This window comes from Plantactinospora sp. WMMB782 (assembly GCF_049179135.1).
In the GTDB taxonomy this organism is placed as follows: domain Bacteria; phylum Actinomycetota; class Actinomycetes; order Mycobacteriales; family Micromonosporaceae; genus Plantactinospora.
The window spans coordinates 7439256-7495825 of sequence record NZ_JBMHMC010000007.1 but is presented as its reverse complement, the minus strand read 5'-3'; the positions used below and the strand labels follow the sequence as shown (position 1 = coordinate 7495825).

Genomic DNA, 56570 nt, shown 5'->3' with positions numbered 1-56570 from the left:
CTGCACCGGTCGGGTGATCATCCTGACCACCTTCGACCTGGACGACTACGTGTACGGTGCGCTGCGGGCCGGTGCGAGCGGCTTCCTGGTCAAGGACACCGAGCCGGCGGAGCTGATCCACGCGGTACGGGTGGTGGCGCGCGGCGACGCGCTGATCGCGCCCTCGGTCACCCGCCGGCTGATCTCCGAGTTCAGCGCCCGGGTCAGGCATCCGGACCCGGCTCCCCGACTGCGTGCGCTCACCGAGCGGGAGCGTGAGGTGATGGCGCTGGTCGCCGCCGGCCTCTCCAACGACGAGATCGCGGCCCGGCTGGTGCTGAGTCCGGCGACCGCGAAGACACACGTCAGCCGGATCATGACCAAGACCCGGGTGCGGGACCGGGCCCAGTTGGTGATCCTCGCCTACGAGTCCGGCCTGACCGTCCCCGGCTGGCTCGCCGCCTCCTGAACCACGACGTCCGCCGGGCCGAGTGAACCACGACGTCCGCCGGGCCGAGCCATCCGGCGGACGTCCGGTGACCGTCCAGGGGAGCGGCCCGGCACCCCGTGTCCCGGTCCGTCAGGTCAGCCGGTGCGACGGGCGCGGGCCAGGGACAGGCCACCCAGCAGCGTGCTGACCAACCCGAGTGCCAGGGCCACGAACCCTCCGCCCAGGCCGTTGCCGGTGCCGACGCCACCCTCGGCGGTGAGCACGACCACCCCGCCGACGGCCATGCCGACCAGCCCCAGCAGCAGTGCGACGACGCCGCCGCGCCGCCCGGTGCCGGCAGGCCCGTTCCGACGGGCCCAGGCCAGCACCCCGACGACCACGCCGACCAGCCCCAGCAACCCGGCCACGGCGGATTCGACCCGCCCCGCGCTCATCGTGTAGGCGCTGGCGGCCAGGGGTTGGGACGAGACGTACGCGGCCGCCGGTGCGGCGAACCCGAATCCGCCGAGGCCGAGCCCGCCGAGCAGCGCGGTCGTGGTGGTGGCAAGCAGATGACGCACGGACATCGAGAACTCCTCTTCTGGTACGACCAACCGTCGGCCGCAGCCTAGGTACCGGGACGGTCACGGATCGTCATGCCGGAGTGGTGACCCGGTCTACCACCCGGGTTGTCCGGACCCGGGCCGGCGTACCCCCGTGGTTGTCCCGGTTGACCTCCGGGCCCGGCTCGACCTCCGGGCCGGGTCGGTTTCGTCGCGGACGATCGTGGGAAGGAGGTGGCAATGCATCCGCACCAGCCGGCCGCGCCCGGCATGCCGACCGAGCCTCTGCCGATCGCCCAGGTCAACACGGGTATGTCGGTCGTCGACGCCGCCGGGGAAGCCGTCGGCACCGTCACCGCAGTGCAGCAGCCCGGCACCGACGTACGCCCGGACGCGCCGCACGGCGAGGCGGAGAGCCTGATGGCCAACGGGTACCTGCGGGTCGACGGCGCCGGCCTGATGGCCACCGACGTCTACGCCGGCGGCCATCAGGTGGCCGACGTGTCGGAGGCCGACCCGGGCGTGGTGACCCTCACGGTGCCGCGCGACGCGCTGTCCCGGGCGAACTGACCCCCGCACGGGGCCGGGCGTCCCCGTCCGTCCCCGTTCCGGCCCGATCCCGGAGCCGGCCGATCCCGATCCCGGTTTCGATTCCGGGTTCGTTCTTGGTGTGCACGCTCCATCCCGGACAGGCTCTGACACACGCGTCGACACTTGCGCGCATGGGATAGAAACATCTACATGCGTAGATTTCTGGTTTCGACCGTGCTGCTCCTGGCGCTGCTGACCGGGACGGCGGGGCAGGCGTCCGCCGCTCCTCCCGGGGCCCCGCCGTCGCGTCCGGCAGCCGCCGGCTGGTCGATGGCGGACGGCGAGTTGACCTGGCGGTCGGCGCGGCGGGTGCCGATGGGCGACGCCGACGTGGAGTTCTGGTCCGGTGAAGAGCGGCTCGGCAGGGCCCGCCCACACCCGGACGGCCGGACCTTCAGCCTCGCCGTGGCCGGGCCCCTCCGGCCGGGCCCGCTGACGGTGCGGGCCGGCGGGAGACGGCTCGACCAGGCTCCACCGGCCGGCACCCGCCGCCGGACGACGGTACCCACGATGCCGGCCCGCCAGCCGGCCGGAGCCGTCGATCCCGGCGTCTCCGGGCCGTACGGGTCGGTCACCGGCGAGTACGAGCTGCCCGCCGTCGAGCTGCCCGATCTTCCGGAGCGGGTCGAGATGCGGGCGGTGGTGGTCGCGCCGCAGAACGCGCCCGGCAGCCGGCCACTGGCCCTGTTCCTGCACGGCCGGCACGACTCCTGCTACTCGGGCGCGACCGAGGTGCCGCAGCAGTGGCCCTGCCCGGCCGGTACCGAGCCGATCCCGAGCCACCGCGGCTACCTACAGGCCCAGCGGCTGCTCGCCTCGCAGGGATACCTGACCGTCTCCGTCTCGGCGAACGGAATCAACGGGCAGGACCGGGGAGTTCCGGACGGTGGTGCCCAGGCCCGCTCCTCGCTGGTCCGGCTGCACCTGGCGAGGTGGGCCGACTGGACCGGCGCCGGCCGGGCCGCCGCCCCGGCGATCGTCCGCGCCGCGCCGCCTGCCGACCTGTCCCGGGTACTCCTGGTGGGTCACTCCCGGGGCGGCGAGGGGGTCGGCCGGGCGGCGCTGGACTCGCTCACCCCGCCGCCGGCCGGGCCGGACGGCTACGGCGGGGACGTCCGCTGGAACGTCCGCGGCCTGTTGCTCGTCGGTCCGACCCTGTTCGGGCACGATCCGGTGCCGGACGTCCCGTCGGTGACGATCCTGCCCGGCTGCGACGGTGACGTCTCCGACCTACAGGGCCAGATGTTCGTGGACGAGACCCGGGGGCTCAGCCACGGCCGGGCGCTGCACAGCGCGCTGTACGTCGTCGGGGCCAACCACAACTTCTTCAACACGGAGTGGACACCCGGCCAGTCGGTGGCACCGTCCGACGACGACTTCCGGGCCTCCGACGACCCGGTCTGTTCCCCGGGCACCCCGACCCGGCTCACCCCGGCGCAACAGCAGACGGTCGGCGCCACCTACGTCGCCGCCGCCGCGCGGCTCTTCGTGGCCGGTGACGACCAGGTCCGACCGCTGCTCGACGGCAGCGGCGTACGGGCGCCCTCGGCCGACCCGGCCCGGGTGCACAGCCACGCGCTCGGCGGCCACCGTACCCCGCTGGTCACCCCGGATCCGTCCACAGTGGTCTCCGCCGGTGGACGGATCTGCGACCAGGTCACCGACGACGCGGCGCGCTCCTGCCTCGACCCGGAGGACGGGAACGCCCTGCGGGCGCACTTCGTACCGTTCCTCTGGACCGTTCCCGAACCCGGCCGGTACGCGGCGGCGCTGGACTGGACCGCCGGAGCCGGGCGCCCGATCCGGCTGACCCCGCCCCGGCCGGTCGGCCTCGCCGACGCCGACGCCATCGCACTGCGCGTGATCGTCCCACCGAACAGCACCGGGACCCGGTTCGACGTCACCGTCGTCGGGCCGGACGGCCGCCGCGGCAGGCTGGGCGAGATCCGGGTCGACGGCCTGCCCGGCACGGCCAACACCACGTCGTACTGGGCTCAGGAGGTACGCGTGCCGCTCGGGAACGCACCGGCGACACTTGCCGCACTCGAACTGACCCCGAGCGGCGGCACCGGACGGGCCTGGCTGCTCGACGCCTGGGGCTGGCAGCCCGGCACCCCCGACCCGATCCCGACCTCCCTGCCCCGGATCGACGTCGGCAACCTGCGCGTCACCGAGGGCGACTCCGGAACGCGGACTTACGACATCCCGGTGAGCGTCCTCGGCTCGGGCGGCGGCGTGGTACGGCTCTTCCTCTTCGACGAGACGACGCGCACCCGACGCTCCTGGCCGGCCACCGTACGGCCGGGCGAGCGGAGCATCCCGGTGCCGGTCGAGGTCGTCGCCGACACGCTGTGGAACTACACCGAGAACCGGACCCTGACCGCCAAGGCGGAGCAGGGCCTGGTGGTCGGCAGCTATCTCGGCGGCATGTCGACGCTCGACGACGACCCGGAGCCGGTTCTCTCGGTCGAGTCCGCCTCCGCGCGGGTCGCCGAGGGCGGGACGCTGACCTGGCGCTTCTCGTCGTCGGCGCTTACCGAGGCGGGAATCTACCTGTTCACCGAGCCGCGCGGTCCGGCCGTCGGTGTGGAGTTGTCCACCACCGACGTCGACCCGGACTGGTTCGTGCAGAGCACGCTGGAGCCGGTGGAGCCGGAACGGCCGCTGTCGGAGACCTGGCTGTCGCCGTACCTCTTCATCGAGGCGGACGCGACAAGCGGTGCGGTGACCGTTCCGACCGTCACCGACTCGGTGGCCGAGCCGGACGAGTCGGTCGAGCTGCGATTCGTCGGCCTGCCGGAGGGCCCGGTGCCGAGCACGGTGCTGACCGGCGTGGTGTCGGCGGGCTGATCCGGCCCCGCCAGCCTATCGGTGCACGGAATCCTCCGACTACCCGCGCAGCGCGCAATTGTTGCCCGCTGACGCATCGACCGGAACGTCGTTAAAGTCTCGATCCAACATCCCCAGCTCGACGGAGGTCGATGTGTTGGTCAGGCGTCTGCGTTCCTCTGTTCTCGTCGTCGGTATGTCGATGGTGACTCTGCTCGGTACCTCCGCGGCCGCGTCGGCGGGTGCGGTCTCCGCGACCGCCGGGAGCACCTGCCTGTCCCAGGCGCTCTGCCTGTACGACGGCGTCGGGTTCACCGGTGCGATGTACTCGGTGACCTCGATCAACCCCGGCGGAGTCTGTGTCAGCCTGGTCGACGAGGGATGGGGTGACCGGGCCAGGTCCGTGGTCAACACGCACAGCCGCAGCGCGGCCATGTTCATGAACGACGACTGCCTCGGCGGTCCGTACCAGGTCCCCGCCAACTCCAGCATCTCGGACCTCGGCTCCTTCAGCCCGGAGAGCGTCTGGGTCCAGCGCTAGGGTCGCGACCCCGGGGCAGGCCGTGCCGGCGCGGCTGCCCCGACAGCAGGTGCGGCGATCGCAGGCGGGTACCCGGTGCCCGCCTGCGATCGCCTGCCGTTTTCCGCCGGCACCACCCCTGCTCGGCCGCGCCGAGCGTGTGCCGGCACCCCGTCGACGCGCGGGGACTGCGTCCCGCTGTGCAACTGCTCGACCTGCGCTGTTGAACGCACCTCGCGGGCCTTGCGCGGAGGCGACCCGGGTGGGGGAGGACGACGCCGGGCCGGGGGAGGCGACGACGGGGCGGGGAGAGGTTACCCCGGCGAGGTGCCGTACCGGTCCGGGGTCGCCGGGAGGCGACGGACGGGATGCCCGGGAGCGACCGAGGTCGCGGGTCTTCGTACACGGCACGGGCGTGCGCGTCGGCTGGCCGCAGCAGGCCCTCCTGGTCTTCGGGCCGCCGCCGGTCTGGCTGGCCGTGACCGTGCTCCGGGGGATCCCGTCACCGGTGATCACGCTGCTGGCGGTCGGCGGGCTCTACGGCGTGGGGTCGGCGGTGGTGCACAACCTCTTCTGGGCGGACGTCTTCGGCGACCGGCCGCCGCGGTTGGGCGGCAATCTCGCCGACCAGCTGCCCCGGGCACGGAAGAGCTGGTGTTCCGGCTGACGACCAGCGCCAGCAGCCTGCGGCCTTCTGGTCGGGCTGCTCACCGGACTGTTCGCGGTACTCGTCCGCCGGCTGGCCCGGCGGTGGACCGCCGAGGGCACGCCAGCGCGCCGCTCGTGGATCACATTGATCAATTTCACTCTCTGTCGTCCAGGGTGTGTCCATCCGTGGTTCAGCTTGGCTGCATACGCTTTCCCATTGAACCTTTTCAACCTCCCCGGCGATCCGTGGGGCCGCAGGGCCGGATCGCGGTGCGTGCGCGCCGGACGGTCCAGGTTGCGGAAGGCACGTCGTCGACGGCACGGACGGAGAGCCGAAATTGCCTGAGCGCAGCGAACTCACCAGGGACCCCGCCGGCGCCACCCGTTACGGCGAGCTGGCACGGTGCCGCCCCGGGCAGTGGTGTGCCGGCCGGGGCGACACCGTCGACGCGAGCCCGGCGAGGCAGCCGGACGGAGGGGGACGACGGATCGAGGAGATCCTCGGCGACCTCGACGACGGCGCACACGTCGTCGAGGTCACCGGCGGAGCTGGGATCGGCCGGACCAGGCTGCTCGCCGAGATCGCCCGCCTGGCCGGAGCACGGGAGATCCGCGTCTTCTCCGATGCCTCCCCGCCGGACGGGGTACCGCTGCCGGCCGGTCCGGCCGGTGGCCGGGTGCGGCACGACCGACCCGGCCAGGCGTACCCGCTGGTCGATGCGGTGCACACCCTCCTGGAGCCGTACCTGTCGACAGGTGGTCCGCTGGTGGTGGTGCTCGACGTGCCGCCGGGGCACCCGTCCGGGCCCGGCCGCTCCGAGGAGGGCACCGAGCCGTCCGGGGCCGCCAGGCCGGAACCGGGTGGCCCGCCGGCCGCCACGGCCCGCTCCCGTCGGAGTCAGCGCCGGGCCGGTCGTGCCGTGCCGGCCGCGCTGACCAACCGGGAACGGCAGGTCGCCGAGCTGGCCGGCGACGGACTCACCAACCGGGAGATCGCCGCCGCGCTCTTCGTCACCGAGAAGACGGTCGAGATGCATCTCACGCACGTCTTCGCCAAGCTCGACGTCCGCAACCGGGTGGGCCTGGCCCGGCGGCTGCACGCGACCGGCCGGAGCGAGTGACCGACACCCGGGCGCGGCGCGGACCGCTCCGGCCGGCCGTCCGGACGTCCCGCCCCGGCGGCGTACCGCGGCCCGCCGTGGCCGTCGACGGCGCGCGGACCGCCGTGGCCGTCGACGGCGCGGCGCCCGGTGGGCTCACCAGCCGAGCGCGACGGCGGCGACGAGGCCGCGTTTGTGCGTGATGGAGACCGTGACCTGCCCGACGCCCGCCCGTTCGGCGGCGACGGTCGCCGCCCGGCGCAGCTCGACCTGCGGGGCGCCGCCGGGCCGGGACAGTACCGCGACGTCGCACGGTGCGATGCCCTCGAACAGCCCCGTCCCGAGTACCTTCAGCACGGCCTCCTTGGCGGCGAACCGGCCGGCCAGGAACTCCCGCCGCCGCTGACCCGAGAGCCGGTCGGCGTGCGCCAACTCGACGTCGGCGAAGGCGTACCGGGTGAACCAGGCCCGCCGGGCGAGCCGGTCCAGCTCGTCGACGGACATCAGGTCAACGCCGAGTCGCACGGCCGTTCCCGGCGAGCTCGGGAGTGCTGGGCGACTCGCCCGACACGGGTGCGGCGAAGACGTCGCCGGAGACTGGTGCGGCGAAGACGTCGCCGGGCTCGGGCGGGGCCAGGAAGTTGCCCTTCAGCACGCCCCGGAACACGGACATCCGGTGCAGGTTGCTGGTGCCCTCCATGATCTCGAAGGCGCGTACGTCGCGGTAGGTCTTCTCCAGCCAGGGATGCTCGACAAGCGCCGCCGGGCCGAGCAGCCGCGCGGCGAGCAGCGTCGCCTCCTCGGCCAGCCGGGCGGCCTGTGCCTTGGCCGCGCCGAGCCGGTGGCTGTTCACCGCACCACGGTCCACGTCGGCGGCGCCCTGCCGGATGAGCCGGCGCACCGCGGCGATCCGGTCCAGTACGTCGTCGAGCTGCAGCCGGTCGAAGCCGGCGAGCGCGGGACGCTGCGCCAGTACGTAGTCGCAGACGGCCTGGGCGCAGCCCAGCGCCATCGCCGCGATGGTGGGCCGGGCCCGGTACAGCACCTGGGTCGCGCCGTACAGGCCGCGCCGGGTCCGCCGCAGGTGCGCGCCGAGCAGGTTCCCGGCGGGCACCCGGACACCGTCGAACCGGATCCGGCTGATCCGGGCACCCCGCAGGCCGACGGTGGGAAGCAGCTCCCCGCTGAAGCCGGGGGTGTCGGTGTCGACGAGTACGGCCTCGATGCCGAGCGGTCCGGGCGCCCGCCGGCAGAAGACCACCCCGAACTCGGCCCGGGCGCCGTTGCCGATGTAGCACTTCTCGCCGTCGAGGATCCAGCCGTCGCCGTCGGCGGCCGGGGTGAGCGTGGTGGTCAGCTCGGTCGCGGCGGAGCCCTTGGTCGGCTCGGTCAGCCCGAAGAAGGTGTGCTGCGGCTCGGCGACGAGCCGGTGGTAGTAGCGGTCGGCCTGTTCGGTGGTGCCGAGCACGTCCACGACGCCGCCGGAGAGCGCCGGGCCGGGGCTGGCCAGCCACACGTTGGGGTCGCCGTAGGCGAGGCGTTCCCAGGCCACGCTCTGCCCCAGCACGGTCCGCAGCAGACCCACCAGGTTCGCCGGCGCCTCCTGGCCGGGCCAGTACCGGGGCGGGATGGCGCAGAACCGGGAGAGGCGTACCCCGGGCCGGTCCAGGTGGTCGCCGATGACGTCCGGGTCCTGGTCGAGCAACCGGCCCAGCTCGCGGAAGTCGGCGGAGACCTCGGCGCAGAACCCGTCCAGCTCGCGCAGGGTGTCGTCGAGCGGCTCAGGCATCGCGGTCCTCCGTCTCCGGCCGCGACAGCGGCGCTCCGGGGTGCAGGTAGAGGTTGCCGGTGACCTCCGCCAGGTAGAGTTCGCCGGCCGGGCCGTCGAGCAGGAACCCGGCGGCGCCGAAGAGGTAGAGCACGGTGCGGCCGAGCCGGACGAGCCGCTGGTGGGTACGCCACCGTGCGGCCGCGTCCCCGCAGCGCCGTTCCGGCGGCATCGCCTCGTCCTCGCGCAGCGCCATCGCGATGTCGGCGAGTTGCGCCTGTACGAGTTGCCGGGCCAGCAGCGAGGCCCCTTCCGAGCTGCGCTCGCCGAGGTGGTGTACCGCCTGGTCGAAGGCGCGGCGCAGGACCGCCCGGTGCAGGTCGAGCAGGCCGGTGGCGAACCTGTCGGCGACCTCCGCCGGTGCCGCGTGGGCCGACCCGGCACCATCACCGGCCGGGGATGTGACGGCGAGGCCGAAGCGGTGCAGCGGGTTCGGCTCCGCCGAGGGCAGCGCCGCCACCGAGGCGGCGACGTGGCCGCTCGGTGCCGGCACCGGTGCGCCGGGGCGGACGCTGTGGTGCAGCGCGTCCAGGGCGCGCGGATATCCGGCGACGCCGAGCGGTTGGGTCAGGGCAGCTGTCACGGCGCTCTCCTCGGGGTCGGTGCGGCGGGCCGGCGGCGCAGCACGGCGACCTGGCTCTGCCCGGTACGCGGATCGGTGTCGCAGAGCACCACCGACCGGTACGCCTCGGCCCACTCCTGGTGGTGGCGCGCTAGTTCGAGCCAGACCCCGGTGCAGTACGGGCCGGCCGCGGCCCGGTGCACCGGCCAGCCGGTGTCGGCGAGGTCGTCGGAGTCCGCCCAGGACCCGGCGACGAGCAGCGTGGATTCCGGTTCCGGGCCGGTCACCGGGTCGGTCGCCGCCGCCCATCCGAGCAGCGCGCCCAGCGGGGTGCCCCGGGGAGCCATCCGGGTGCCGGCGAACTCGTAGCGCCCGGTGTCGTCGAAGTAGAGCAGCGCCGCCGAGTTCGGCACCTTGTTCTCCTCGACGAACGGGTCGGGATAGGCGAACGTGTTCTGCTCGCAGACCACCAGGGCCAGCGTGCGGCACCGGCCGGAGCGGGTGAACGCGTCGGCCACCCGCAGCGCGGTGAACGGCGCCCGGAGTCCCTGTTCGGAGACGGCGAAGCAGTGGCTGCCGCCGCCGAGCAGATAACCGACCCGCTGGGCCACGTGCTTGAGCGCGATCATGTCCGGCAGCCCGAAGGCGAAGACCAGCAGGTCGGGGCTGGCCAGCCGGAACGGCAGCTTCTCGATCACGGCCTCGGCCAGTTCGGTGAAGCCGACGTTGGCGCCCTGCCGGAGCCGGTCCTCGTCGCGCTGGATGCCGAACCGGACGAGCAGGTCACGCTCGAAGATCGCGCAGTCGGGATCCGGCCGGTACGGGACGCTGCCCGGCTCCAGCACCAGCGCGGCGGATGACAGTGACAGCGGCATGGGATCAGGCGTTGCCGTCGAGGTTGCTGGCGACGTAGTCGGCGAGGGTCTCCAGCGAGGTGAAGTCGGACATCTCCAGGTTCTCCGGGTCGACCTCGATGCCGACGCTGTCCTCCAGGGCCATCAGCAGTTCGAGGATGGAGGTGGAGTCCAGGTGCAGGTCCTCGAAGAGCCGGGTCTCCTTCGGCATGCCCGACACGGGTCGCTGGAGTACCTCGCTCAGCGCCCGCTCGATGTCGGCGATGATCTTACTGTTCTCCATGGCTGCTGGTCCCTTCGGATGAGGCGGTGGCGGTGGTCGCCGGCACGGGGAACGTGACCAGACGCTGCGGCCGGAGCAGGTCCTCGACGGTGTCGCGACCGCGGATCAGGTGCGCCGTGCCGTCGAGCAGGAGCACCTCGGCCGGATGGCCGTGGCTGAGGAAGAGCACCGGCGAGGCGCTCGGGCCGTACGCGCCGGAGCGCTCCACCCCGAGCAGGTCGCCGGGGCGTACCTCGGGGAGCCGGACCTGCTTGCCGACCACGTCGCCGGGGGTGCAGAGCGGACCTGTCACGTTGTAGACGTGTTCGGCCGGTGCTTCGGGCCGGCTCAGCGAGCGGATCGGGAAGTTGCGCTTGACGAAGCTGCCGATTCCGACGGCGGCCATGTGGTGGTTGGTGCCGCCGTCGGCGACCACGAACCACTCGCCCTTGGAACGCTTGACGTAGCGGGCCCGCACCACGTAGGTGCCGCACCAGCCGACCAGGTAGCGGCCAAGCTCGGTGACGATCCGGGTCTCCGGGTGGCGTTCCCGGAACGCGGCCACCTCGTCGTTGACGCCGTCCACCGCGGCGTCGCCGTCGAGGTCGGTCTCGTTGTCGAAGTACGGCACGCCCCAGCCGCCGCCGACGTCCACCATCTCCAGCGGGATGTCGAGCGCCTTGCCGAGTTCCTCGGCCATGGTCAGTACGCCCCGGGTGTTGTGCCGGACCGTGGCCGCGTCGAGGATGCGGGTGCCGAGGTAGGCGTGGATCCCGGCGACGCGTACCCGGCGCAGCCGGTGCAGCGCGGCCGGACCGTCGCGCAGGATCTCCTCGTCGATGCCGAACTGGCGCGGCTTGCCGCCCATCGCCAGCCGGGAGCCGTGGGTGTCGAAGTCGGGGTTGACCCGCAGCACGACCCGGAGGCCGTCGGCCCCGGGCATCGCGTCGAGCGCGGCGACCTCGTCCAGCGACTCGCAGACCACCGCGTAGATGCCGCGCTCGCAACAGGCCCGCAACTCCTCGGCGGACTTGCCCGGACCGAGGAAGATCACGTCGGCCGGGTCGACGCCGGCCCGCTCGGCGGTGACCAGCTCGGCCAGCGAGGAGACCTCCAGACCCGCGCCGAGGGCGCCGAACAGGGCGCAGACGCTGAGGTTCGGGTTCGCCTTGGCGGAGTAGAAGACGTCCACGTCGGCGCGGAGCCGGTCGCGCAGTGCGGCGTACCGGCGGCGCAGCAGGTCGCCGTCGTAGACGTAGACCGGGGTGCCGAACCTTTCGGCCACCTCGGCGTAGATTCCGGTCATCGGCGCTCCTCCGGTCATCGGGGCTGTTCAGGTGCGTGGCCGGTCATCGGGGCAGCTCGGATGCGGGCCAGGGGCGTCAGCGTCTGCGGGCCGGGGCTTCCGGCGGTCATCCGGGCTGGCCGGGTGCGAGGCCGGCGAGCAGGGCTCCGGCGGCGTCGTCCAGCGCCGACAGGCGCTCCGGGTCGGCGGCGACGAGCAGGGCGTAGAGCCGGCCGTCGAACGGCGGCGGCCGGTCGGCGTCGGCGTTCACCGTGCCGAAGCAGGTGACGACGAACCGCTGCCCGTCGTCGCGGTCCAGCACCGGGGCGAGCGTGCGGGCGACCTCGGCGAAGGAGACCGGCGCGGCGAGCCGCAGCGGGTAGTGCCTGGCCAGCGCCACCTGCCCGGGTCGCTGGCACAGCTCGGTCACCCCGCCCTGGTAGCTCGACATGTTCAGCCGGGCGTTGATCTCGAGTACCGGGTACAGCTCGCCGCCGGTGGCGACCACCGCGTCCACCCCGACGACCCCGGCGTACCCGTCGGTGTGCAGCCGGGCGCCGACGGCCTCGACCGCGCGGGTCAGCTCGGCCTGTTGCGCCGGGGTGAGCGCGACAGGCATCAGGTGTCCCTTGTGTACGCCGTTCTCGGTGATCGCCCGCTTGACGAAGTCGAGGGTGGCCCGGCCGTCGGCGGAGACGGTGAGCTGGTAGTTCAGGTCGTGGCTCTTCTCCACCCACTCCTCGACGACCACGTGCAACCGGTCGTCGCCGGTACGCTCGGCGCGCCTGTCGACCATCCGGAGCAGCCGGTCCGCCGTCTCGGGGCGGTCCAGCAGCAGCAGCCCCTTGCCGGATACCCCGTAGGCGTCCTTCACGACCAGCCGGACGCCGTCGGTGAGCGCGGCGCGCCGCCGGCCGAGTACGGCCGCGAGGTCGTCGCGGGTCTCGCAGCAGTCGCCGGGCACCGCCCGCAGGCCGGCGGCCTCGGTCAGCCGGCGGGAGTAGATCTTGCTGTTGACCCGGGCGAAGGTGGTCGCGTCGGGGACCGCCAGCGGCAGCCCGCACCGGTCGGCGAGCTTCTGCTCCAGCACCGTGGTGCCCATCGGCAGCAGCCGGGCTCCGGCGGCGCCGAGGGCGGCCAGCCGCCGGAGCAGTTCGGGGGAGTCGAGTACGTCCTCGGTGGTCGACCGGTCGGCGCGGACGTTCTCCGGCACGAGTACGGTCGGCAGCGGCATCCCGAGCCGGGACAGGTAATCCCGGTATCCCGGGTCGAGGGGGTGCTTGAGCAGCAGGACGTCGTCCGCGCCGGCCAGCAGGATGCCGTGTTCCTCCATCCGGGCCACCACCGAGGTCGGCGCCGAGAAGCGCGGCGCGGGCAGCCCGACGTGTCCCTCGGCCCACCAGTTCTCGGCCTCGAAGTTGCAGACCAGGACCAGACGCCCGTCCGGTGCGCCGAGCAGGTTGGCCTTGAGGGTGCGCAGATAGCTCGTGTCCATCGCCGTCCTCGAAGTGGGCGTCAGGATTCGGGTGGGCGTCAATATTCGATGACCATGGCGGCGTACGTGGCGCCGACCCCGACGGAGGTCAGCAGATAACGCTGGCCGGGAATCAGCAGACCGCGGTCGCGCATGGTGGCCAGATTGATGAACGGGTCGGAACAGTAGGTGTGGCTGTACCGTGCGATGTTGTCGAGAAAGACGCGGCTGCGGTCGAGGCCCACCTTTGCGCACAGGCGCAGCCACAGCGTCCGGTTGACGTTGTGCGGGACCACCATCGCGATGTCGGATATGTCGAGGCCGGCCCGGCGCAACGCCTCCTGCATCATTTCCCACAGGTGGATGTTGTAGGTGTCGTCGAATTCCCGCTGCCGCTCCACGGTCATCCGGAAGCCGTCGGCGAACTCTCCGGCGGTGTGTGCCGCGTAGGAGAGGATCCGGCTGCCGGTGCCGTCGATGCCGAGCAGGCAGGCGGCCGACCCCTCACCGGTCACCGAGACGTTGAGCATGTAGCGCACCAGCCCGGTGAACGGTTTCTCCCCGGTCACCACGAGTGCCAGCGCGTCCCGGTCGCCGTCGGCCCGGAGCAGTTCACCGGCGACGTCCAGCGCCGCGAGGTTGCTGGCGCACATCTGGTGGGTCACGGCGAACGCGTCCGCGCAGGTCAGCCCGAGCCGCTCGCGCAGCCGGTCGGCCGCGTAGACGAACGACGGGGTCAGGTCCGGAAAGGTGTGTGCGTAGATCAGGTACCGGACGCGCTCCGGGTCGGGCACCGTGCGGAGGGCCCTCTCGGCCGGGGCGGCGAGCAGGTCGAACAGGTCCATGTCCGGGTCGAGGTGTATCCGGTCGAGCCCGCGGATGCGCCGGAACATCCGCGCCTGGTGCCGGTTCAGCCCGTTCGCCTCGGCTATCTCCTCGACGGCCCAGGACCGTTCCGGCGCGAAACCCTCCACGTGCAGCAGGCTCGTGACGGGCTCGGTCACCGTTTCCTCGGGATGAGCGGCCACCGATTCCTCCAGATGGGCTGATGCGCCGTCGGTGGTCCCGACCGGGGACGACGGCGCGGCGAAGACAGACTAAACGCGGTGATCGGCCGCGAGGAACTGGGGAATACCCCAGGAACTTTTTCGAGACACGTCAATGAATGAAGGCAGGGTTTACCCGATTGTCAACGGTCGGCCAATTCGCCTAGCGTGTCCGGCAGCCGCTGAGAGGATGGCAATGGGAATTAAGCCTATCGACCTCTTTCCACCCCCGGTCGTCGGTCCCCGCACGTCCACCGTCGAGTTGCGCCGCACCGGACGGCGGTACGCCAAGGTCGTCGGCGGCCGGGGCGGCGACGGGCCGCTCACCCTCGGGCACCTCGGCATGCTGAAGTGGATCAGGCAGGAGAAGCCGTACGGCCGGTGGGCGGCGGCGCCGCTGGAACTGCCCCCGGGCGCCGGCGTCGAGGACGTGGTCGCCGCGCTCGCCGCGCTCGTCGCCCGGCACGAGGGACTGCGCACCCTCTTCCCCGGCGGCGCCGAGCCGGTGCAGCGGGTACTTCCGCACTGCGAGCTGCCGGTGGACGTCTACGAGCACGGCGAGGCGACCGCGGCGGCACTCGTCGACGAACTCTTCCACCGGCTCCGGGACGGCGAGTTCGACCTCGCGACGGAGCTGCCGCTGCGCACCGCGATCGCGGTACGCGACGGGGTGCCCACCGTCGCGGCGGTGGTCTACTCGCACGTCGTGGTCGACCTGATGAGCGCGGAACTGCTCGGTCGGGAGTTCACCGCGCTCGCCGCCGACCCCGCCCGCCGGCAGCTCGGCCCGCCCCCGCACCAGCCCCTCGACCAGGCGGCGTACGAGCGGTCGCCGGCCGGGCGCCGTCGCCTCGACACCGCCCTCGGCTACTGGGAACGTCACCTGCGCCGGCTTCCGCAGTGCACCTGGGCGGCGCCGCGCACGACCGCGCCACCCGGCGGGGCCACCTCCGGCTGGCTCTGGTCCCGGGCCGGTGCGCTGGCCCTGCCGCAGATCACCGCCCGGGTCGGTGCGAGCGGGTCGATGGCGGTACTCGCCGCGATCTGTGCGGTGCTGGCCCGGCGTACCGGCCACCGGCACTTCCCGCTGCCGACGCTGGCCAGCAACCGGACCGAGCGCCGGCTCCGCGAGTACATCGGCCCGCTGGCGGCGGACAGCCTGGTGCCGATCGACGCCGACGCGGACAGCTACGACGAGCAGCTGCGCCGGGTGGGCGGCGCGGTGCTGCGGGCCGGTCGGCAGGCACAGGTCGACGACGTCGCGCGGGTCCGGATGATCGACCAGATCCACCACGACCGGGGCAACTGGTACGGCCGGGACACCACGTTCAACGACGCCAGCACCTTCAACGACAGCGAGACCGTCCCCACCCCGGGCGACCAGGCCGGAGCCGCCCCGGGCGACCAGGCCGGCTCCGCGCCGACCGAGCAGGTCGGAGCCGCCGGAACCGGGCCTGAGCAGGCGCGGGCGGCGCTCGGGGAGACCCGGATCTGGTGGCAGGACTGGCCGGACATCTCGCCGCTGCTGGCCTGGCGGCTGATGCAGAAGCGCGGTGAGCTGGTGCTCGGCGTGATCAGCCAGGACCGGAACCGGGTACCGCCGGAGGAGATCGAAGCACTGCTGCGCGGCGTGGAGCGGGTGCTCGTGGAGGCGGCCGACGGGAACTTCCCACTGTCCCGGATCGGCGAGGTGAGCGGGATCGAGCCGATGGACCGCGGCACCGGCTGGCGACTCGTCGACTCCTCCTGGGTGGAGCTGGCCGAGGTACAGCGTCTCCTCGACGAGACGCTCGACGCGGCGGCCCGGCGGGTCTTCGCGGTACCGGACGGCGACGGGTTCCGGCTGGTGGCGTACCTGGCCGGCGGGAACGTCCGGACACCCCGGCAGGCGCACCTGGCCTGCGTGGCCGCGATGCCGGGCCGCCGCACCGCCATGACGCCGCACCGGTACGTCGTCTGCGCCGCACCCCCGGCCGACCCGGCCGATCGGGCGGCCTGGGCCCGGCAGCCCGTGCTCGCCGACGGCGACGGCCGGACGGACCCGTGAACGGGCGGAGCGGCGGTCCCGGAGTCCCCGGCGACGAGCCGGCCATCCTCGTGGCCGACCTGCGCAAGTCCTACCGGGGTCGGCCGGCGGTGGCCGGGATCGACCTGACCATTGGCCGGGGGGAGGTCTTCGCCCTGCTCGGGCCGAACGGCGCCGGCAAGACCACCACCGTGGAGATCCTGGAGGGGCACCGCCGCCGGGACAGCGGCCGGGTACGGGTGCTCGGCGTCGACCCGGCACTGGGCCGGCCGGACTGGAAGGCCCGGATCGGCATCGTGCTGCAACGCTCCGACGACCTGACCCAGGGCGGCGCCCTGACCGTCCGGGACTGGACCCGGGCGATCGCGGCCTGCTTCCCGAACTCCCGGGACCCGGACGAGGTGATCGAGCTGGTCGGGCTGACCGACCGGCGGGACGCCCGGGCGGCGTACCTCTCCGGTGGGCAGCGCCGCCGGCTCGATGTCGCGCTCGGCATCGTCGGCCGGCCCGAACTGCTTTTCCTGGACGAGCCGACCACCGGATTCGACCCCGAGGCCCGCCGCCGGTTCTGGGACCTGATCGCCGACCTCGCCCGGTCCGGCACGACGATCCTGCTCACCACGCACTACCTGGAGGAGGCCGAGCAGCTCGCCGACCGGATCGCCGTACTCGTGGACGGCCGGATCGTGGACATCGGCCCGCCGCAGACCCTCGGCGGCCGGGCCACCGCGCCGGCCACGGTCCGCTGGCTCAGTCCCGACGGACCGCGCAGCGTCCGCACCGGTACCCCGGCGAAGCTGGTCGCCGAGCTGGCCACCGAGTACGGCCCGGACGTGCCGGGACTGGCCGTCGAGCGGCCCAGCCTGGAGGAGACCTACCTGCGCATGATCGGAGAGCCGGCGTGACCGCCCCCGGCGTGCCCCTGCGGCGTCCGGCGCTGCTGGCGGTGACCCGGGCCCGGGTCCGGGTGGAGTTCCTGGTCTTCATCCGGGAACGGATCTCGGTGGTCTTCACCTTCTTCTTCCCGGTGCTGCTGCTTGTCGTGATCGGGGCGATCTTCCACGGCCAGCGGCTGCCCGGCGACGTCGACCTCGCGCAGTACTTCGTGGCCGGCATGATCGGCGCCGGGCTCTTCGGCGTCAGCTTCCAGAACGTCGCGATCGCCATCCCGATCGAGCGGGACATCGGCACGCTCAAGCGGCTCGCCGGCACCCCGATGCCGAGGTCGGCATACTTCGTCGGCAAGATGGCGATGGTCGCCTTCGTCGCGCTGGCCCAGAACGTGCTGCTGCTCGGCATCGGCTCGGCCTTCTTCGGGCTGCGCCTGCCCGGCACCGCCGACCGGTGGCTGACCTACCTCTGGGTCATCGCGCTCGGGATCGCCTCCTGCACCCTGCTCGGCATCGCGGCCAGCGGCCTCGTCCGCAACGGCCGTACCGCGCCGGCCGTGATGTCGCCGATCGCGATCGTGCTCCAGTTCATCTCCGGCGTCTACTTCGTCTTCGCCACCCTGCCGACCTGGATGCAGACGGTGGCCGCCATCTTCCCGCTCAAGTGGATCGCCCAGGGGATGCGGTCGGTCTTCCTGCCGGACGGCTACCAGACCCAGGAGCCGGCCGAGAGCTGGGAACTCGACCGGGTGGCCCTGGTCCTCGCCGCCTGGTGCGTACTCGGCTTCCTGGTCGCCGTACGCACCTTCCGCTGGCGCGGCCGGACCGACGACGACTGAAGGGAAGGAACCCCGATGGAGGCTGCGGAACATCCCCGGGTGGTGCTCGGCTACAGCGGGCTGCACGGCTCCGCCGAGCTGAAGGCGGCCAGTTTCCCGGGGTTGGACGAGCGCGAGGCACGGCTGTTCCAGGGGCTGGACTCGGCGGCGGCGCTGGTCGTCGACGGCACCCTGGTCGCGGCGGTGCAGCAGGAGCGGTACTCCGGCCGCAAGTTCGACCACGCCTTCCCGGTCGACGCCATGCGGTCCTGCCTGCGCCTGGCCGGGCTGGACTTCGCCGACGTCGACGCGGTCGCGCACAACTTCGACCACACCCGGTTCGAGATCTTCGCCCGGGGCGAGCCGTACGCGCGCCGCCGCTACGCCGAGGTGCTGGCGCCGCAGCGGCAGACCGAACTGCTGCACCGGTTCGTGCCGGAGCTGTCCGGGCAGCGGGTCCGGCCGGTGTCGCACCACCACGCGCACGCGCTGACCGCGGCGATCCCGGCCGGTTTCGACGAGGCACTGGTGGTGGTGCTGGACGGGATGGGCGAACTGCACGCGGTGAGCGTCTACGCCTGGCGGGGCGGGAAGCTGCACCGGCTGGCCGCCCTGGACTACCGCAGCAGCCTCGGACTCTTCTACGCCCTGGTCACCATGTTCAGCGGGTACTGGCCGAACAGCGACGAGTACAAGGTGATGGCGCTGGCCGCGCTCGGCGACCCGGAGCGGTTCCGGTCGGTGCTGGCCGAGGCGGTCACCCTCGGCCCGGACGGGCGGTTCGACGTGCCGGTGCTGCGGCGCAACCGCGACCCGCGCGACCGGGAGACCTTCGCGGGGTCCCGCGGCTGGCTCGCCGGGCGGGTCGGCCCGGAAGCGCGGCCGGGCGAGCCGCTGGGCCGGGCGCACGTCGACTTGGCCGCCGCCGCGCAGGAACGGCTGGAGCAGGCCCTGTTCCACCTGGTCGGGCACTGGGTCCGGCGGACCGGGCTGCGCCGGGTCGCCTTCGCCGGGGGTGTGGCGCTCAACTGTGCCGCGATCGGCCGGCTCGGGTACTCCGGTCTGGTGGATGCGATATACGTGCAGCCGGCCGCCGGTGACGAGGGGACCGCGGTCGGCGCCGCGCTCGCCCTGGCCGGTCCCGCCGCGAGCGTGGCCGACTATCCGGCGACGACCTGTCTCGGTCCGGAGGTGACCGAGGACGGGCCGCCGGCCGACCAGCCGTACTGGTCGGTCCGGGTCGGGCCGGGGGTGGCCGAGCGGGTGGTGGCCCGGCTGCTCGTCCGGGGCCACATCGTCGGCTGGGCGCAGGGCCGGCTGGAGTTCGGTCCCCGCGCGCTGGGCAACCGCAGCATCCTGGCCGACCCGCGCGACCGGGGCGCCCGGGAGCGGGTCAACGCGGCCGTCAAGTTCCGGGAGGAGTTCCGGCCGCTGGCCCCGGCGGTCAAGGCCGAGGCGGCGGGGCGGTTCTTCGTCGTACCGGCCGGGGTCGACCTGCGGCACATGACCGTCGCCGTCGCGGTGCACCCGCACGCCCGGTCGGCCATCCCCGCCGTGCTGCACGACGACGGCACCGCCCGGGTGCAGGCGGTGTACCCGGCGGAGAGCCCCCGGTTCTGGCGCATCCTCGACGAGTTCGAGCGGCTCTGCGGCGTACCGGTGCTGATGAACACCTCGCTCAACGTCAAGGGGCAGCCGACGGCCCGGGCCGGTGCCGAGGCGTACCGGACGTTCGCCTCGTCCGGCCTGGACCTGGTGGTCATCGCCGACCGGCTGTACGCGAAACCGTCGGCGGTCGGCGACGCCGCCGAGGCCCTGGCCGCCGTCACCGGGGTGGTGTCGGTCTGACCGGCCCCTGCCGACGGTGACGCCTCCACCAGCGGTACCGTCCGTCGTTCCGCACCGCCAGCTGGTCGTCCGCGCCGTGCTGGGCCGTGCTGGGTCGTGCCGTGCTGGGTCGTGCTGGGTCGTGCCGTGCTGGGTCGTGCCGTGCTGGGTCGTGCCGTCGGTGTCCGGCTCGGCTGGGCCGGACACCGACGGGCCGGACTCAGACCTGGGCGCGCCGCCACTGCTGGCTCGGGCCGGTGCCGCAGGTCCACTGCACCAGCTGGGCGCCGTCGCCGGTGGCGGCGTCCCGCACGTCGAGGCACTTACCGCTGTGCCGGGCGACCAACTGGACGTGGCCGGAGCCGGCGTCCTGGATCCGCCACTGCTGGTTGGAGCCGCCGTGGCAGGTCCACTGCACCACCCGGACGCCGTCGCCGGTCGCGCCGGTGCCGCCGTGGACGTCGAGGCACCTGCCGCTGTGCACACTGCTGACCGTGACGTGCCCGGCCCCGACATCGGTGAAGCGCCAGCGCTGGTTGGCCTGGCCGTTGGCGGTCCACTGCACGACGTCGGCGCCGTCGGCGGTGGAGGCGTTGTGGACGTCGGCGAGCTTGCCGCTGTGCCGGGCGGTGAGCGTGTGGTCGGCCGGAGTGGGGACGGTGCTGGTCGGGGAGAGCCGGTACAGGCCGGCGCCGTGCCCGGGCAGGGACCTGGTCAGGGCGCCGGTGACGGTGCCGAGGTCGGTGCCGGACCAGAGGTCGGTGACGGTGGCCGAGCCGATGCCCAGGGTGGCCAGGTCGAGCGTGACGTTTCCGGCGGCGGTGTCCCGGTTGAACAGTGCCACGTACCGGTCGGCGCTGCCGGGCACGTCGGCGGCCCAGACCTGCCGGGTACCGCCGACGAGCTGGCGGTTGTTGGTGCTGGACCGGTCGACGGCGAGCACCCGGGGGTTCGTCATCAGGGCCAGCTCGGCGGGACGGTTCTCGACCAGGTTGCCGCCCCACATCAGGGGTGCCCGGTTGATCGCCCAGAGGGTCATCAGGGTGCGCTGCTCGTCCGGGGTCAGGTTGGAGTACCGGGGCGAGCCGACCGGCCCGAACTTGGACAACCGGCCGATCGGGATCATGTCCGGGTCCGGCCAGGCTCCGGTGGCCCGGTGCGGCGCCCAGTCGCGCAGCTGGTCGAAGAGCCGGTCCAGGCCCGGCCAGTCGTCCCACAGGTCGTTCACGATCCGCCACATGTGCGCGTTGGCCCGGACGTGCGTGGCGGCCGACAGCGGCGTCGCGCCGGGGGAGAGGCTCAGCACCATCGGCCGGCCACTGCGCTGGATCGCCAGCCGGTAGCCGGCCACCTCCTCCTGCCGGTACGTCGGCGCGGCGATGTCGTCCACCTTCACGTAGTCGACGCCCCAGCTGGCCAGTAGCTGGAACACCGAGTCCAGGTACGCCTGCGCGCAGGCGTTGGACATGTTCAGGCCCCACATCAGGTTCAGCCAGGCGGCGGTGCTGTTGTTGTTGATCTGGTTGGCCCGGCAGTCGGTGCCGAGGATCGGCACGTTGTCGGCGACGGCCTGCCGGGGGATGCCCCGCATCAGGTGTACGCCGAACTTCAACCCCTGGGCGTGGACGTAGTCGGCAAGCGGCTTGAAGCCGTTGTCCCCGGCGGCGGAGGGGAACCGGGTGGTGTCCGGCAGCAGCCGGCCGTTGCCGTCCATCCGGAGCCGGGGGTTGAGGTTGCCGTCCTGGTTCGGGCTGCCGGTGTGCGCGCCCGGGTAGTACCAGGCCCAGTCGATGACGACGTACTGCCAGCCGTGCTGGCGGAGGTTGTCGCGCATGTAGTCGGCGTTGGCCCGTACGTCCGCCTCGGTGACGCGCCAGTTGAACGCGTCATAGCTGTTCCAACCCAACGGCGGGGTGTCCGCGGTGCCGTCGTCCCACGCCGACGCCGACGCCGGCTCGGGCGGGCTCACCACGAGGCCGACGGCGAGCAGGAGCCCGAGCAGGACGAGTGCGGCGCGACACGGCGTGCCGCGCTGCCCGGAGTATTGAGCCATCGTTCCTCCCGAAGGGTCGGAGGTCGGCGCCCGGCTGTCATCATCGATCGATGTTAGCGCTAACACAGGGTTGTCGCCACCGTCGACTCCGAACCGGCCGGAGCCTGGCCCGGGATGCCGGCCGGAGTGCGGAGGATAGGGGGTCGAGGGACTCGCGGGCTGCTGGCGTATCGTCCCTAGTCAATGCAGAAGATCGATGCTATTAATTAGTAAGTCGTCTGACGACCCACCTGGGCAACGCCGCCTCCATCGTCTAGACATCGACGTCCTTTGGGGAGAAAAAGTACATGAACGAGAATCAGGTCGGCTGGCTGCGGGCTCGATGGCGGCGTTCAGCGAGAACTGTCATCAGTGCGGCGGCGAAATCCGCTGGAATCGCCATGCTCGTCATCGGAGTTTCCGCGGGTACGGCCGCCGCGGGCGTCGACCCCGCGCAACGCGCCCCGTCGAACGCCGCGGCCGCCCCGACGGTGTCCGGCGTCGCCACCGGATACGGACACACCTGTGCGGTCTCCACGGACGGCACGCTCTGGTGCTGGGGCAGCAACTCCCGCGGCCAGGTCGGCGACGGCACCACCACGAACCGACTCACCCCGGTGCGGATCGGCGACGCCGCCGACTGGGCGAAGATCGAGGCCGGGCACAACTCGACCTGCGCGGTCCGGACCGACGGCACGCTCTGGTGCTGGGGCAACAACTTCGACGGTCAACTCGGTGACGGCACGAACACCAACCGGAACGCTCCGGTACGGGTCGGTGACGCCACCAACTGGTCGACGGTCAGCGCCGCCAACAGTCACGCCTGTGCCGTCCGGACCGACGGCACGCTCTGGTGCTGGGGCCGCAACCGCAACGGGCAGCTCGGTGTCGGCTCCTCCGTGTCCAGTTCGACCACCCCGGTACGCGTCGACACGGCGACCAACTGGGCCAACGTCACCACCGGCTTCGCGCACACCTGCGCCACCCGCACCAACGGCACCCTCTGGTGCTGGGGCGACAGTTCGAGTGGGCAACTGGGTCTCGGCATCCTGAGCTACCGGGCGACCCCGAGCCAGGTCGGCACCGCGACCAGCTGGAGCGGCGTGACCGCCGGATACACCTTCACCTGCGGCTCCCGCACCGAGGGGACCCTCTGGTGCTGGGGCGAGAACGGCTACGGACAGCTCGGCTCGAACGTCCGCTACCAGACCAGTCCGATCCAGGTCGGCACCAACACCAGCTGGAACAGGGTCGTGGTGGCCAACGACTCGTCCTGCGGGTTCCGCACCGACGGCAGCCTGTGGTGCTGGGGTAACAACGCCTACGGCCAACTGGGTGACGGCACCACCACCCACCGGAACGCCCCCACCCGGGTCGGCACCGCGACCACCTGGACCACCGGCAGCCTCGGCAGCTACCACACCTGCGGCATCCGGACCGACAACAGCCTGTGGTGCTGGGGCAGCAACGGGCTGGGCCAGCTCGGCGACGGCACCACCACGCCGCGGTCGACCCCGGCGCAGCTGAGCCTGCCGGGCTGAGGCAGGACCTTCCGTTCCGACGCCGTGCCGTCGGTCCGTACCGCTGGGATCCCGACAGCGGCCGGGCCGGCGGCACGAGCCGTTGGACCCCCATTACGCCGCCGCGACACGCGACGGCGGATTGTTGGGAAATGCCGCCGAAACGCCCGTCCAACCACGCGCTGACACAGAGTCGCGAGGGAATAACGACACACTCCGTTCTTCCCTGAAATACGGACAGCACATGCCGACTCGTCTCCGGCCGGCGCGAACCGCGAGAAACAGGAATTGTTTCCACCGCCGCGGAACGCGGAATGGCTGGTTGAATCGTTGAAACCGGCAGCGGTGGTAAAGAATGCCATGACGCCGGGTGGCCGCTGCGCGCGGCCACCCGGCGATGTCGAGATGTGGTCCGGTAACCGGCACCGCGACGGTCCGACCTCTGGGACGACCCACGGGTGACCGGGGCGGACGTGGCGGCGTCCGGACGGGCCGGTGGAGAGTGCGGCGGGCCGGCTGGCCGTCAGTTGCCGGCGGGTGCGGGCGACGTCGGGACCGCCCGCCGGGCCCGGCGGCGCTGCACCGCGCCGAGCACCAGGTCGACGACGAGGAACACGCCGAGGGTGACGCCGAGGGTCGGCATCGCCCAGCCGACCGCGATCGCGACCAGCAGCAGGAGGACCACGGCCGGTGGACTGGCCTGCCGCCACGCGCCCCGGCCCGGCGGAGCACCCAGCGGCGCTCGCCGGTCGGCCCGGGTGGGGCGGCGCTGCCACCACATCCGGTACCCCCAGACGATCACACACAGCAGCCCGACGGCGAGGGCGGCGAGCAGGATCTGGTTGACCACCCCGAAGAGGAAGCCCATGTGGAACGCGACGCCCAGTTTGGACAGTTGGGCCAGGAGCGGCCAGTCGGCGAACCGGGAGTGTGCCACGACGCTGCCGGTCGTCGGGTCGACGGCGACCCGGTCCCAACCGTACGGCCAGGAGGGGTCGTCCTGTGCCACCACCCAGGCCGTGCCCGGCCCGGCCGGTGGGGTGACCACCACCAGCCCGTCCACGCCGGCCGAGCGGGCGATCGACACGGCCCGGTCCACGTCGGCCGGATCGAAACCGCCGCCCGTCGGACCGCCCCCGTGGTGCCCGCCGCCGTCGGGGTCACCGCCCGGGGCGGCGCCGGGCAGGGTGGTGGCCAGGGTGGGGCTGTGCGCGTCGAACGCGTTCTGGACGATGTCGAAGTTGCCGCCGGCATACCGTGACCAGGTCAACCCGGTGGCCGAGAGGACGAGCAGCCCGAGGGCCAGCCACATTCCGGTGGCCGCGTGCCAGCCGCGGGTACGCCGTACGCCCACGTTCGCGGCAAGGTCGGGCAGGACGGTGCGGCGCAGCCTGCGCCGGCCGTGCCACTGCCGGCGCAGCCACAGGAAGAGGCCACCCAGCACCAACAACCACAACCAGCTCGCCGCCAGCTCGGAATAGTGTCGCCCGACCGTACCCAGGTGCAGGTTGCGGTGCAGGTCGTCCAGCCAGGTCATCAACGGCGTCTCCCCGAACCAGGTGGTCAGGGTGCCGCGCACCTCGTTCGTGTACGGGTCGACGTAGACGGTGTGCTGCTTCTCGCCGAGGTGCGGCAGGTTGAATACCACCTTGGTGGTGTCGGTCGCCGCCACCGGCGGGGTCACCGACGCCAGGTCGCCGTCCGGGTGGGCGGCGCGGGCGGCGACCACCTGCTCGGCGAGCGGGCGGGCCGGCGCGGCGCCCTCGTCGACCCGCAACTCGTGGGCGTAGACCAGGTTGTCCAGTTGTGGGGTGAAGACGAACGCCAGGCCGGTCAGCGCGGCCACGACGAGGAAGGGTGCGATCAGGACTCCGGCGTAGAAGTGCAGCCGCAGCACGAGCGGCCCGATCGACCGTCGGCGTGCGGTCGGGGTACCCGGCGGCGGGCCGACGGGTGGTGCGAGCGGGGTTTCCGGCTCCGATGAGGGTGTCGCGGTGGTCGACACGTGGGCCTCCAAGGGTCACGGGTTTGATGTCAGGCGGTCCGACCGGTACCCCGGGCCCCATACCTCCGGTACGCCCTCGGTGCCGGTGCCCGGGTCGGCGCGCTGGACGGGCGGCCCGCCCGGCCTCCGGTCACCTCGGCTTCGAGCCTGAGCATGAAACTCTCGCGTTCCACCTGCCCATTCCTCCCCGGCCGTCGCGACACGCCAGGGGGATAGTCGGCGGAGGGCCCGGCCTGGTTCCCGGGCAACGCATCGAAGTTTTTCGACGTCTTGCTACCGCGGACCACCGCGCGTCCCGTCGGTGCGCCGTCGAGGACCGTCCGGGTGCGCGGGTCCGTCGTGTGCGGGCAGGGTCGTCCACTCCACCGGGGCCGGGGATTCCGCAGCGGGAAGACGACAGCCGACCTCGCCGGTGACCCCGCCGACGGAACGGCTCAGCTGGGCGGTTCCGCGCCAGTCTGCTCGCTGACCAGGTACGCCGCGTACCAGTCGGGCCAGTTCGGATCCTCCTGGCCGGTCCGCTTCTCGTGCTCGCCGTGGGCCTCGGCCGCGCGCCGGAGCCCGCTCGCCAGGTCGGCCGCGGAGGCGAACGACGTCGGGCCGGCCTCGACGCGTCCGGGCAGCCGGGTCGTGATCTCCTGGAGGAGCCAGCTGTTGCCGTCCGGGTCGCGGAGCGTGGCGCGCGTGAAGTAGCTGCGCCGCTCGGGATCCGGCCCGTCGGCCGGGCCGTCCGGAGTGACGTGGAAGATGTCGCCCACCTCGACCCCGGCGGAGAGCAGCGCGTTCCGGGCCGCCGCCAGGTCGGAGACGACGAGGTAGGCGCTGGCCGAGCCGGGCGCCCCCGACGTGAGGTCCGGGCCGAACTGCACCGAACAGCCGGAGCCGTGCGGCGTGTACTGGACCACGCCGGGCGGGGTGCGGTCGAGCCGCCATCCGAGGCGCCCGTAGAACTCCTTCGCGCGGTCGACGTCCGAGACGGGGACGACGACCACCTCGACCTTCATGTCGAGGTTTCCGATCCCCGTCCCGCTCGCGTCGCTCCGGACATCCCCCGTGCTCATCACAGCCTCCTGGGCCGGGTCAGGGCGCCATGCCGCCCGTCGGCGCCCCTGGATCTTCCTTGGCGGCGTCACGGCGGCCGCGGGTTCCGGAAGTCGGGCCGGCGGGTGCGGCTCCGGCGAGGACCACCGGTGACGCAGCGTTCCGGTCCCCACGCTACTGCTCCGACCCGCCGGGGATGCCCCGTTCCGGCATCAGCCCGGCGTCGGTCTCGGCGTCCGGCCGCCGTGGACGCCCGGGTGCCGTGACCGGCGGCGCTCAGCCCTGCGCCTCGACCAGGAAGGCGAGGGTGGTCGCCGCGAACAGCGGTGACGTGCAGAGGTTGTAGTGGGTGCAGCCGGGCAGGATGGCCAGCGCGTGCCCACCCTTCGGCCGGCCCTCGCCCATCCAGCCCCCGTCCCGCTGGCCGCCGTCGAGCAGGGCGAAAACCTCGACGAAGTGGCTGGGCGGGGCCATGTCGGCGTCGCCGGCCACGATCAGGGTGGGCACCTGGAGGCCACGGATCTCGCCGGTGATGTCGAAATCCTGGGCCATCGCCGCGCCGATCTTGTCGAGCAGGCGGGGGAAGTCCTCCGGACGCGGCGCGACCCGCTGGTAGAGCTCGTACATCGGGGTGTCCTTCATGAACTCGACGGCGGCCGCGCTCACCTGGCCCTGTTGCGTCCGGATCTCCGGATACACCGCGTCGGACCGGGCGTAGGCAGAGGCCGCCACCACCCGGCCGACCTTGCCCGGGTACCTTGCCGCCAGCCGCAGCGCCACGCCGCCGCCGAGCGAGTATCCGACGACGGCCGGCCGGTCCACCCCGAGGTGGTCGACCAGTGCCGCGATGTCGTCGGCCAGGAAGGCCAGGTCGAGTGGGCGGTCGATGTCGGCGGTCCGGCCGTGCCCCTGGAAGTCGACCGCGATGACCTGGTGCCGTGCGGCCAGCTCGGGCAGGACCGGGCCGAACATCTCGCCCGACCCGAGCCCGCCGTGCAGCAGGATCAGCGGTCTGCCCGAGCCGTGCGTCTCGTAGTACAGGTCGAGGCCGTTGACCTCCGCGTACCGGCCGGTGCCCTGCGTGTCGCCGCTGGACTGCGTCATGATGCTGCTCCTGTCCGTGTCGGTCGTTCCTGTCGTGCGGTCAGACCCGTGGTCCGCCGGAAACTCATCGGCCCGGCCCGACGAATTTCGGGGGTGTTCCGCGAGCCCGTCGTCCGGCGGCTCCGGCACCTCGGCTCGGACGACGGGACCGGACGCCGTCCACCCCGGCCTGGTCCGACGGCAGCGGCCGGCGTGCACCGCGACCTGGTCCGCCGGCACCGGCCGGCGTGCACCGCGACCTGGTCCGCCGGCACCGGCCGGCGTGCACCGCGACCTGGTCCGCCGGCACCGGCCGGCGTGCACCGCGACCTGGTCCGCCGGCACCGGGCCGCACTTGCCCGCTCGGGTACGTTGGACCGGTGGGCGATGCGACGACCGGGATCGACGAGCCGACTGACCTGCGCCTGGAGGCGTTCCGGGCCGAGTTGACCGGCTACTGCTACCGGATGCTCGGCTCGGCGTTCGAGGCCGAGGACGCCGTGCAGGAGACGATGATCCGGGCCTGGCGGGGCTTCGACCGGTTCGAGGGCCGGGCGGCACTGCGCTCGTGGTTGTATCGGATCGCCACGAATGTCTGCCTCACCATGCTGGGTAGCGCCCAGCGGCGGGCCCGTCCGATGGACCTCGGCCCGCCCGGCACTCCCGGGTCCGGGCCGGGGGAGCCGTTGCCGGCGGAGGTGTGGGTCGGCCCGGTCCCCGACTCGCGGGTCACCGCCGGCGACCCGGCCGAGGTGGCCGTCGCCAGGGAGTCGATCCGGCTCGCGTTCGTGGCGGCGCTCCAGCACCTGCCGGCGCGGCAACGGGCGGTGCTGATCCTGCGCGAGGTGCTCGCCTGGTCGGCCGCCGAGGTGGCCGAGCTGCTCGACACCTCGGTCGCCTCCGTGAACAGCGCCCTCCAGCGGGCCCGCGCCGCGCTGGCCGGGGCCGACCTCGACGGCGAGACGCTGCGCGCCACGGATCCGGCACAGTCCGACCTGCTGGAGCGCTACGTCCGGGCATTCGAGGGGTACGACATCGCCGCGCTCACCTCGCTGCTGCACGAGGACGTGACGCTGAACATGCCGCCACTACCGCTGTGGCTGCGCGGGCCGGCAGACATCCGGGGCTGGATGCTCGGCACCGGCTGCGGGTGCCGGGGTTCCCGGCTGGTGCCCACGGTGGCGAACGGGATGCCCGCCTTCGGCCAGTACCGGACGACCGGGCCATGGGCGCTGATCGTCCTCGACGTCTCAGCCGGCCGGATCCGGGGGATCACCAACTTCCTCGACGTGCAGCGGCTGTTCCCACTCTTCGGCCTCCCGATGCGGCTCGACGGCTGAGCGGCCCTCCGGGTCGCCCGAGTCGCACGCCGCGCCGCTCCCCAGGTCGTCCGGGTCGCCCGAGTCGCACGCCGCGCCGCTCCCCAGGTCGTCCGGGTCGCCCGAGTCGCACGCCGCGCCGCTCCCCAGGTCGTCCGGGTCGCCCGAGTCGCACGCCGCGCCGCTCTCCGGGACGCCCAGTTCACCAGAGCCGTCTGTCGGGGCGCCCTCCAGCGGGATGACCGCCGCCAGGCCGGTGAGGGCGAGCAGCTGGCGCAGCCGGACGGGTGCGGCCCGCAACCGGAGGTCGACGCCGAGCCGGCGCGCGGTCAACCGCAGCCGGGCGAGGGCGTCGACGGTCACCGCGCTCGGCTCGGCGACCCGGCTGACGTCGCAGACGACCACGCCGCCCTGACCCGGATGCCGGGCCAGCAGGTCGACCAGCCGGGCGCAGACCTCCGGGATGTCGGCCCGCCCGAGGGCGGGATCGATGACCAGGAGGGGCGATGTCGGCTCGTGCTGCACGTCGACTCCCGTTTGGTTGTGGCCACTGACTGTGGGACCCGTCGACGCGCCGGAACTCATCGCCGCGGGACCGATGAGTTTCCGTGCCCCGGCCGGTCTGACCCGGCGACCGATCCGAGCCAGGGGGACCGAGATGACTCTGCTTCGCACACAGCGCCTGACGGGCCGGGTGTACCGGCCGGGCGACGAGGGTTTCGACGAGCGTTGCGCGGCGCTGCACCCGGCGGTGCTGCACCGGCCGGTGGCCGTGGTCGAGGCGGCCGGGGTGGCCGACGTCCGGGCCGCCGTCGACGCGGCAGCCGCCGGGGAGCTGCCGATCGCGGTCCAGGCCACCGGGCACGGTACCCATCGGGGGCTCGACGGCGGCATCCTGCTGCGTACCGGCGGGATGACCGGGGTCTGGGTCGACCCGTACCGGCAAACCGCCCGGGTCGGTCCGGGCACCCGGTGGGAGCACGTGCTCACCGCCGCCGCCCGCTACGGCCTGGCGCCGCTCTCCGGCTCCTCGGCGACGGTCGGCGTCACCGGGTACACCCTGGGCGGCGGCATGGGCTGGCTCGGGCGCCGGTACGGCCTGGCCGCCGACAGCGTGTTGCGGGCCGAGCTGGTACTCGCCGACGGCCGCTCCGTCACCGCCGACGCCGACCGCCACCCGGAGCTGTTCTGGGCGCTGCGCGGCGGCGGTGGCAACTTCGGCCTGGTCACGTCGCTGGAGTTCCGCCTCTACCCGGTGTCGTCGGTGTACGCCGGCTTCGCCTACTTCCCGGCGGACGACGCCGCCGGGTTCCTCGCCCGGTACCGCGACTGGGCCGCCGGCGCGCCGGACGCGATGAGCACGGCGGTGGTGCTCCGCACGATGCCGGCCGACGACGACGTCGCACCGGCGTTGCGCGGTCGCCGGGTGGTGCTGCTCAAGGCCGTGTACGCGGGGGAGGCCGACATCGCCCGTCGACTCCTCGGGCCGCTGTACGCGGCGGCGGGTCCCGTCCTGCACGACGGGATGCGCACGGTGGCCTACCCGGAGGTGCGGATGGGCGGCACCCCGGCCCGCTACCACGACTTCCTCCGGGACCTCTCCGATTCGGCGGTCGAGGTGCTGGCCGGCCTGCGGTCCACGGTGGAGGTGCGGCACTGGGGCGGTGCGATCGCGGCCCCCGGCGCCGATCCGGGCCCGGCTGGCCAGCGGTCGGCGCCGTTCTCGGTTATCGTGGCCGAGGAGGTCCCGGGGTTGGCCGAGGCGCTGCACCCGTGGACGGTCGGCGGGGCGTTCCTCAACTTCCTCGGCGACACCCGCCGCACGGCGACCGCGTACTCGGCGGCCGACCACCGGCGGCTGCGCCTGGTCAAGGCCGCGTACGATCCCGGGAACCTCTTCCGCGCCGGGCACAACATCCCGCCGGCGTCGTCGTCGCAGGGTGGGCCCCGGTCGCCCGCCCACCGGGCGCCGTGGCAGTGCCCGTCGCCCGACCGTCACCCGACCCGGTGACGCCGCCGGGGGCGGCGGTCAGGACGGCTCGGGGCGACGGCCCGACGCGCGGCGACTCGGGCCAAGCGCGCACACTTACCCCAAAAACAGATCATTGTTGATATACACAGCCGTCGATGTAATACTGGAAGCGCTCCCAAAGCTGATCTTCAGCGCCCCAGATCGGAGGAACTACCATGCGTCCACCCACGCCCGACCAGTCCGTCCGGCGATCCCGGTCGGCCGTCCGCCAGCCCCTGCGGGTACTTGCCCTGGTGGTCACCATGATGGTCGGCGTGCTGCCCTGGGCCGCACCGGCCCAGGCCCACGGCACCATCATCAACCCGCAGTCCCGGGCCTACCAGTGCTGGAAGGACTGGGGCAGCAACCACATGAACCCGGCCATGCAGCAGCAGGACCCCATGTGTTACCAGGCGTTCCAGGCGAACCCTGACACCATGTGGAACTGGATGAGCGCGCTGCGGGACGGCCTCCGGGCGAACTTCCAGGGCTCGACCCCGGACGGGCAGCTGTGCAGCAACGCCCTCTCCCGGAACAACAGCCTGAACACCCCGGGGAACTGGAAGGCGACGAACATCAGTCGCAACTTCACCATCCAGCTGTACGACCAGGCCAGCCACGGTGCTGACTACTTCCGGGTCTACGTCAGCAAGAACGGGTTCAACCCCACCACCCAGCGCCTCGGTTGGGGCAACCTCGACCTGGTGACGACGACCGGACGTTACGCGCCGGCGCAGAACATCTCGTTCAACGTCTCGACCAACGGGTACACCGGACGCCACATCGTGTTCGTCATCTGGCAGGCTTCGCACCTCGACCAGGCGTACATGTGGTGCAGCGACGTGAACTTCACCTGATCGACAGCTGATCCGGCTGATCGACAGCTGATCGACGGCTGGTCGACGGCCACCGCACCACTCCGGCCCAGGACGTCCGCGTCCTGGGCCGGAGCCCGTCTCCGGCCTCAGGCCGGGGCGGTCCGCCAGGTGTACGGAGCGTCCGGAAACGACCCGTGTCCGAAGAGCACCCGGGCGGCGGCGGCCCGCCCCGGCGCCGCCCGCAGCAGAGCGAAGCCGGCCTCGGCGAGGGCCGGCGACCGCACCCCGGACAGGGCGTGCCGCAGCAGCAGCCGGACCCGGAACCGCGCCCGGAGCACCGCCCCGTCGTAGTGCCGCAGCACCGACGCGTCACCGGTGCGCAGGTAGTCACCGGTCACCGCGGCAGCCAGTTCCGACATCCGCAGGCACGGGTCGAGACCGCCGGCGGTCAGCGGCGACACCGCGCCGGCGGCGTCCCCGACGAGCAGCCCGGCCGGGCTGGCGATCCGGCGCAGCACCCCACCGACCGGGATCGGCCCGCCGCGCCGACCCACCGGGCCGGCCGGGACCGGCAACTCGCCGAAACCCTGACCGAAGGTACGCAGCAGCCGGGGCAGCGGTCCGCTGAGCCGGTCCGGCCGCCCGGCCAGCCCGACGTGCGCGTGCCGCCCGTCGTCGACCACCCAGCCGAGGTAGCCGGGGGCGAGCCGGGGATCGACCACGCAGTGGAACGTCGGCTCTCCGGCGACGCCGGCCACCGGGTACACCTCCTCGACGCCGACGATGACCCGCCGGTTGACGTCGAGCCCGAGCCGGCGGGCGACAGTCGACCGGGCGCCGTCGGCGCCGACGGTGAACCGGGCGGCGACCCCGGCCACCGGGTACGAGACGCCGAGGCGTACCCGCGCGCCGGCCCGCCTCGCCCCGGCCAGCGCATGGGCGTAGACGCCGGCCATGTCGGCGACCCGGAACTCGTCGCGCGGGCTGGTCAGCTCGACCGGCCGACGCAGCGACGGCGGGTAGAGCAGCACCCGGCGGATCGCCGGCCCGAGATGCTCGGCCGGCAGCGCGAAGTCGTCGAGGGTGCGGCGGACGAAGATGCCGGTGGTGCGGATGCCCGAGTCGAGGGCACGTCGACGATCGACGACGAGTACGTCATGGCCCTGCTCGGCCAGCAGGCGGGCGCTGTGCAGACCGGCGAGGCCGGCGCCGACGACGAGTACGTCCACGGTCTCCATAGCCGCCGAAGGTAGCCCCGTCGGGACCGGCCGACGGCCGTGCTCACCACACCTTCACGCAACGTCCCCAGCTCCTGCCCGGCCGGCGCCGAGTCCCGTCCCGGCCCCGTCCGAGCCGGGCCGGGCGACTATCGTTGCTCCGTGCCCGGCGCCTGACGACGGTCGCCCGACCGGCCGGCTGGGCGGGAAGGGGGCCAGGTGTCGCACGCCGAGTCGGGCGAGGCGGTCGCCGACCGGGAGGAGCCGCGCGGCGACCCGGCCCGTCCGGTGACGATTTCTTACATCGCGGCGACGGCGGGGGTCTCGGTCCCGACGGTCTCGAAGGTGATCAACGGCCGTTCCGGCGTGGCCCCCGACACGCGCGCCAAGGTGGAGGCCCTGATCAGCCAGTTCGGCTACCGCAGGCCGGCACCCACCGTCCGCAGCAACATGATGGAGCTGGTCTTCGACCAGCTGGAGCACATGTGGGGGATCGAGGTCATCCGTGGCGTGGAACGGGTGGCCCGGCAGAACCGGGTCGGCGTCGTACTCACCGAGTTCGGGCCGGAGCACAACGCGATCCACTACTGGATCGACGACACCCTGGCACGGCGCCCGGACTGCATCGTGTCGGTGGCCCAGCTCTCGGACGAGCAACGGGACCTGCTCCGGGCCCGGGGCATTCCGTTCGTGGTCTTCGATCCCACCGTCGAGCTGCCCGACGGGGTCCCCTTCGTCGGAGCGACGAACTGGGCCGGTGGCCGGTCGGCCACCCGGCACCTGATCCGGCTCGGACACCGGCGCATCGCCATGGTCGCCGGTCCCGACCGGGTGCTCTGCTGCCGCGCCAGGCTGGACGGCTACCGCGCGGCGATGGAGGCGGCCGGCCTGCCGGTCGAGGCGGATCTCGTCGTCCGTGCCGAGCTCACCACCGCCGACGGCCACGCGGCCGCCGTGCACCTGCTCGACCGTCCGGGACGTCCCTCGGCCGTCTTCGCCAGCAACGACCTGCAGGCGCTCGGGGTCTACCGGGCGGCGCGGGAACTCGACCTGCGGGTCCCGGCCGACCTGAGTGTGGTCGGCTTCGACGACCTGCCCGTCGCCGCCCTGGTCGACCCGCCGCTGACAACCGTCCGCCAGCCGCTCACCGAGATGGCCGTGGCCGCGACCGAGCTGGCCCTCGCGCTCGGCCGGGGGGAGACGACCGAGCGGATCGGCCTCGAACTGGCGACCACCCTGACCGTCCGGGCGAGCACGGCGGCGCCGGCGGGCTGAGCCACCGCATGCTCGTCGGGGCATGGGTGGCTCCGGTGGTCTGCCGGTGCGTCAGCGGTCCGCGGCTGCCATCGTCTGCTGGCGGGCCAGTAGCCGCGACACGCCGTCGGCGGTCATCGGCCGGGCCAGATGGTAGCCCTGTCCGCAGGTGTAACCGAGTTCCCGGAGTACGGCGGCCTGCTCGGCGTTCTCGATCCCCTCGGCGACGGTGTCCAGGCGGAGGGCACGGGCGAGCTGGATCACCGCGCGGGCCACCGCCTGCCGGGCGTCGGCGGCGGCCGGCTGGCCGTCGTCGATCTCGATGCCGTCGACGAAGGACTTGTCGAGCTTCACGATCGCGGCCGGGAAGGCGCGCAGCAGGCTGAGCGACGATTCGCCGGTACCGAAGTCGTCCAGGGACAGCCGGATACCCATCCGGTCGAGTTCGTACAGTGCCCGGGAAACCTGCTGACCCCGAAGCACTGCCGACTCGGTCACCTCCAGCACGAGCCGCTCACAGGGCAACCCGCTGTCGGCCAGTGCGGCGGCCACGTCGGAGACGAAGTCGGGGTCGTGCAGTTGCCGCGCGGAGACGTTCAACCCCGCCTCCCGCAGCGCGTCCGGCCCGAACTCGGACGACCACGCCGCCGCCTGGCGGCACGTCTCGCGGAGCACGAACCGGCCCAGCGGCACGATCAGGCCGGTCCGCTCGGCAGCCGGGATGAACTCGCCCGGAGAGACCACCCCACGGGTCGGGTGATGCCAGCGGACCAGCGCCTCGACCCCGACCAGCCGGTTGTCGTGCAGCCGGAGGATCGGCTGGTAGACCACCCGCAACTCGTCGTCGTCCAGGGCCCGCCGCAGTTCGCCGCCGAGCTGCATGTGCGCCAGCACGGGCTCGCCCATGCCCTCCGCGTACCGCACGAAGCTGGCCTTGCCGCGCTGCTTGGCGGTGTACATCGCGACGTCGGCGTCCCGCAGCACCGAGTCGACCGTCGCGCCCGGCTCGGCGCCGGCGATGCCGATGCTGGCCTGCACCAGCAGGCGGTGTTCGCTGATCGGGCGGCTCAGCGCGGCCAGCAGGCGGCCGGCCAACTCCTCGGGGTCGGCGCCGGTGAGCAGCACCGCGAACTCGTCGCCGGCCACCCGCACCGGCAGGCCGTGATCCCCGACCTCGGCCCGCAGCAACTGCGCCACCGCGACGAGCAACCGGTCGCCGACACCGTGACCGAGCAGGTCGTTGACGGTCTTGAAGTCGTCCAGGTCGACCAGGAGCACCGAGGTCGGTGCCGTCGCGGCCAGCGCGGTCGCGAGCCGGTCCCGGAACAGTGCCCGGTTGGCCAACCCGGTGAGGGCGTCGTGGCTGACCTCGTACTGTAGGCGCTCCTCCTGAAGACGCGTGTTCCGCAGCAGCCGGGCGTTCTCCCGGAACGCGATGAACTGCCGGGCCCCGACCAGCGCGGTCACCACCACCGCGGCGACCAGGACCACCCGGACCGGCCAGCTCAGCGGCGCCCCGGCCGCGACCGCGACCAGCGGCACGTCGACAGCCAGCACGGCCAGGTAGGGCAGCAGCACGCCGCTGCGGGCCGGGGCACGACGAAGCCCCAGGTCGGCCCGCCACTGTGCCGCGACACCCAGCGTGACCAGCACCGGGGTCAGCGGCATCACGACCGCCTGGGCGGCGATACCGGCGGCGTACCCGAACCGCACCGCGAGTACGGCCACGATCCCCGCGGTGACGCCACCGCTGGCCGCGACGAGTCGCAGCGCGACGCGGTCGACCGGGCCACCCAGGACGTACGAGACCTTCGTCGCGGCTCCTAACGCGACCAGGAACGCGAGCCCGACCAGCGCCATCGCCTGCCGGCTCCACCGCTCCTCGGCGGAGAACATCGGCGCCAGTCCGAGATACCACAACACGGTCGCGCAGCCGAGGAACGCGATCGTGCGGTCGAGCACCATGCGCCACCACTCGACGCCGCCGGGCAGCACGACAGGCACCCGGGCCACCGCCCAGACGGCGGTGCCGAACCCGAGCGCCACGCAGGCCGCGGCCGGCAACGGCATGCTGCGGGTACGCGCCTGGGCGGCGTGCGTCAGCATGTCCGCCGCCAGCCAGCCGTACCCGATCGTGATCACGCCCGCCGCGCCGAGCAGGGCCCGCCAGAAGCGCCGGGCGACCGGGTTGGGAGTGCCGCCCCGGACCATGTGGAACACGGAGGCGGTGGCGAGCACACCGCCGACGGGGACGAAGACGTACGCGAGTGCCTCGCTACCGGCGCCGACCGTCAGGTACGCGACGTACCAGGCGGTGCCGACGGCCGCGATTCCGCTACTGGCCAGCACATATCTTCGGGCGGCCCGACAGCCGCCGGCATCAGCGACCTCGACCGCGGGTCCCGCCACCGACCGAAGCGCCTCTCGCGTCACGGCCCTGACGATATCCTGGCAATTGTGTACCGCATCTCACCCGAACGTTCGGAACTCATCCGTGGGTGCACGGCACTTCCAGTCGGTCCGTTCCGGTAGACGCGGAAAGCGTCACCGAGGCATCGGCCCGCTGCTTAGCGGGCACCGGAAGTACGTGTTAGGAGAGCGGTCCGGGAAACAGCTCGAATTGTTTCATCAGTTCCCGTGGAATAGCGATGCGCCGGGGTGGGTCGAGCACCAGATGGCACGCGCCGGCCGGACGACCGGGTCGAGGCGCGTACCGCTTCCACCAGCAGGTATGTCGGCTGGCTCCTGCGACCCGGTCTGCTGTCAGCCGGTCGCCTACACCCACTCGCACCTGCCCGGCAGTCTCCACGGGTCGACTCCCGTACTGACGGACACGCTGTCCGACCCTCGGCCGAGGAAGAGCCGGGGACGCCACGGCGAAATCCGGCCGGCCGCTCGACCCGGGCTCGCTCCGGACGCTGTCCATACACGTCGGCCAGGTCGTTCGAACTGTCGAACAGGCGCAGGACGACCGGCTCCGGCCCATTAGTACGATCGACTGCGAGACACAGGTCGAGCAGGCAAGTCTCGCGACCCCGCCGACCCGAGAAAACGAGTTCTCCGGTCTTGCCGGTTCGGCGGCAATCCCGGTCACGGCCGATCGGCTGCGGCGGCCGGGGTCAGGGCGGTGTGCCGAACAGCGCGTCGGCCCGCGCGGTGCGTACGTAGAAAACCAGCCGACCGGCCCGCTGCCGGGCGACCAGGCCGGCTGCCGCCAGCCGGGCGAGATGGGCCGAGACGCCGCTCGCCTGGGCGCTGGTGATCTTCAAGGTCGGGTTCGACAGCGTGCTGCTGATGTCGTTCCGTCAGCACGTCACGCCGCCGTGGCTGCTGGGACGCATCAACGGCACCCTGCGGGTGGTGTTCAGCGGTGCGCTCACCCTCGGCGGCGCGGCGGCGGCACTTGTCGGTGAGGTCTCCGGTCCACGTACCGCCACCTGGGTCGCCTGTGCCGCCCTCGCACTCGTGTGGGTGCCGATCCTGCGATCCCCGATGCGCCGGCAGACCCTCGACGGGACATGATTCGCCCGACGACCCGCGCCGTGCCCCGGACGCCGGTCCGCCCCCGCCCCGCTACCGCGACCCGCCGTGCGGAACACCGGAACCGGATCCGTTTGCGCGGATCCCGTCAATCCCGCCGGGCTACCACCCGGGCACCTTCCGGCGGTGGTGTCCCGGAGAGTAGGCTCCGCCCTGGTGTGCCGGGAAGTCTGGTCGGCGTTCTGTTCGTCGCCGACCAGGGGAGATCTCCGTGGCTGTTCCTGCCATTCGCACGACCGGGTTGACCAAACGCTACGGGACCGTCCGTGCGCTGGAAGCGCTGGATCTGGAAGTTCCGGCCGGTGAGGTGTTCGGGTTCCTCGGGCCGAACGGCGCGGGTAAGTCCACCACGATCCGGCTGCTGCTGGGGCTGGCCCGCCCGACGGGCGGCCAGGCGTGGATCTTCGACGGCGATGCCGCCGACGTCGCGGTGGCACACCGGTCCATCGCGTACGTGCCGGCCGACGTGGCGCTGTGGCCGGACCTGACCGGTGCGGAGACGTTGGAACTGCTGGGACGGACCGGTGCCGGGGTCGACCGCGCCTACCGGGACGAGCTGGTGGACCGGTTCGCGCTGGACCTGTCGAAGCCGGGACGGGCGTACTCGACCGGCAACCGTCAGAAGGTCGCCCTGGTCGCCGCCTTCGCCACCCGGGCGCCGCTGCTGGTCCTGGACGAGCCGACCAGCGGACTGGACCCGTTGATGGAGCGCGAGTTCCAGACTGCGGTGGTCGAGGCCCGTCGGCGTGGGCAGACCGTGTTCCTGAGTTCCCACCAGCTCGCCGAGGTCGAGGCGGTGTGCGACCGGGTCGGGATCCTCCGCGCGGGCCGGCTGGTGGAGGTCGCCGGGATGCCGGAGTTGCGCCGCCTGCACCGGAGCCAGGTCGAGGTCATCTTCAACGGGCCGATGCCGGTGCTGGACGGCGTGCCCGGGGTGGAGACGGTGGAGAACCTCACGCCCGCCCGGCTGCGTTTCACCCTCACCGGCCCACCCGGTCCGGCGTTGCGGGCGATGGCGGCGGCGGACGTGACGGCGCTGCGGGTGCACGAGCCGACCCTGGAGGAGATCTTCCTCGACTACTACCCCGAGGTGTCCCGGTGACCGCCGTCGACGCCGCCGCGGGACGGCTGCCGGTGGGCACCGACGGGGATCCCGGTGGACGCATCGTCAGCCGGTTCGCCGTGCGGCAGATCCGACGTGGCGCCCTTGTCGTCATCGCGCTGCTGGGCGGGATGTCCGCCATGGTGGCAGCCACCTACACCAACACCGTCCGCGACGCCCTGGACGCCGCCGCGCTGGCCGCCCTGGCCGAGAACCCGGCGATCCGTACGCTCTTCGGCAACCCTGTCGCCCTCGACGACCCGGGCGGGTACACCGTCTGGCGTACCGGCACGGTGCTCGGGGTGCTCGCCGGGGTGTGGGGACTGCTCACCGTCACCCGGATCACCCGGGGCGAGGAGGACGCCGGCCGGTGGGAGCTGCTCGCCGCCGGCCGGGTGCCGGTGGCGTCGCTGGTGGCCCGGCACGTCGCCGTCGTGCTCGCCGCGCTGCTGGTCGCCGGGCTCGGCGCGGCCGGCTTTCTCCTCGCCGCCGGCACCGCACCCGTCGGGGCGCTGCTGCACGGTGTCGGACTGGCGCTCGTCGGGATGTTCTACGCCGTTGCCGCGGCGCTTGCCGCACAGGTCTTCGCCACCCGGCAGGCGGCCAGCGGCGCCGCCGTAGCGCTGCTCGGCGCCGGGTTGCTGGCGAGAATGGTCGGCGACGGGGTACCCGCGCTCGGCTGGCTGCGCTGGCTGTCGCCGTTCGGGCTGGTCGCGCTCGCCCAGCCGTACGCGGCGAACCGCCCGCTGCCCCTGGTCGTACTGGCGGCCGCCGTCACGGCCCTGCTGGTGGCGGCCGTCGTGGCCGCCCGGCACCGTGACGTCCGTGGCGGCTGGCTCGGCACCCCGGCCGGTCGGCGGCCCCGGCTGTGGCTGCTCGGCTCGGTGCCCGGTTTCGCGGTCCGCCGCCTCGTCCGCCCGCTGGCCGGCTGGCTGCTCGGCGTGGCCGCCTACTACCTGCTCATCGGGCTGCTCGCGGTCTCCATGACCGATTTCCTGGCCGACAACCCGCGGTTCGCCGAGCTTGCCGGGCAGGCCGGGTTCGGGGGCCTCGGGTCGGTCGACGGTTACCTGGCCGCGCTCTGCTCGCTGCTCGCCATCCCGGTCGGGCTGTTCGCCGCGACCCGGATCGCCGGCAACGCCGCCGACGAGACCGACCGGCGGCTCACCCTGCTCTACGGCCAGCCCGTCACCCGGCTCCGGCTGCTCACCGCCGAGGCCGCGACCACGGCCGGTGGTGCGGTGGTGCTCACCGTCGGGGCCGGTCTGGCGGTCTGGGCCGGCGCCGCAATCGTCGACGCGCCGCTGGGGGCCGGCGCCGCGCTGGCCGGCTCGCTGAACGTGCTGCCAATCGGAATGCTCTGCCTGGGTGCGGCGGTACTCGCACTCGGCTGGCTGCCCCGCGCGGTGTCTCTGGTCGGCGCCCTGCCTGCCGCCGGCGGGTTCCTGCTCCAGGTGACCGCCGACAGTGTCGGAGCGCCGGCCTGGGTCGCCTGGATCTCCCCGTTCGCACACCTCGCCCCGGTCCCGGACCTGCCGCCGGACTGGCCGGCGACCGCCGTCATGCTGGGCGTCGCCGCCGTGCTGACCTCAGTGGGAGCGGTCGGGTACCAGCGCCGTGACCTGCTCGGCTGAACACCGGCCAAGTCGGCGCGGTGCACGGAGGATCCGACAGGCGACAGGCGACAGGCGACCGGCGTAAGGCGACAGGCGACAGGCGACAGGCGTCAGGTGGCGGGTGGCAGGACGACTACCTTTCCGGACAATGCGCCCGTGGCGGCCCGGGCGTGCAGCGCCGACAGCTCGGCCAGGGGGACCCGCTCGGCGACGTGGACGTGCAGCTCGCCGGTGTCGACAAGCGCCACCAGCCGCGCCAGCTGGGCGGCGTCGCTGCGGACGAACAGGTCGATGCCACGCACCCCGCGCTGCTCGTCGGCGGGTGTGGGCATCCACACCGTCGTGCTGACCAGGACTCCGCCCGGACGGATCAGGCCGACCAGTGCGGCCAGCTGCTCCGGGGTGATCGGCGCGAGATTCAGTACGACGTCGACCGGCTCGGTCACCGCCGAGGTCACGTCCGTGGTGGTGTGGTCGACAACCTCGTCGGCACCGGCCGACGTGACGCGCCCGCTGCTGCGCGGGCTGGCGGTGGCGATCACGTACGCGCCCGCATTGTCGGCCAGCTGTACGGCGTAGCCGCCTACCGAGCCGCCCGCACCGTTGACCAGCACGCGCTGCCCGCTGGCGAGCCCGGCGTGGTCGAACAGCGCCTGCCAGGCGGTGAGACCGACCACCGGCAGCGCGGCGGCGTCAGCCAGCGGGATGCTCGTGGGCGCCGGCGTCAGGTTCTCGGCCGGCGCGAGGGCGTACTCCGCCGCCGCGCCGGTTTCCGTCATCGGCAGGAAGCCGACAACCTGGTCACCGACCTGCCTGCCGGTCACGTCGGCGCCCAGGGCGTCGACCGTACCGGCGACGTCGAGGCCGGGAGTGTGCGGCAGCGTCACCGGGATCGGATTCTGCATGAAGCCTGCCCGGATGTTCCCGTCGATCTCGTTGAACGACGTCGCGGCGACCCGGATACGGACCTGTCCCGCGGCGGGGACCGGCTGCTCCACCTCCTCGTAGCGCAGGACGTTCGGGTCGCCGTACTCGTGGAAACGCACTGCCTTCATGGGTTTCTCTGCTCTCGTTCATGTCCCGCGATCCGCACCCGAAAAGCTTTCAGACCTCAAACTGACATAACCGGTTATATGTCATGATTCGATGTGCTGTCAGCCGGACCGGTAACGGGTTGCCAACTCCGCCGACCCGCCACCGGGTTCCGAGGCGTCCCTAGCCGAGGAGCGAGCCGAAGTCGCGGCAGGTAAGCGGTGCCTGGGACAGCGAGCCGTCGGCGCGCGGGATACCGAGTGGCTCGTTGTCGTGGCGGAACGTGACCTGGTTTACCGCCGGATGTCCGACGACTGTGCAGACGATCTGGCCGAAGGCCAGGACCTCGTCGGTGCGGCCCGCTTCGGCGAGCCGGTCGCCGACGTGGACCGTCGCCGTGTCGCCGGTCACCCGCACCGTCGTCATCGGGTCCACGCCGGTGAGCGCGGTGCCCAGGCCCGCGTCGCGTTCCTGCTCGGAGGGGCCGGCGAGCAGTGTCGTCAGGAGGGCCGCCGGTGCGGACGGGGTCGGAACCTGGCGGGTCACGACGACCAGCCGGTCGTCCCGGACGTAGTACAGCCGCTCGCCCACCTCACCGGTCGGCGACGCGGCAGGTACCGTCGCGGGCGGCACCCGGCTCGCCGAGGGCTCGACCGGGCGGGGGACGGCCTCCGGTCGTACGCCGCAGCCGGCGAGCGCCACCAGGACGATCACACCCGTGACCGGCGCCCGGCTCCGCACCGCCCAGCCTCCGGCCCGCACCGCCCAGCCTCCTCGGGTCGCCTTCGGGTCACCTCGGGTCATCGCCGTGGCTCCTCGAGTTCGACCCGGAACCGTGCGCCACCGCCGGGACGATCCTGCACGTCGGCCCTTCCCGAGTGTGCCGACGCGTGCTGGACCACCAGGGCCAGCCCGAGTCCGGTGCCGTCGCTGGCACCCCGGGAGTTGGCGCTGCGTCCGCGTACGAAGGGCAGGAAGATGTTCTCCCGGTCGACCGGGTCCACACCCGGGCCCTCGTCGTCGACCTCCACGACGTACCGGCCGTCACCCGCCCGTAGGTGCACGGCACAGGGACCGCCGCCGTACGCGTGGGCGTTGTCGAGGAGATTGCCGATCACCTGCCGCAACCGGCGTGGATCGACCCACCACCGGGAGGGGCCGGTACTGCGCACGAGCGCCTCGGGTAGTCCCCGGGACCGGCAGACCTGGCGGGCGAGCGCCGGTGCGTTGATCTCCTGGCGCTCGATGGACAGGTCGCCGCGCGCCAACTCCAGCAGGTCGTGCACGAGCCGCTGGAACCGGTGCACCTCCTCGGCGACGAGCCGCGCGGCGGTGGCGGTGCGCTCGTCGAGGTGCTCCCGGCGGCGTTCGAGGAGCGAGGCCGCGGCGGCGAGCGTCTGGAGCGGGGAGCGGAGTTCGTGACTGACGTCGGCGGCGAACCGGCGGTCCCGGCGCATCCGTTCGGAGAGCTGGTCCACCATCTGGTTGAACGAGGAGGTGAGCTGGCGCAGGTCCGGCTCGGTCGCCGGGTTCAGGCGGGCGTTCAGGTCTCCGGCGATGATCTCCTGAGCCGCGCCGGCCACCGAGGCCAGCGGGCGCAGTGCGTGCCGGGCCGCGTACCAGCCGAAACCGGCGCCGGCTCCGGCCGTCGTGATCGCGACCATGCTGAGCACGAGCGCGAGCACCCGCAGCGTGTGGTCGAGTTCCTCGAGCGAGTCGACGTGGTAGAAGCTCGTCGTGGGGGAGAGGGGTACCCCCACCACGACCGCCGGCGTCCCGTCGGTCTCGATCCGCTGTATGCCCGCCTCGCCGGCGGCGACGAGGTCCTGGAGCGGACCCGGGATGGCCGAGGTGAGACCGGAGTCGGCGTTGCGGGCGTACCAGGCGCCGTTGCGGTTGAGCAGGGTCCGCCGGTTCTCACCGGTGTTGAGGGAGCGCAGCGTGTCGATGATCCTCGGCTGTTGGGCGTCCAACTCGGCGCGGACCACCGTCGCCTCGAAGTACGCGGCCCGGATCGCGGTGCGCTCCCGTTCCGCCAGCAGCGAGTTGCGGGTGAGCTGGTACGACAACGCCGCCATCGAACCGGACAGCACGAAGGCGCCGGCCGCGAATCCCGCCGTCAACCGGGTACGGAGGCCGGCGCGGCTCATCGTTGCAGCTTGTAGCCGAGTCCGCGGACCGTGACGACGTACCGGGGCGCGGAGGGGTCGTCCTCGATCTTCTGCCGCAGCCGGCCGATGTGGACGTCCACCAGACGTTCGTCGCCGACCGCGTAGTCCCAGACCCGCTCCAGCAACTGCTGCCGGGACAGCACCCGGCCGGCGTGCTCGGCCAACTCGCAGAGCAGGTGGAACTCGGTCCGGGTCACCGGGATCTGGGTGCCGCGCCGGCGAACCTCGCCGGCCTCGGGCAGCACCTCGAGGTCGTCGAAGACGAGCGCCGTGACCGGGGCGAGGCCGGCGAGGGAGCGCCGGCGCAGTGCCCGCAGCCGTGCCGTCAGCTCCTTGACCGCCACCGGCTTGACCAGGTAGTCGTCCGCGCCGGCCTCCAGCGCGGCGACGATGTCGTGCGTGTCGTCACGGGCGCTGATCACCACGATCGGTACGTCGTCGGTGCGCCGCAGCTGCCGGATGCATTCGAAGCCGTCGACACCGGGAAGCATCAGGTCGACCAGAATCGTGTCGGCCTGCTGCGAACGCTGTGCGGCCAAGCCCTCCTCCGCACTGGGCACCCCGCTCGCGGCGTATCCCTCGTCCTCGAGCGCGAGCACCAGCGACGTGCGGATGCGGTCGTCATCCTCGATCACCAGTACCTTCGTCATCCACCCATCATGCTGCTCCGTTCCCGCCAGTGGAAATCACCGGTACCGGCTCGGCGGTGCCGGTCGGGCGGCCGCTGGTGGCTTTGTCATCTGATCGTCATGAACCCGGGGACAATCCGCCATGCCGGATGGGCAGGCTGTGCCGCATACCGACGGGACGAGCCGGAGGGGGTGACATGGGGCATTTGGTTCGAGCGACGGCACAGGTACCGGGAGCTTCGGGCGGGCCGGCCGAGCCGGTCGAGGTGTTCGTCGACGGGGAACTGGACATTGCCCGGGTACCCCGGCTCGGCGCCGTGCTCGACGCGATCCTCGACCGGCGACCGGCCCGGTTGGTGATCGACCTCGCCGACTGCCGGCGGGTCGACGCGGCCGGCGTCTCGCTCCTGCTGGACACGCACCGCCGGCTGATGCGCTCCGGCGGCGAGGTGACGCTCCGCCATCCCAGTACCCGGGTGCGCCGCATTCTCCGGATCACCCGGCTGCTCAACGTCCTCCGGACGGAGCCGGCCGAACCGGCAGGAGAGCCGTCCGGACAGGCGGCCGTGGCGGCGGACCCGCCCGGCGGAGCGACCTTCCCGGCTGATTCGCCCGGCGGAGCTGCCTTCCCGGCTGATTCGCCCGGCGGAGCTGCCTTCCCGGCTGATTCGCCCGGCGGAGCTGCCTTCCCGGCGGACGAGCGGAGCACCGTCGTCGCTCCGCCTCGCCCCGACCGCGATCCCGGACTTGTGCCGGCTGACCCAGATCTTTGCGCGTCCCCTCCCCCCGGGGAACGCGTGGCGGGGCCGGTATCGGTTCGAACCGGCCCCGCCACGCGGGGCGACCTCGGGTCGGGTTCTGGTCCGGCGGGCGCCCAGCGCCCCGACCCCGACCACGGCGGTGCGGGGCGGGTGGGATCGGAGCCGGCGGGTGCGCGGGGGCGGACATGAGCGTCGTACCCGCCGCCGCCGGCAGGGCGACGCTGATCTGTGACATCTGCGGCGGAGACGTCGAGGTGCCGGACCACGACCTGCGGGACGACGACGTCGTCTGGCCGCTGCTCGACGCCGAGGGCTGGGCCGGCTCCGCCCTCGCCACCGGCCCGCACCAGTGCCCCCGCTGCGCCGCCACGCCACTGCTGGCCCCGCCCCAGCTGGCCCCGCCCCAGCTGGACCCGGCCGGGCTCGGCTCCAGATCGAAGACCGCGCAGCGGCGACCGCCCGTGCGGGTACGCCAGCTGCCGGACGTCACCGTGCTGGGCATCGACGGTGACCTGGACACCGTCGTGGCGGGCCGGCTCCGGGCGGTACTCGCCGCGGCCATCGGCGCGGGCCGGGACGTGGTGCTCGATCTCGCCGGCACCGGCGTCATCGACCCGGTCGGGCTCGGCCTGCTGGTACGGGCGCAGCGCGAGGCCAAGAAGGCCGGCCTGGTGGTCATGCTCGCCGCTCCGTCGTCGTTCATCCTCACCGTGCTGCACACCATGCACCTGTTCCGGGTCTTCCCGATGTTCCCGGACGTGTCGGCCGCGCTCGGCTGGCGACCCTCGGCCGACCGGACGCGAGGGCCGTCCGCCGACGCGGAAGTCCGGACGGTCGACCAGGAGTCCGGCGGACCGACGTGGCGGATCGGCTGACCTCGACGTGCTGACCGTGTCATGCTGCTGCTGGCTGTTCCACGCCGCCGGCCCTTCGCCGCAACGAGGCCAGGTATGAGACTCACCCAACCCCCACGGACGCGACTGCAACGACTCGTGGCCCGCGGGCCGATCTGGCTGTACCGGCTGGGTCTCGGGGGCCTGCTCGGGCGACGTCTGGTGCTGCTGACCCACACCGGCCGGTCGACCGGGAAGCGCCGGCAGGTGGTGCTGGAGGTCGTCGGCCGGCATCGCGACGGCGGGTACCTGATCGCCTCCGGCTACGGCTCCCGGGCCCAGTGGTACCGCAACGTGCTGGCCGAGCCACGCGTGCTGTTCCAGGTGGGTTGGCGACGGCGGGCCGGGCGAGCCTGCCCGCTACCCGCCGACGAGTCCGGCCGGTACCTGCGCGACTACGCCCGCCGGCATCCGCGCGCCGCCGCGCTGCTGATGCGTACGATCGGTCAGCAGGTCGACGGCTCCGAGGCGGCGTACCAGCGGATCGGCTCGGACCCGGACCGGGGTGTGCCGTTGCTGCGACTGATTGCCGACTGAGTCGCCAGAGCACCGGCGACGTCGGCAGAGCACCGGCGACCGCGCCGGACAACCTCCCCGCGCCGACCGTCACGGCGCGCCGAGCGTCACGGCGGCCACGGCGGCCGGGCGCGGGCGGCGTGGGCCGTTGTGCCGGCAACCGGATCTCTACGGGGCAGCGGATCCGTCCGGGGCAGTCAGGTGTCGACGGCGGTCGGCGAGGTGACGTCCGCGAGAGCACTGCCATCGCCGTATCTCGATCGAGTGATCACACTGAGGCTGCCGTCGGTCTCCAGCACGACGGCGGCCAACTCGGAAAGGTCGCCGACACCCTGGCTCCGGGCGGCCTGACGGATCTCGCTCTCGGTGATGCGTTGACTGCGCATCATCTCGTGCAGCAGGTGGCCGTCACGCACCAGGGCGGTCGGTCGCGACTTGAGCAGTCGCTGCGACGGCGGCCAGCGTACGCTGACCGCCGCGGCCACGAACTGCAGCGCCACCAGCAGGAGGAGGGCGAGTATCCCTTCCAGCGGCGACACGTCACGCGACAGCAGGACGGTGGCGAGCGTGGAGCCCAGGGCGACCGTCACCACGAGATCGAAAGCGCTCAGCTTGGACAGGGTCCGCTTGCCGGACAGCCGCAGGATCAGGATCAGGGCCGGATAGGCGGCCAGGGCGACGATCGTCAACCGCAGCAGGTCAGCAGGATTCTGTGACAGCACCTTTCCGTCCTACCCGCGTCGTCGTCACCGCATTCGGCCTGTCCGCAGTCTGGGCGGTCGGACCGCTGGGCGGTCGGGCCGCTGGGCGGTCGGGCCGCTGGGCGGTCGGGCCGCCTGGCAGGACCGGTCAGGCGCTGCCGTTCACGTGCTGTGCCCCGGCCGGCGCCGGCCGGGCCAGCACGTCGGTGAGGCCGCGAGCGCGGAGGTGCCGGTCGACGCCGGGTTGCGGATCGATGGCCACGAGGGTGCAGTTGCACGCGGCGGCGGTACTGTAGCCCGACTTCAGGGCGTCCACCCCGGCGTCGTCCATCGCGGGAACGGCGCGCAGGTCGACGAGGATCGTGTCGGGCTTGGTGGCGGCCAGCACGGCAACCACCCGGTCCTGGAGCTTGGACGCGTTGTCCGAGGTGATCGCGCCGTCGGGTTGGATCGCGATCGCGGCGTTGGGCAGGCGCTGTGTGGTGATGATGAGGGTCATCGTCTTCCTCCGTGCGGGTCGGGCGGCCGTGAGGCCCGTGGCCGCCGAGTAGGGTCGGTTGCGGTCCGGCACACCAGGCCCGGCCGGCAGTAGCTCCGACGGCACGCGGTGGTTGCCGTGGGCGGTGTTGCCGGTTCGGACGGGCCGGTCTCGTCGTACGGGTCAAGCTAGCTTTTCGATGTGGCGGTCCGTCTGCGGGTATACGTCGGTTTCATGACGACGGGCCAATCCGCCGGGCAGGCAGGTGCCGGAGCGCGTATCCGTCGTACGCGACCGTCCATTCGGCGTCGGTGACAACAGGCGGTGTGCGAGTATCGGAATCGCGGTATCTGGCGATGACCGGTTGGGGAATACATGAAGGTCCTGTTGGTGCACCCGAGCGTGCTGATGTACTCGGAGTTGTTCCTTCGGCTGGAGCCGTTGGGACTCGAGTGCGTCGCCGCGGCGGTGCGCGACGCCGGTCATCAGGTCCGGATAGTCGACCTACAGACCCACGACAGGACCGAACTGGCCCGTGAGTTCCTGGATTTCGAGCCGGATGCGGTAGGATTCGGGCTCAATTACCTGGCCAATATTCCCGAGGTCATCGACCTGGCTCGCTGGTTCAAGAAACAGCGGCGGCCACCCTTCGTCTTCGCGGGCGGACACTCGGTCTCGTTCGTGGCCGACCACGTTCTGCGGCAGTCGGAGGGGGCGATCGACGCCGTACTGCGGGGTGAGGGTGAGACCGGCGCGGTGGCACTGCTGGAGGCCGCCCGGGACGGAGCCGCCCACGAGGCGCCGGGCGCCGTCACCCTCAACGGCAGCGGTCCCCGACCGCGCCTGCTGGAATCGATCGACGCGCCACGGCCAGCAAGGGATCTCGTCCGCCGACGCAACCGCTACTTCATCGGCGTGCTGGACCCGGCGGCCTCCGTCGAATTCACCCGCGGATGCCCCTGGGACTGCTCGTTCTGTTCGGCGTGGACGTTCTACGGCCGCAGTTACCGCAAGCTCTCGCCCTCGATCGCCGCCGCCGAGATAGCCGGGATCCGGGAACCCGGGGTGTTCATCGTGGACGACGTGGCGTTCATCCGGCCCGAGCACGGTGACGCCATAGCCGGTGAACTGGAGCGTAGGAAGGTCCGCAAGCAGTACTATCTGGAAACCCGCGCCGACGTCCTGTTGCGCAACACCGAGGTGTTCGCCCGATGGAAGCGGCTCGGCCTGAACTACGTCTTTCTCGGGATGGAGGCGCTCGACGCCGAAGGGTTGGAACTCTTCCGTAAGCGCATCAGTCCGGACGAGAACATGAGGGCGTTGGAGCGGGCCAGGAAGCTGGGACTCTCGGTCGCCATCAACCTGATCGTCGACCCGAAGTGGGACAGGGAACAGTTCCGGCTCGTCAGGGACTGGGCATTGAGCGTACCGGAAATCGTTCACCTGTCGGTGATGACGCCGTATCCGGGAACCGAGATCTGGCATACCGAGTCCCGGAAACTGACCACCCTGGACTACCGGCTGTTCGACATCCAGCATGCGGTGATGCCCACCCACCTGCCGTTGCAGGAGTTCTACCGGGAGTTGGTACGCACGCAGGCCGTGATCAACCGTAAGCACCTCGGCGTCGCCGCGCTGGCCCGTACCGCCGGGCTGGTTGCCCGTCGTCTCGCGCACGGGCAGACCAACTTCGCCAGGATGCTGTGGCGGTTCTCCCGGGTCTACAACCCGGAGCGGCTGTACGCGGAGCACCACCGGCCGGTCCGGTACCACCTTCCGGAACCCACCCCGCACGAGGTGGGGCCGCGCGACCGCAAACAGCTGTACATCCACATCGAGCGCACCGCCCCGCCGAGGCTGGCGGCGACCGGCGACGCGATCTCGGCGCCGGACGCCTGACCGGCGCGGGCCGGACCGGCCAGCCGGGTCGGGTGGGCGGCTGCCGACGGACATCGTCGGCGCGCACGCGGAGCCCACACCCCGGAACCGCATTTAGTGAGGCTCGTCCATATTGACGTTCGGCTTCGTCAGGGACAGGATCTCGGCACCACCACGATCGTGATCCCCCCTGGAGGCGCCATGACCCGTCCCCGCCTGCGGCTCCTGCGGGCAGCCGCCCGGCTGTCCGCACTCGCCGTGGCCACCGCCGGCGTGCTGCTCACCGTCGCCACCCCCGCCAGCGCCGCCGTTCCGACCGGCCGTTACGTCGCGCTCGGCGACTCGTACGCCGCCGGTCCGCTGATTCCCACCCAAATCGACCTGAACTGCCTGCGGTCCAACCGCAACTATCCCTCCCTGGTGGCGGCCTCGGCCGGATCGTCGTCGTTCGCCGACGTCAGCTGCTCCGGTGCCACCACCGACGACATCCTCAACGGTGGCAGCGGCCAGCTGGGCATCGCGGTGCCACCGCAGCTCAGCGCGGTCACCTCGAACACGGCGCTGGTGACGGTGCAGATCGGCGGTAACGACATCGGCTTCTCCGGCATCATCAGCACCTGTGCCGAGGCGAGCCTGAGCAGTCCGCTCGGGTCACCGTGCAAGAACCGGTACACCGCCGGTGGCACGGACCAGTTGCAGGCCCGGATCGCCGCTACCGCCCCGAAGGTGACGAGCGTGCTCCAGGCGGTCCGGCGGGCCGCGCCGGGCGCCCGGGTGGTGGTGCTCGGGTACCCGGCGATCGTGCCGGACAGCGGGTACGGCTGCTGGCCCGTGGTCCCGATCGCCTATCAGGACGTGCCGTATCTGCGCGGCATCGCCAAGTCGCTGAACGCGATGTTGGCCAGTACCGCGACCGCGAACGGCGCCACCTACGCCGACGTCTACACCCCGTCGATCGGCCGGGACACCTGCAAGAGCAGCGGAACCCGGTGGGTCGAGGGACTCGTACCGGAGAACTCCGCCGCTCCCTTCCACCCGAACGCCCGTGGCGAGCAGGGCATGGCCAACGCACTGCTGGCAACGCTGAACAGCTGACCGGTCGGAGGATCCCGCGCCCGTGCGGCGGGCGCGGGACGTCCGGGCCGCCACCTCGTCACCTGCGGCCGTCCCCGGGGACGGCAGCGCCCTGGCGGCCCGGTCGTCCGCCGGGCTTGCCGATGAGGTTCCTACCGGGCCCGGGCCGTGGTCTGGGCCGTCGCGCCTCAGCGCTTCCGGGCGATCCCGCCGTAGCCGTCGACGTGGGCCGGTTGCTGCGGCGCGTCCGGCTCGGGCCGCCAGTGCGGGAAGGAGACCACTCCGGGGTCGACGAGGTCCAGCCCGTCGAGGAACCCTGCGATCTGCGCCGGGCTGCGCACGATGTAAGGGGGCCTGACCGACTCGTTGCGTACCCGGGCCGCCTGCACCATCGCCTCGCTGGTGTTCGTACCGTCGCCGACCAGCAGGTAGCTGCCGGCGGGTACGGCGTCCAGCAGGGTCCGGACGATCGCCCGGGCCTCGTGGTAGGACTCGATCGCGCCCAGGATCCCGAGCAGGATGAGCCCGACCGGCCGGCTGAAGTCAAGCGTCCGGTGCGCCTCGTGCAGGATCTTCTCGGTGTCGCGCAGGTCGGCGTCGATGTAGTCGGTCGCGCCCTGCGGGTCGCTCGTCAACAGGGCACGGGCATGCACCAGCACCAGGGGGTCGAAGTCCACGTAGACGACGCGGGACTCGGGAGCGAGGGCCTGAGCGATCTCGTGGGTGTTGTTGGCGGTCGGCAGACCCGTACCGATGTCCAGGAACTGGCGGATCCCCGCCTGCTCGACCTGGTAGCGCACCGCGCGGGTCAGGAAGACCCGGGACGCGCGGGCCATCGCGACCAGTCCCGGAGCGGCGGCCAGGATCGCCTTGCCGGCCTGCTCGTCCACCAGGTGGTTGTCCTTGCCGCCGAGCAGGTAGTTCCAGACCCTGGCCTGGTGCGGCACACTGGTATCGATCTTCGGCGTCCACTCGGCGTCGGACGACACGGCGTGATCGGTCATGGCACAGCCTTCCGGACTGGTGGGGTTCGGTGCCTGCCCAGGACTCCAGACCCGCCGGCCAGCCGGCCACCCGGCCACCGGGCCTCGACAGTGGCACCCGAACAGAGGCCAGCATAGGCAGTCGTGGTCGCGTTCCGTGTTCCGGGTCGCGGCCGGAGCGCGCCCGCTCGCGCGATCCGGTGCCGCGCTCGCGCGACCCGGCGCCCCGCTCGGGCGCGCCGGTGTCCGGTGCCGGAACCGGTCGGTCCGGCTGCCTCGCCGGTCAGTACGGCGATCCCGGCACTCCGAGGTGCACCTGGTACAGGCCGAAGTTGCCCCAGGTTCCGGAGGTGATGAACAGGGTCCGGCCGTCGGAGCCGCCGAAGGCGGCGTTCGTGGTGTTCCGGCCGGCGGAGATCGTGCCGAGCTTCTCACCGGTGGGTGCGAAGACGTGGATCCGACCGTCGGTGTACGAGGCCCAGTAGACGTTCCCGGCACAGTCCACGGTGGCGCCGTCCGGGCCGGGCAGGCTCGCGAACACGGTGCGTTCGCCGACGCTGCCGTCCGGCAGCAGGTCGTAGCTGAAGACCAGGTTGTCGGCGTTGCCGCCCACGTAGAGAGTCGTCTCGTCCGGTGACAGTACGACGCCGTTGGGCTGGCGGACGGTGTCGTCGACGAGGGACACCTCGCCGTCGCGTACCCGGAACACCCCGGTCATCCCGGCCAGCTCGTCCGGCCGGTTGCCGCGCTGGAAGTTCGGGTCGGTGAAGTAGACGGTGCCGTCGGAGTGGATCGTGAGGTCGTTCGGTGAGTTGAACCGCCGTCCCTGGAAGTCGCCCGCCAGGGTGCCGCGGCTCCGGTCGGACAGCAGGTAGGAGGACACGCTGCGCTGGTCGTGGGTGGCGGCGAGGATCCGGCTGCCGTCCCGGGTCACGGCCAGCCCGTTGCTGCCGGCGTCGTCGAGGAACACGTCGAAGGTGGCCGGCGGGGTGAACCGGCGGATCGTCGAGGGCTGCACGTTCTGCGGACCCGTGCCGCCGCGCATGTCGGAGAGGAGCAGTTGACCCGGTCCGGCCAGCCAGACCGGTCCCTCCAGGAAGCTGAAGCCGCCGCTTATCCTGCTGGCGGTCATGGTGGCGGCGGGCAGCGGTGCCGGGTAGGTGGCGTCCGGATCGCAGGGGGCGGCCGGGTCGGCGGAAACTCCGGCGGCCGTCGGGGCGCCGGTGCGCGCGGTGTCACCGGCATCGGCCGGTGCGCCGGCGACCGTGGCGCCGACGGTCAGGGCCGTCAGCAGGGTCAGGGCACCGGCCAGGGCGGCGCGGGTGGGTCGTCGGAGCATCGGTCGGTTCCAATCGGCGGCGGCGGGGCCCGTGACGGGCCCTCTGCTGGGGCACTCGGCTCGTTGAGCGTCGGCGTGCCTGACCGGGCCCAGGCGTGGACGCAGGACGCCTCCGCACTGCCCAATCAATCGAAATCTATGTATATCACACCGCCAGGTGCCAGCGGGGATCCCGTCAGCTCAGGACGGCTGCGAACTGGCGACGGTGCCGGTGAGGTCGCGCAGCGCCACCTTGGAGAACTTGCCCGTCGCCGTCTTCGGGATCTCGTCGAGGACGACGAAACGGTCGGGGAGCCACCAGGAGGCGACCCGCCCGCGCAGGTATTCACGCAGGCCCGCCTCGTCCACCTCCACCCCGGCCGCGAACACGACGTACGCGCACGGACGCTCTCCCCAGCGGTCGTCGGCGACGCCGACCACCGCCGCCTCCCGGACCGCCGGGTGTGCCATCAGCTCGTTCTCGAGCGTGACCGACGAGATCCACTCCCCGCCGGATTTGATCATGTCCTTGCTGCGGTCGACGATGCGCAGGTAGCCGAACTCGTCGATCGTCGCGACGTCACCCGTGCGCAGCCAGCCGTCGTCGGTGAAGGACGACGTGCCCGGATCGGCGCCGAAGTAGCCGGCCGCGATCGTCGGCCCGGCCACCTGTAGCTCACCCGGGCTGATCCCGTCCCGGGCGACCGGCCGGCCCTGCTCGTCCACGATCCGCACGTCGACGAGCGGCACCGTCGGACCCGGCTGTCCGAGCAACCGCCGACGCTCGTCGGCCGCAAGCGCGTCGTGCGCCGACGACACCCGCCCGCAGGCGACCAGCGGGCTCGTCTCGGTCATCCCCCAGGAACTGGTGACGGGTACGCCGACCGCCTCCTCCCAGGACCGCGACAGCGCGTCCGGCAGGGCGCTCCCACCGCTGACCACCATCCGCAGCGCGGAGAGGTCCGCGGTACCCAGCAGCGGCTCCAGGCTCCGCCAGACCGCCGGTACGCCACCCGCGAACGTCACCCGGTGCCGGGACATCTGCCGGAGCAGGTCCGCCGGGGCGGTCGCCGGACCCGGCAGCACCAGGTCGGCCCCGGCGAGCACCGCCGCGTACGGCAGCCCCCAGGCGTTGACGTGGAACATCGGCACCACCGGCAGTACGACGTCCCGCTCCGAGATGGCGAAGCCGTCGACGCCGAGCAGCAGCATCGCGTGCAGCACGATGGAGCGGTGGCTGTAGAGCACGCCCCTCGGCCGCCCGGTCGTGCCGGAGGTGTAGCAGAGGCTGGCCGCGTCGTTCTCGTCGACCCGCGCCGGCATCGCCGGCTCGGGGCACCGGGCGAGCAGCGCCTCGTAGTCGAGGATGCGCGGGTCGTCCGGAACATCCTGGCCGCCGCCGTCGTCCATCACGACGATCCAGCGGACCGTCGAGACGGAGCGGACGACGTCCCACACCGTGCCCAGCAGGGACCTGTCGACGAAGACGACGTCGTCGGCCGCGTCGGACATGATGTGCACCAGGTCGCGGGCGAAGAGCCGGTGGTTGATCGTGTGCAGGACCCGACCGGCCGACGGAACACCCAGGTACAGCTCGACGTGGCGCTGGCTGTTCCAGCCGAAGGTGCCGACCCGGGCCGAGGCCGGGACCGCCAGGACGTCGAGTACGGCGGAGAGCCGCCGCGCCCGGTCGACCACCTCGCCCCAGGTCGCCACCGTCTCGCCCGAGGCGGTCGCCGTGACCACCCGCTTGTGCCGGAAGCCCAGGTCCGCCCGTCGCATCAACAGGTCGACGTCGAGCGACCCGTCCTGCATCAGCCCGTGCACGTTTCCTCCGTTCCCGGGCGGGTGCCCCCGCCGTCGACGTTCTCCGGTGCGGCGGTCCTCACCGGTCGGTGGTGGACCCGAGCCGGACGCGCCGGTCGTCCGCGTCGAGCACCAGGCTCGCCGGCCACTGCTCCCAGGTCCGTCCGAGCCCCCGGTGCTGCGGCGATCCCCGGTGCACGAAGTTCCGGATGCTGGCGATCATCAGGTCCGACAGCCGCAGCCGTCCGGGCCGGTTCTGCCGGCTGAAGGCGTAGGAGAAGACGTTGCGGTCGAAGTTGCCGAAGACGAAGGGCAGGTCGATCGCGTGTACGGCGCCGTACACCTCGTCGAACGGGGCCGGCTGCTGGTTCCAGTCGAACCGGTAGTGGTAGAGCGAGCGGTTGCCGCTGCGGGCCAGCGCATCCAGCGAGTCCCGGTTGATGCCCGTGAAGACGAGGTCGGTGAGGGCCGCGGCGGCATCGTTCCAGCCGCCGGGCCCGTCCACCGGAAGGTACTCGTCGGTGAGCAGGTCGGCGGCGGTCAGCGTGCCGGGGTGGTCGGGATCGAAGAGGTACTGCAACGTGAACCGGTCGTAGTCGCTCGGCCTGTGCGCGCCGATGGAGCTGCCGAACAGCTTCCCCTCCTCGCGGGTGTTCCCGGCGAGCACCGGCACGTTCCGACCTACCCCGGAGGCGAGCACGGCGCACGGGTCCGCCGGGATGACCGTACCGTCGGCGATGACCGCCGGGGTCGCGTCGAGTTGGTGCTTGACGAGTACCCGTACCAGGTCGTCGGCGGAAAGTGAGCGGAGCAGGTCCATGCCGCCGAGGCCCGAGCTGGGGTACTCGGTCGCCGCGGCCCGGATGACGCGGTCGGCGTAGGCCCGCGCGTCGGCGACACTTCTGGTGCTCAGGCCGCCGCTGAGCGGGATGGCCTTGTCGACCATCCCGCGGGCCAGCGGTGAGACGAGCAGCGACCAGACGTTCACCGCTCCGGCCGACTGGCCCAGCACGCTGATGTTGCCGGGGTCGGCGCCGAACCTCCGGGCGTTCCGGTCGACGAACCGGAGCGCCTCGACCAGGTCGAGGGTGCCGAAGTTGCCGGACGCCGCCAGCGGGTCGCCACCGCCCAGGCCGTCGACGTTCAGCCAACCGAAGATCCCGACCCGGTAGTTGACCGTGACGACCACCGCCTGGGCGCGCCGGGCCAGCTCCCGGCCGTCGTACATCGGATCCGCCGAGTAGCCGACCACGTTGCTGCCGCCGTGGACGAAGAACACGACCGGCAGGTCGCGTCGGGACGTCGACGGACGGAAGACGTTGAGCGTCAGGCAGTCCTCTGCGCCGACCGGCTGCCGCAGTCCGTCGCGCACCGCCAGCTCGTAGAACGGCCCGTTGGGGGAGGGGCTGAAGAAGCGCCCCGGTTGGGTGCAGCCGGAGCCGTACCGCTGGGTGTGCCGCACCTTTGTCCAGGGCTGATGGGGCCTCGGCGGCTGCCACCGGAGTTCGCCGACCGGCGGCTCGGCGTACGGGATGCCCAGCCACGAGTACGTCCCGGCGGACCGGCCGTCGTCCCGGCCGACGACCGGCCCCAGCGTCGTGTGCACCAGTGGATCCTTGCCGGGCCGGTCCGGACCGGCGGCCGCGCCAGCGGACGGCAGGGCGGTCAGCAGAGCAGTCACCAGGACGATCCCGAGTATCCGCCGGAGCGCCCACCTGGCACGAGAAGTCCCGGCCGGCTGGCGGACGACGGCGGTCCGGGGCGGCACAGCAGGCATCGGCACTGCCTCCCTGATATCGAGGGTGGCACGCCGTGTCGTCGAGGCACGTCCACATTGCCACCGCGTGCCATAACTGTTACATGCGTCTCTCCGGCGAGGCAAGAGCCAGCCTCGCCACCCCGGCCGAGGGGTAAGGAAGGGCCCTTCTTCTGCCAAAAGCGCTAACAGGGGGCCTTCCTTGCGGTTCTGCGGGGGTCTTGCGGGCTGCTGTGACCCATGGCACAGTGTTGGCACTCAGTGCCGCCTAGAAGCGGCCCAACGGCACAGCGTGCTCTTAGCCAGGAGGTCCGCACATGAGCCAAGTGCTGCGAGTCCGTGGAAGATCCCGGCCGCTGCGTGCCGGGCTGGCCCTGGCCACCGCGTTGGCGGGCGCGGCGGCGGTCCTCGGCCCCGCGCCGGCCAGCGCCGGGGCGGGCACGACCCCGAGGTGCGTGGAGTTGGCGGGCAGCCGGATCCCGGC

Annotated in this window: 51 protein-coding genes (2 of these 51 cut by a window edge); 24 read left to right on the top strand and 27 right to left on the bottom strand. The window is 72.6% G+C overall.

What is annotated here, in order from left to right; translation table 11 throughout:
- A protein-coding gene (locus ACN28A_RS35475) for a response regulator (protein ID WP_421403005.1) crosses the window boundary here: on the top strand, positions 1-448 show its 3' portion. Its footprint begins 215 nt before the window's first position; the window shows 448 of its 663 coding nt (coding positions 216-663); the start codon falls outside the window, past its left edge; its stop codon occupies positions 446-448.
- Between the two features lie 116 nt (positions 449-564).
- Here the strand turns inward: ACN28A_RS35475 and ACN28A_RS35470 are convergent, their stop codons facing one another.
- Positions 565-996, bottom strand: coding sequence for a DUF6223 family protein (locus ACN28A_RS35470; protein ID WP_421403004.1), 432 nt, complete (start codon positions 994-996; stop codon positions 565-567).
- Positions 997-1212: 216 nt separating this feature from the next.
- Between ACN28A_RS35470 and ACN28A_RS35465 the strand changes: the two genes are divergently transcribed.
- The 5 genes from ACN28A_RS35465 (at position 1213) to ACN28A_RS35445 (ending at position 6681) form a co-directional block, all read left to right on the top strand.
- Positions 1213-1542, top strand: a complete 330-nt coding sequence (locus ACN28A_RS35465) for a hypothetical protein (protein WP_421403002.1) — start codon at positions 1213-1215, stop codon at positions 1540-1542.
- 171 nt (positions 1543-1713) lie between these two features.
- Entirely contained in the window at positions 1714-4413 is a 2700-nt protein-coding gene (locus ACN28A_RS35460) for a hypothetical protein (RefSeq protein ID WP_421403000.1), read from the top strand.
- A gap of 175 nt (positions 4414-4588) precedes the next feature.
- On the top strand, positions 4589-4933 hold the full coding sequence (locus ACN28A_RS35455; RefSeq protein WP_421402998.1) for a peptidase inhibitor family I36 protein: 345 nt from the start codon (positions 4589-4591) through the stop codon (positions 4931-4933).
- Between the two features lie 394 nt (positions 4934-5327).
- Positions 5328-5579, top strand: a complete 252-nt coding sequence (locus ACN28A_RS35450; protein WP_421402996.1) for a hypothetical protein — start codon at positions 5328-5330, stop codon at positions 5577-5579.
- A gap of 319 nt (positions 5580-5898) precedes the next feature.
- On the top strand, positions 5899-6681 hold the full coding sequence (locus ACN28A_RS35445) for a helix-turn-helix domain-containing protein (protein WP_421402994.1): 783 nt from the start codon (positions 5899-5901) through the stop codon (positions 6679-6681).
- A 135-nt stretch (positions 6682-6816) separates the two neighbouring features.
- Here the strand turns inward: ACN28A_RS35445 and ACN28A_RS35440 are convergent, their stop codons facing one another.
- The 8 genes from ACN28A_RS35440 to ACN28A_RS35405 form a co-directional block, all read right to left on the bottom strand.
- Entirely contained in the window at positions 6817-7185 is a 369-nt protein-coding gene (locus tag ACN28A_RS35440) for a holo-ACP synthase (RefSeq protein WP_421402992.1), read from the bottom strand.
- The gene (locus tag ACN28A_RS35435; protein ID WP_421402990.1) at positions 7169-8449 is read right to left on the bottom strand and encodes an acyl-CoA dehydrogenase family protein; all 1281 of its coding nucleotides are present in this window, start codon (positions 8447-8449) and stop codon (positions 7169-7171) included. Before ACN28A_RS35435 ends, ACN28A_RS35440 begins: the two co-directional genes overlap by 17 nt.
- Positions 8442-9071: an acyl-CoA dehydrogenase family protein gene (locus tag ACN28A_RS35430; RefSeq protein ID WP_421402988.1), complete on the bottom strand. Its 630-nt coding sequence runs from the start codon at positions 9069-9071 to the stop codon at positions 8442-8444. The genes ACN28A_RS35435 and ACN28A_RS35430 overlap by 8 nt, the downstream gene beginning before the upstream one ends.
- Positions 9068-9925, bottom strand: coding sequence for a hypothetical protein (locus ACN28A_RS35425; RefSeq protein ID WP_421402986.1), 858 nt, complete (start codon positions 9923-9925; stop codon positions 9068-9070). The genes ACN28A_RS35430 and ACN28A_RS35425 overlap by 4 nt, the downstream gene beginning before the upstream one ends.
- Positions 9926-9929: 4 nt before the next feature.
- Positions 9930-10187 carry an acyl carrier protein gene (locus ACN28A_RS35420; RefSeq protein ID WP_278062370.1) on the bottom strand — a complete coding sequence of 86 codons (258 nt, stop codon included), beginning with the start codon at positions 10185-10187 and terminating at the stop codon, positions 9930-9932.
- Entirely contained in the window at positions 10174-11472 is a 1299-nt protein-coding gene (locus ACN28A_RS35415) for a diaminopimelate decarboxylase (protein ID WP_421402984.1), read from the bottom strand. Before ACN28A_RS35415 ends, ACN28A_RS35420 begins: the two co-directional genes overlap by 14 nt.
- A 106-nt stretch (positions 11473-11578) precedes the next feature.
- Positions 11579-12946 carry an ATP-grasp domain-containing protein gene (locus tag ACN28A_RS35410; RefSeq protein WP_421402983.1) on the bottom strand — a complete coding sequence of 456 codons (1368 nt, stop codon included), beginning with the start codon at positions 12944-12946 and terminating at the stop codon, positions 11579-11581.
- Positions 12947-12984: 38 nt separating this feature from the next.
- On the bottom strand, positions 12985-13929 hold the full coding sequence (locus tag ACN28A_RS35405) for a 3-oxoacyl-ACP synthase III family protein (protein WP_421402981.1): 945 nt from the start codon (positions 13927-13929) through the stop codon (positions 12985-12987).
- Between the two features lie 238 nt (positions 13930-14167).
- Here ACN28A_RS35405 and ACN28A_RS35400 point away from each other — a divergent pair, with 238 nt between their 5' ends.
- The 4 genes from ACN28A_RS35400 to ACN28A_RS35385 are packed head-to-tail and all read left to right on the top strand — an operon-like array spanning position 14168 to position 19553.
- The gene (locus ACN28A_RS35400; protein WP_421402979.1) at positions 14168-16018 is read left to right on the top strand and encodes a condensation domain-containing protein; all 1851 of its coding nucleotides are present in this window, start codon (positions 14168-14170) and stop codon (positions 16016-16018) included.
- Entirely contained in the window at positions 16015-16902 is an 888-nt protein-coding gene (locus ACN28A_RS35395) for an ABC transporter ATP-binding protein (protein ID WP_421402977.1), read from the top strand. Before ACN28A_RS35400 ends, ACN28A_RS35395 begins: the two co-directional genes overlap by 4 nt.
- Positions 16899-17726, top strand: a complete 828-nt coding sequence (locus ACN28A_RS35390; RefSeq protein ID WP_421402975.1) for an ABC transporter permease — start codon at positions 16899-16901, stop codon at positions 17724-17726. Before ACN28A_RS35395 ends, ACN28A_RS35390 begins: the two co-directional genes overlap by 4 nt.
- A gap of 15 nt (positions 17727-17741) precedes the next feature.
- Positions 17742-19553, top strand: coding sequence for a carbamoyltransferase (locus ACN28A_RS35385; RefSeq protein ID WP_421402973.1), 1812 nt, complete (start codon positions 17742-17744; stop codon positions 19551-19553).
- A gap of 199 nt (positions 19554-19752) precedes the next feature.
- Here ACN28A_RS35385 and ACN28A_RS35380 read toward each other — a convergent pair whose 3' ends face one another.
- Entirely contained in the window at positions 19753-21585 is a 1833-nt protein-coding gene (locus ACN28A_RS35380) for an alpha-galactosidase (RefSeq protein ID WP_421402971.1), read from the bottom strand.
- A 380-nt stretch (positions 21586-21965) separates the two neighbouring features.
- Between ACN28A_RS35380 and ACN28A_RS35375 the strand changes: the two genes are divergently transcribed.
- Positions 21966-23105: an RCC1 domain-containing protein gene (locus tag ACN28A_RS35375; protein ID WP_421402969.1), complete on the top strand. Its 1140-nt coding sequence runs from the start codon at positions 21966-21968 to the stop codon at positions 23103-23105.
- Positions 23106-23607: 502 nt separating this feature from the next.
- On the opposite strand, the gene ACN28A_RS35370 is transcribed toward ACN28A_RS35375, so the two are convergent.
- The 3 genes from ACN28A_RS35370 to ACN28A_RS35360 form a co-directional block, all read right to left on the bottom strand.
- Positions 23608-25089 (bottom strand): PepSY-associated TM helix domain-containing protein, encoded by a 1482-nt coding sequence (locus ACN28A_RS35370; protein WP_421402967.1) that lies wholly within the window; start codon positions 25087-25089, stop codon positions 23608-23610.
- A 434-nt stretch (positions 25090-25523) separates the two neighbouring features.
- Positions 25524-26150, bottom strand: a complete 627-nt coding sequence (locus ACN28A_RS35365) for a VOC family protein (RefSeq protein WP_421402965.1) — start codon at positions 26148-26150, stop codon at positions 25524-25526.
- A 256-nt stretch (positions 26151-26406) separates the two neighbouring features.
- On the bottom strand, positions 26407-27234 hold the full coding sequence (locus ACN28A_RS35360; protein WP_421402963.1) for an alpha/beta fold hydrolase: 828 nt from the start codon (positions 27232-27234) through the stop codon (positions 26407-26409).
- Positions 27235-27593: 359 nt separating this feature from the next.
- On the opposite strand from ACN28A_RS35360, the gene ACN28A_RS35355 reads away from it, so the two are divergent.
- The gene (locus ACN28A_RS35355; protein ID WP_421402962.1) at positions 27594-28553 is read left to right on the top strand and encodes a sigma-70 family RNA polymerase sigma factor; all 960 of its coding nucleotides are present in this window, start codon (positions 27594-27596) and stop codon (positions 28551-28553) included.
- Here the strand turns inward: ACN28A_RS35355 and ACN28A_RS35350 are convergent.
- A complete protein-coding gene (locus ACN28A_RS35350; protein ID WP_421402960.1) occupies positions 28464-29057 on the bottom strand; it encodes an STAS domain-containing protein in 594 nt (197 codons plus the stop codon). The genes ACN28A_RS35355 and ACN28A_RS35350 overlap by 90 nt on opposite strands.
- A gap of 133 nt (positions 29058-29190) precedes the next feature.
- On the opposite strand from ACN28A_RS35350, the gene ACN28A_RS35345 reads away from it, so the two are divergent.
- Positions 29191-30543 (top strand): FAD-binding oxidoreductase, encoded by a 1353-nt coding sequence (locus tag ACN28A_RS35345; protein ID WP_421402958.1) that lies wholly within the window; start codon positions 29191-29193, stop codon positions 30541-30543.
- Between the two features lie 176 nt (positions 30544-30719).
- A complete protein-coding gene (locus ACN28A_RS35340; protein ID WP_421402956.1) occupies positions 30720-31400 on the top strand; it encodes a lytic polysaccharide monooxygenase auxiliary activity family 9 protein in 681 nt (226 codons plus the stop codon).
- Between the two features lie 107 nt (positions 31401-31507).
- Here the strand turns inward: ACN28A_RS35340 and ACN28A_RS35335 are convergent, their stop codons facing one another.
- On the bottom strand, positions 31508-32599 hold the full coding sequence (locus tag ACN28A_RS35335) for an FAD-dependent oxidoreductase (protein WP_421402954.1): 1092 nt from the start codon (positions 32597-32599) through the stop codon (positions 31508-31510).
- A 198-nt stretch (positions 32600-32797) separates the two neighbouring features.
- Between ACN28A_RS35335 and ACN28A_RS35330 the strand changes: the two genes are divergently transcribed.
- Positions 32798-33853: a LacI family DNA-binding transcriptional regulator gene (locus ACN28A_RS35330; protein ID WP_421402952.1), complete on the top strand. Its 1056-nt coding sequence runs from the start codon at positions 32798-32800 to the stop codon at positions 33851-33853.
- A gap of 51 nt (positions 33854-33904) precedes the next feature.
- Here ACN28A_RS35330 and ACN28A_RS35325 read toward each other — a convergent pair whose 3' ends face one another.
- Positions 33905-36181 (bottom strand): putative bifunctional diguanylate cyclase/phosphodiesterase, encoded by a 2277-nt coding sequence (locus ACN28A_RS35325; RefSeq protein ID WP_421402951.1) that lies wholly within the window; start codon positions 36179-36181, stop codon positions 33905-33907.
- Positions 36182-36951: 770 nt separating this feature from the next.
- Positions 36952-37101: a hypothetical protein gene (locus ACN28A_RS35320; RefSeq protein WP_421402949.1), complete on the bottom strand. Its 150-nt coding sequence runs from the start codon at positions 37099-37101 to the stop codon at positions 36952-36954.
- Here ACN28A_RS35320 and ACN28A_RS35315 point away from each other — a divergent pair.
- The 3 genes from ACN28A_RS35315 to ACN28A_RS35305 all read left to right on the top strand — a co-directional run bounded on the left by ACN28A_RS35315 (position 37091) and on the right by ACN28A_RS35305 (position 40108).
- Complete coding sequence (locus ACN28A_RS35315) at positions 37091-37354, top strand: hypothetical protein (protein ID WP_421402947.1); 264 nt, start codon at positions 37091-37093, stop codon at positions 37352-37354. The genes ACN28A_RS35320 and ACN28A_RS35315 overlap by 11 nt on opposite strands.
- Before the next feature lie 229 nt (positions 37355-37583).
- Entirely contained in the window at positions 37584-38474 is an 891-nt protein-coding gene (locus ACN28A_RS35310) for an ATP-binding cassette domain-containing protein (RefSeq protein WP_421402945.1), read from the top strand.
- Positions 38471-40108, top strand: coding sequence for an ABC transporter permease (locus tag ACN28A_RS35305; protein ID WP_421402943.1), 1638 nt, complete (start codon positions 38471-38473; stop codon positions 40106-40108). The genes ACN28A_RS35310 and ACN28A_RS35305 overlap by 4 nt, the downstream gene beginning before the upstream one ends.
- A 92-nt stretch (positions 40109-40200) precedes the next feature.
- Here ACN28A_RS35305 and ACN28A_RS35300 read toward each other — a convergent pair whose 3' ends face one another.
- The 4 genes from ACN28A_RS35300 to ACN28A_RS35285 all read right to left on the bottom strand — a co-directional run bounded on the left by ACN28A_RS35300 (position 40201) and on the right by ACN28A_RS35285 (position 43943).
- Positions 40201-41145 (bottom strand): NADP-dependent oxidoreductase, encoded by a 945-nt coding sequence (locus ACN28A_RS35300; RefSeq protein ID WP_421402941.1) that lies wholly within the window; start codon positions 41143-41145, stop codon positions 40201-40203.
- Positions 41146-41305: 160 nt separating this feature from the next.
- Positions 41306-41926, bottom strand: coding sequence for a GerMN domain-containing protein (locus ACN28A_RS35295; RefSeq protein ID WP_421402940.1), 621 nt, complete (start codon positions 41924-41926; stop codon positions 41306-41308).
- Positions 41923-43272: a sensor histidine kinase gene (locus tag ACN28A_RS35290; RefSeq protein ID WP_421402938.1), complete on the bottom strand. Its 1350-nt coding sequence runs from the start codon at positions 43270-43272 to the stop codon at positions 41923-41925. The genes ACN28A_RS35295 and ACN28A_RS35290 overlap by 4 nt, the downstream gene beginning before the upstream one ends.
- Positions 43269-43943 carry a response regulator transcription factor gene (locus ACN28A_RS35285; protein WP_421402936.1) on the bottom strand — a complete coding sequence of 225 codons (675 nt, stop codon included), beginning with the start codon at positions 43941-43943 and terminating at the stop codon, positions 43269-43271. The genes ACN28A_RS35290 and ACN28A_RS35285 overlap by 4 nt, the downstream gene beginning before the upstream one ends.
- A 128-nt stretch (positions 43944-44071) precedes the next feature.
- Between ACN28A_RS35285 and ACN28A_RS35280 the strand changes: the two genes are divergently transcribed.
- The 3 genes from ACN28A_RS35280 (at position 44072) to ACN28A_RS35270 (ending at position 46113) form a co-directional block, all read left to right on the top strand.
- Complete coding sequence (locus ACN28A_RS35280) at positions 44072-44872, top strand: anti-sigma factor antagonist (protein WP_421402934.1); 801 nt, start codon at positions 44072-44074, stop codon at positions 44870-44872.
- Positions 44869-45558 carry an STAS domain-containing protein gene (locus ACN28A_RS35275; protein ID WP_421402933.1) on the top strand — a complete coding sequence of 230 codons (690 nt, stop codon included), beginning with the start codon at positions 44869-44871 and terminating at the stop codon, positions 45556-45558. The genes ACN28A_RS35280 and ACN28A_RS35275 overlap by 4 nt, the downstream gene beginning before the upstream one ends.
- A gap of 75 nt (positions 45559-45633) precedes the next feature.
- Positions 45634-46113, top strand: a complete 480-nt coding sequence (locus ACN28A_RS35270) for a nitroreductase family deazaflavin-dependent oxidoreductase (RefSeq protein ID WP_421402932.1) — start codon at positions 45634-45636, stop codon at positions 46111-46113.
- Positions 46114-46289: 176 nt separating this feature from the next.
- Here ACN28A_RS35270 and ACN28A_RS35265 read toward each other — a convergent pair whose 3' ends face one another.
- Complete coding sequence (locus ACN28A_RS35265; protein WP_421402930.1) at positions 46290-46781, bottom strand: DUF421 domain-containing protein; 492 nt, start codon at positions 46779-46781, stop codon at positions 46290-46292.
- Positions 46782-46941: 160 nt separating this feature from the next.
- Entirely contained in the window at positions 46942-47292 is a 351-nt protein-coding gene (locus ACN28A_RS35260; protein WP_421402928.1) for an STAS domain-containing protein, read from the bottom strand.
- 354 nt (positions 47293-47646) lie between these two features.
- Here ACN28A_RS35260 and hpnR point away from each other — a divergent pair, with 354 nt between their 5' ends.
- Entirely contained in the window at positions 47647-49170 is a 1524-nt protein-coding gene (gene hpnR, locus ACN28A_RS35255; RefSeq protein WP_421402926.1) for a hopanoid C-3 methylase HpnR, read from the top strand.
- 180 nt (positions 49171-49350) lie between these two features.
- Positions 49351-50244: an SGNH/GDSL hydrolase family protein gene (locus ACN28A_RS35250; RefSeq protein WP_421402925.1), complete on the top strand. Its 894-nt coding sequence runs from the start codon at positions 49351-49353 to the stop codon at positions 50242-50244.
- 167 nt (positions 50245-50411) lie between these two features.
- Here ACN28A_RS35250 and ACN28A_RS35245 read toward each other — a convergent pair whose 3' ends face one another.
- The 4 genes from ACN28A_RS35245 to ACN28A_RS35230 form a co-directional block, all read right to left on the bottom strand.
- Positions 50412-51227, bottom strand: coding sequence for an SAM-dependent methyltransferase (locus tag ACN28A_RS35245; RefSeq protein ID WP_421402923.1), 816 nt, complete (start codon positions 51225-51227; stop codon positions 50412-50414).
- A gap of 262 nt (positions 51228-51489) precedes the next feature.
- Complete coding sequence (locus tag ACN28A_RS35240; RefSeq protein ID WP_421402921.1) at positions 51490-52545, bottom strand: SMP-30/gluconolactonase/LRE family protein; 1056 nt, start codon at positions 52543-52545, stop codon at positions 51490-51492.
- 180 nt (positions 52546-52725) lie between these two features.
- Positions 52726-54351 (bottom strand): long-chain fatty acid--CoA ligase, encoded by a 1626-nt coding sequence (locus tag ACN28A_RS35235; protein ID WP_421402920.1) that lies wholly within the window; start codon positions 54349-54351, stop codon positions 52726-52728.
- Positions 54352-54409: 58 nt separating this feature from the next.
- Positions 54410-56011: a carboxylesterase/lipase family protein gene (locus tag ACN28A_RS35230; protein ID WP_421402918.1), complete on the bottom strand. Its 1602-nt coding sequence runs from the start codon at positions 56009-56011 to the stop codon at positions 54410-54412.
- 392 nt (positions 56012-56403) lie between these two features.
- Between ACN28A_RS35230 and ACN28A_RS35225 the strand changes: the two genes are divergently transcribed.
- Positions 56404-56570 carry the 5' end (the start) of a tannase/feruloyl esterase family alpha/beta hydrolase gene (locus tag ACN28A_RS35225; protein ID WP_421402916.1) on the top strand. The gene runs 1495 nt beyond the window's last position, so the window shows 167 of its 1662 coding nt (coding positions 1-167); the start codon lies at positions 56404-56406; its stop codon lies beyond the right edge, outside the window.

What these genes read in the sequence shown, in the direction of transcription:
- ACN28A_RS35240 (WP_421402921.1), bottom strand. Translation starts at nt 52,545, where the DNA reads ATGCTCCGACGACCCACCCGCGCCGCCCTGGCCGGTGCCCTGACCCTG.
- ACN28A_RS35300 (WP_421402941.1), bottom strand. Translation starts at nt 41,145, where the DNA reads ATGAAGGCAGTGCGTTTCCACGAGTACGGCGACCCGAACGTCCTGCGC.
- ACN28A_RS35345 (WP_421402958.1), top strand. Translation starts at nt 29,191, where the DNA reads ATGACTCTGCTTCGCACACAGCGCCTGACGGGCCGGGTGTACCGGCCG.
- ACN28A_RS35415 (WP_421402984.1), bottom strand. Translation starts at nt 11,472, where the DNA reads ATGACCGGAATCTACGCCGAGGTGGCCGAAAGGTTCGGCACCCCGGTC.
- ACN28A_RS35260 (WP_421402928.1), bottom strand. Translation starts at nt 47,292, where the DNA reads ATGACCCTCATCATCACCACACAGCGCCTGCCCAACGCCGCGATCGCG.
- ACN28A_RS35385 (WP_421402973.1), top strand. Translation starts at nt 17,742, where the DNA reads ATGGAGGCTGCGGAACATCCCCGGGTGGTGCTCGGCTACAGCGGGCTG.
- ACN28A_RS35460 (WP_421403000.1), top strand. Translation starts at nt 1,714, where the DNA reads ATGCGTAGATTTCTGGTTTCGACCGTGCTGCTCCTGGCGCTGCTGACC.
- ACN28A_RS35425 (WP_421402986.1), bottom strand. Translation starts at nt 9,925, where the DNA reads ATGCCGCTGTCACTGTCATCCGCCGCGCTGGTGCTGGAGCCGGGCAGC.
- ACN28A_RS35245 (WP_421402923.1), bottom strand. Translation starts at nt 51,227, where the DNA reads ATGACCGATCACGCCGTGTCGTCCGACGCCGAGTGGACGCCGAAGATC.
- ACN28A_RS35275 (WP_421402933.1), top strand. Translation starts at nt 44,869, where the DNA reads ATGAGCGTCGTACCCGCCGCCGCCGGCAGGGCGACGCTGATCTGTGAC.
- ACN28A_RS35455 (WP_421402998.1), top strand. Translation starts at nt 4,589, where the DNA reads ATGTCGATGGTGACTCTGCTCGGTACCTCCGCGGCCGCGTCGGCGGGT.
- ACN28A_RS35295 (WP_421402940.1), bottom strand. Translation starts at nt 41,926, where the DNA reads ATGACCCGAGGTGACCCGAAGGCGACCCGAGGAGGCTGGGCGGTGCGG.
- ACN28A_RS35410 (WP_421402983.1), bottom strand. Translation starts at nt 12,946, where the DNA reads ATGGACACGAGCTATCTGCGCACCCTCAAGGCCAACCTGCTCGGCGCA.
- ACN28A_RS35340 (WP_421402956.1), top strand. Translation starts at nt 30,720, where the DNA reads ATGCGTCCACCCACGCCCGACCAGTCCGTCCGGCGATCCCGGTCGGCC.
- ACN28A_RS35290 (WP_421402938.1), bottom strand. Translation starts at nt 43,272, where the DNA reads ATGAGCCGCGCCGGCCTCCGTACCCGGTTGACGGCGGGATTCGCGGCC.
- ACN28A_RS35365 (WP_421402965.1), bottom strand. Translation starts at nt 26,150, where the DNA reads ATGAGCACGGGGGATGTCCGGAGCGACGCGAGCGGGACGGGGATCGGA.
- ACN28A_RS35285 (WP_421402936.1), bottom strand. Translation starts at nt 43,943, where the DNA reads ATGACGAAGGTACTGGTGATCGAGGATGACGACCGCATCCGCACGTCG.
- hpnR (WP_421402926.1), top strand. Translation starts at nt 47,647, where the DNA reads ATGAAGGTCCTGTTGGTGCACCCGAGCGTGCTGATGTACTCGGAGTTG.
- ACN28A_RS35360 (WP_421402963.1), bottom strand. Translation starts at nt 27,234, where the DNA reads ATGACGCAGTCCAGCGGCGACACGCAGGGCACCGGCCGGTACGCGGAG.
- ACN28A_RS35420 (WP_278062370.1), bottom strand. Translation starts at nt 10,187, where the DNA reads ATGGAGAACAGTAAGATCATCGCCGACATCGAGCGGGCGCTGAGCGAG.
- ACN28A_RS35270 (WP_421402932.1), top strand. Translation starts at nt 45,634, where the DNA reads ATGAGACTCACCCAACCCCCACGGACGCGACTGCAACGACTCGTGGCC.
- ACN28A_RS35435 (WP_421402990.1), bottom strand. Translation starts at nt 8,449, where the DNA reads ATGCCTGAGCCGCTCGACGACACCCTGCGCGAGCTGGACGGGTTCTGC.
- ACN28A_RS35335 (WP_421402954.1), bottom strand. Translation starts at nt 32,599, where the DNA reads ATGGAGACCGTGGACGTACTCGTCGTCGGCGCCGGCCTCGCCGGTCTG.
- ACN28A_RS35470 (WP_421403004.1), bottom strand. Translation starts at nt 996, where the DNA reads ATGTCCGTGCGTCATCTGCTTGCCACCACCACGACCGCGCTGCTCGGC.
- ACN28A_RS35380 (WP_421402971.1), bottom strand. Translation starts at nt 21,585, where the DNA reads ATGGCTCAATACTCCGGGCAGCGCGGCACGCCGTGTCGCGCCGCACTC.
- ACN28A_RS35375 (WP_421402969.1), top strand. Translation starts at nt 21,966, where the DNA reads ATGCTCGTCATCGGAGTTTCCGCGGGTACGGCCGCCGCGGGCGTCGAC.
- ACN28A_RS35400 (WP_421402979.1), top strand. Translation starts at nt 14,168, where the DNA reads ATGGGAATTAAGCCTATCGACCTCTTTCCACCCCCGGTCGTCGGTCCC.
- ACN28A_RS35280 (WP_421402934.1), top strand. Translation starts at nt 44,072, where the DNA reads ATGGGCAGGCTGTGCCGCATACCGACGGGACGAGCCGGAGGGGGTGAC.
- ACN28A_RS35250 (WP_421402925.1), top strand. Translation starts at nt 49,351, where the DNA reads ATGACCCGTCCCCGCCTGCGGCTCCTGCGGGCAGCCGCCCGGCTGTCC.
- ACN28A_RS35465 (WP_421403002.1), top strand. Translation starts at nt 1,213, where the DNA reads ATGCATCCGCACCAGCCGGCCGCGCCCGGCATGCCGACCGAGCCTCTG.